Origin of the sequence: Jujubicoccus corallicola (assembly GCF_047345645.1) — a bacterium.
Classification (GTDB): Bacteria; Pseudomonadota; Alphaproteobacteria; order Rhodobacterales; family Rhodobacteraceae; genus JBLEFH01.
This window is the reverse complement of sequence record NZ_JBLEFH010000006.1, coordinates 54526-107830: the sequence shown is the minus strand read 5'-3', so window position 1 is coordinate 107830 and position 53305 is coordinate 54526. Positions and strand designations below refer to the sequence as shown.

Sequence of the window (53305 nt, the reverse complement as noted above, 5' to 3'; positions counted from 1 at the left end):
CCCTCGCCGCACTCTCCGCTGCGCTCGCCGCGTTCGCAGCACTCGCCGCACTCTCCGCACTCACCGCGCCCCACACCGCGTTCGTCGCACTCGCTGCGCCCCACACCACACTCACCTCAATCGCCGCATTCCGAGCCGCGCTCGCCGCACCTTTATTCCACACACCAGTATTTAACGCATCATCTGCTACTTTTTGTGTGCCTTTAATAGCATCAAGCACCTGCTTCTTTAGGTCTGCGTCGATGTCAAGCTTTTCTACTCTAGCGATATTCTCGTCCATAAGGTACGAAAGGAACTGCCACTTCACGCGCTCTAGCGTTTCAAACTCCACACCTGCTGGGATAGCCGCGACAAAACGCTCTGGCCATGTTTTATACTCTGTTACGTTTTCAAAGAAAGTGTCTTGCAAGTATGCCAACCATGCTGGATACCACCCCTCTGTTTCTAAAGCTTCGTGGTCTCCGTTGTTATAATCTTTCCCAAGCTTGCGATTGAGTGTGTCAACAGCACAGCCGACAGCACAGCCCTTAAATGTTTCGCTATCTGTTTCGTTGTATGTACCACGCACCAACTCATCAGCTTCACGATGTGCAATGGTTTCTTTGAGTAGTAGCTCTTTGAGAGCTGGGTCGTCGTTAAATGTTTTCATACTATATTTGAGATAGTGCTGGCAGGATACGCACATCGGGGGTGTTATCTACAAGGATGCAAGGACATTCTTTAGTGTGCATATACTTGATTGCATTTGGTCTTTCAGTATTGAGAGTGCCGTCGCTATTCCAGTAACCACAGACGCAAATGTTTTTATTGGTGCTTTTGTAATCCTTTTTCATATCTCTAAAATAATTCGATAAATGCGTCTGTTAGCCCTGCCCACTCTGCTACCAGAATGGCTACTGCAATCACTATCAGTGTGATGATTGCGCTTGTTTCTTTTGATGTCATGTTAGTCAAACGGATTAGGTTTTCGCTTGTAATCTTCTACCTCATTCATCTGGTGATACACTCGTGCGTTCCAATCTTGTGAGTGGTGCAGGTCTGTATCGCCGCTATACTCTTTCGTGTGTCCGTCTATTGTGATTGTGATTTTCATAGAATTGGTCGCTTAAATGGATTGGCATACGTTTCGATTGAATGCGGGTGTGAGGGTCGTGCCTCACGCTTTTTAATAGATTGCTCGTGCGCTTTCATTTCAAACGCGTTTCGTCTAATACGTACCATATCCCGATTGTGCTACTTCGTACTGATAATCAAGTTGCACGTCTGCTTCTTCTTTTGCTTCGGTGATGATGTTGCAAATGGCAACCTCTGTGCGCTCTGCAATGTTTTGTAGTTGTAATGCTTCTACGACATCGTAGAAGCTAACTGTGTTGATGTCGAAGATGTCGAGCGTATCAAGATATGCTTTTGCATCTGCGACCATTGTTTGTTGTGCTTCCCAGTAACCGTCTGTGTGTTGTGTACTCATATTTTTGTATTTCTTATTGCTATACATATATAGTATATTGCTACAGAAATAATGCAAGCACTACTGCTGTGGATAACTAAAAACAGCACGTGGTATACTAAACGTAGAAGCTCATTACAGGAGAAAAAAGATGTGGCGAGTTTGGCTTTCACGTAAAGCGAACCGCTACCTCTGTGGCGGTGTTGAAGAAATGCTTTGCTCTCGTGCGTATCGTGAGGGCTGGCTCATTGTTCCACTGCTGGACTTCGTATGCTTCTGGCATCCGCGTCCACACTGCAAAGCTTGTTTTTACTGGGAGGTATCAAATGGCTTACTCAAGAAAATACAGACTGACCAAGGGTCAACTCGAAAAACGGAAGAAACGCCGTGCGAGAAACAAACCAGAGAAACAGCAAATGAAACGGTGGCTCACGTGGCTCATCAAAACACACAAGGAGATATACAATGATTATCCTACTCCCATACGTTACGTGGAGTATATGGACAACTACTATCGAGTTGATGTTTGAGGAGATGCAGAAATGAATTGCAACCTCTCAGATTCAAATTATAAATAAACTGTGAAAAAATATAGTTTGTGATAGTGGTATATAAGTATTTATACTTTCCACTGCTACAGAGAACATTTCTCACTCAATCGGTATGACCGCAATCGTACCGATGGAAGCAATTGGCGAAGATAGAGAAGGCACGGCAAGACCGAACCAATCGCCAATACAACTAGCACGCTACGGTGTGCTTTTCTTTCTCACAAACATATGAAAAAACTAACTGTCTCACAAAAACATAAAGGCGAATATCATGCAGATGTTGCATTTTGCTTAATGGAGAATGAGCATTCCGAAACTCGGAGCATAGATAAGACAACAAGTCCAACAACATACTCGTGGACTGTTGCGGATTTACTAAATGACGGTGGTATTCTCATAAGAGAGATGTCTGTGAGTGAGTATCAGAAATACACGAAAGAAAAATCGTAGGTTGTTATGAGGGGTGGCGGAATAGGTAGACGCATAGACATGCACTGTTACGGTCAATAGGAGAGTGCATCTCCGAAGGCAATGTAAGGTGACTACACAAATGATGGGCTTCCGTATGGTTGCTCTATACTCTTTTGGCAAATCCTTACCCCCTCATAACAGCTTGTGAAATTGGCTTTTCGTCTAACGGTAGGACGCCTGTTTTTGAAGCAGATAATCGGGGTTCGACTCCCTGAAAGCCAACAAAAAGGTTGACGTCGAATCGCGTCCCGCTAGACTGTCCCGACCATAAAGAGTGAGGGTCAAGTGAAAAGAGTTTCAATTTTTATCGTAGGCGCAATGTTGCTACAAGGCTGTGCCGCCGCAGGTGGCTATGCAATCACAAACGCCGCCACAAATGCACTTTCAAGCGACCAAAACGATTATAGGCATCGCATATCGCAGATGTCGTGCAGTGAGTTGCAAGCAGAGTATCAAAAGCGACAGGGTGGCAATGTCGGAATGCTCATAAATCCAATGTATTCTGGCAACACAGAGTCTATAAGAACCGAGGCAATGCTGAAAGACTGTCCTATCGGCTAACTGCTATAATAGAGAGGTGGCAAAAACTCAAACTGTCGCCTCTCTTAAAAAGACACTCTGGCGACACTTCGCACGCTATATCAAAAAACGCGACAAGAACATCTGCTTTACCTGTGGCAAAAAGGTAGAGGGACGCAACGCACAGGCTGGACACTACATGCCAAAGTCTGCGTGCGGTTTAGAATACTACTACAGCGAAACAAACGTGCACTGCCAGTGTGGTGAGTGTAACTGTTTCTTGCATGGCAATATCCCTAACTATCGAAAAGCAATCGTTAGAAAGTACGGCAAAAAAGAGCTTGAAACTATCGAGCGCAACTTTCGCAAGCCGTATACTGGGGATAGCAAAGCTTGGCTTTTAGAACGTATCGCGTACTATAAGAGCAAATGAAACGAACCACTCTTCAAAACCGTAGCTTGCACAAATTATTTGATAACACCTCAAAAGCGTTAGTCGAGGAAGGTGTCACTATGCGTACTATCGTTACCAAAATGGAACAGCACCGCATAGAGCCTACGCCAGAGCTGGTCAAAGCCGTATGGCGTGCTATTCAAGAAAGCATGTACGGTACGAAAAGCACTACCGAACTCACCACCGACCAAGTCAACGAGGTGTTTGAGGAATACAATAAGCTCATGTCAGAGCTAGGTGTCTACGTGCCGTTTCCTAGCATCGACAGCCTCTTAGATGCCTACAGAGACAGTTTGCTATAATAGGCAAATGACACTCCAAAAAGGCACGCGCTACATTCGCACAGCGCCCGACAACGAACAAACCATTGCAGTTATCAGCAACGACAAAGACCTTGCGTATCATCAAGACCTTGCCGAAAAAGGCTACACGTACAAAGAGGTGGTGGTAAACGCTGCACCAGACAGCACTTGCGTTTCGTGCGAGGGGTAGTAAAATAGAAGTATTCAATATTTGTAATATTGAGCAAAAAGCCTTCATGCCTCGTAGACACGGGGCTTTTTTCTTATCCACAACCGCCCCCACAGGCGGTTTTTGTGTATTGGTATAATGTACTGTAGTACTACGTTGTAACGCGCGGAGTACTGTGTTATACATCTTCTTCGCTTAAATTAAGACCGTTATCAAGGGGAAGAGAGGGGAGAAACCCCACTAGTGCGCGAAGACACTAGCGTTACTCTCTTCTCTTTGAGAGCGGTTTTTCTATTATGTCAGTATCAAAATCGAAGCGACAGCCTAGTGGTTTTACACAGGTTACTAACAAGTTGTTAGAGGACAGCTCATTGTCGTGGAAAGCAAAAGGTATTTATGCCTTTATCTATTCAAAGCCTGACGGTTGGAACTTTTCAACGCGTCGTATTGCTGAAGAAGCTTCAGACGGCGTTGACGCAACACTTTCAGGCATCAAAGAGTTAGAGCAAGCAGGTTTCATCAAAAGGGAACGTCAAAATAACGGGCGTGTGCTTTATCATATTCTCATAAAGCCCCATACGGAAAACCCGTATGAGCCACATACGGAAAATCCCAACGTGGGAAAATCCCAACGTGGGAAAACCCGTACGGTAAGTAATACTATAAGGGAGCAATACTATAAAGAAAGTAATACTCATAAGGAAAAGGCGAGCTTTTCCGTGTTGGGAGCAGACATAATCAAAGCTTTTGAAGCGGTGGACGGAAAAAATAAAGCCTACTATGGAAACAAAACGCAACGCACAGCCTGTGACTTCTTGATTGAAGAATATGGCTTTGACGAAGTTATGAAGCGAGTGAGCTTTCTTCCGAAAACAAACACCATGCGCTATTGCCCGACAATCACTACTCCCGTGCAACTACGTGACAAGTGGAAGCAGTTAGAGCATGCAGTTATCAGATACAAAGAGGAACACAATAAAACCGAAATACTATGAAACAATATCGCTATCTCGTACGCTACGGCTACGACCAACTAAGCAAAGTGTCTATCGAAGCAGGAAAAGACTTAGAACGTGTCATTCACGCAAAAATGGCTCAAAAACCCGTAGAGGTTGGCGGACGCATTTTTGACGGCAAGCACATTATCGACATTCGACCCGATTATCACTTTTACACTGGCTGGTTTCCGCACTACCAACCCAACACAGGTGATGATTGGAAACAGATAGAGCGCGATTGTCCGCCTGAAATGGAAACACTGCTCTCACAATACACAGATAAGGTGCGTCAACTTGTCGTAAGTGGACGCACAGCAGAGATTGGTAAAGGTGAGCCGTTGCCACTGCCGTTGCAATCTGCTGATACCCGTGCCATAGAGCACAGCGTCTCGCAGTCAGCTTGAAAGTCTAGCTTCAGCAGCGTAGAGATGGAAATACGCGGTCGCGTAGCTAAACTGGATTAGCATCCGTCTTCTAAACGGAAGTATGTGGGTTCGAGTCCCACCGCGACCACGTAGAGACATCAAAGAGACACGCACTACCTAACCCATTGAAAATACATACGGACGAGCTGACTTCTAATCAGCAGGTTCGGGGTTCGAGTCCTCGTGGGATCGCCAATCCTTGATTTTTGTCCAACGCGGGTTGGCTTGGGTGTCCCTCAAAATCAGGGCGTGGGACACGTGAGGTCGTTCCCGTCAGTTGGGGACCTGCTCGATCCAGCGAAGCCGGAAGGCGATCAGGATGAAGGCGATGAGCAGGCCGGTCGCGATCAGCCAGTGGATCAGGATTTTGCGGCGCTTGCCTTTTGACGGCCACCATGGGGCGGCACGGAGGCTCTGCATCTTGTCGAGATGCCGGGTCATAAGATCGTAGAAACCGAAGATGACCGCGTCGAGGATGGCCAGCAGCACCAGAAAATACCGGACAAAAAAATAGAGAAACAGGATGATGAGGACCGGCAAGGCGAGCGGGCTGTTGATCACGAAATCGGACGTGCTGGCGCTCGGTGTGTCGGGCATGGTTTTGCCTGTTTTCTGAGTGTCTGAGGGGGAGTTTTAGGGCGCTATCGGGTGCCGGATCAACCGATGAACCCTCGTTTAGGTAAAAAGGGGCCGCGTGGCCCCTTTTCTGATCTCACTTTAATACCCAACCGTCGCAGCTCCCGCTGCCCTCGGGTCAGACGCGCCCAAGAAAAACCCCGTCTCCGGATCGTTCAGGATGGATTGGGTCGAGCCCATCACGTCCATTTCCACCGGCGTGTGGCCCTTGCCGCGCAGGATGTTGAGGGTGTCGGCGCTGAAGCCTTCCTCGATCCGAAGCTCATCCGGCAGCCATTGGTGGTGGAAGCGCGGCGCGTTGGTGGCTTCGGCGACGTTCATCTTGTGGTCGATGACGTTGGAGATCACCTGAAGCGTCGTCGTAATGATCCGCGCGCCGCCGGGGGAGCCGGTGACGAGGAAGACCTCGCCGTCCTTCATCACGATGGTCGGCGACATGGAGGAGAGGGGGCGTTTGCCCGGCTCCACCGCGTTGGCGTCGCCGCCGATCAGCCCGTAAGCGTTCGGCACGCCCGGCTTGGCGGAGAAATCGTCCATCTCGTTGTTCATCAGAACGCCGGTGCCGTCCGCCACCATGCCCGAGCCATAGGAGAAGTTGATGGTGTAGGTGTTCGACACCGCATTGCCATCCTTGTCCATGATCGAGAAATGGGTGGTTTCATTCGACTCGTAAGGCGCGAGATCGGCGGGTTTGATGTTCTCCGACGGAGTCGCGTAATCGCCGATTTGCGCGCGAATGTCTTCGGCGTAATCCTTGGAGGTCAGCTCCGCGATCGGGACATCCACGAAATCGGAATCGCCCAGAAATTCGGAGCGGTCCGCATAGGCGCGTTTCATCGCTTCGGCCATCAGATGCACGGTTTGCGCGCTGTTGGACCCGAGCGCGCCAATGGGCCAGCCTTCCATGGTGTTCAGGATCTGGATGATATGGATCCCGCCGGAGGAGGGCGGCGGCATTGAGACGATATCATAGCCGCGATAGGTGCCGGTGACGGGCTCGCGGATCTTGGCCTCGTAATTGGCGAGATCCTCGACGGTCATCGGGCCATCGGCAGCCTGCACGGCGGCAGCGATCTGCTCGGCGACCGGGCCTTCATAGAAGCCCGCCGGACCTTGCTCGGCAATGGCTTTGAGAGTGTTTGCGAGATCCGCCTGCACCAGCGTGTCGCCGGGAGCGTAGAAGCCGTCTTCAGTGTAGAAAATCGCCTCCGAGGACGGCCATTTCTTCAGCCGCTCTTCGAGCGCGATCAGACTGTCCGCAAGGGCGGGGGTGACTTCGATGCCCTCTTCGGCGAGACGGATGGCGGGGGCGATCACCTCGGCCATGGTCATGGTGCCATATTCATCGAGGGCAAGCTGCATCCCGGCGACCGTGCCGGGCACGCCCGCGGCCTTGCCGGTGAAGCGCGACAGCTCGCTATCGGCGTCGCCATTCTCATCGAGGAACATATCGCGCTCCGCACCGGCGGGGGCCATTTCGCGGTAGTCAATCGCCTTGGTCTCGCCGCTTTCCGCGTCATGCACGATCATGAACCCGCCGCCGCCCAGATTGCCCGCGCGCGGCAGCGTCACCGCCAGCGCGAAGGCCACGGCGACCCCGGCATCGACCGCATTGCCGCCCTGTTCGAGGATCTCAAGGCCGACCCGTGCGGCCACCGCTTCCTGCGCGGCGACCATGCCATTTTCGGCCCAGACCGGATGAATCCGGTCCATCCCGGAATAAATCGCGTCCTCCTGCGCAAGGGCGGGGAGGGTGAGTGCAAAACTTGCAGCAATAGGAATGAGAGACGTCATGACATGTCGCATGGAAGCTCCTCCGTTTGTTTTTGGCGCGAGTGAGTTCGCGCAGGGCCAGCTTAGACGCGAGGTCGCGCGCGGCGCAATCTTTGAGGCGTTGCTTGCCCGCGCGCGGGCGGATAGGGAGGGGACGAGCAGAAGGAGACCCCCCATGATCCGCGCATTGCTATTTGATAAAGACGGCACGCTGTTTGATTTTCGCAAAAGCTGGCAGGGGCCGTTTTTGAAGATGGTGCGGGGCGTTGCGGGCGGTGATGACGCGCTGTTTGCCGAGCTTTGCGCGTATTTGCAGATCTCGCCGGAGGGGCATATCGCCGCAGGCTCGCCGCTGGTGCACGCCGCCGGGCCGCAGATGGAGGAGATCATCCGGGACGGGTTCCCACAGGTGTCGCACGAGCAGATCCAGCGCGCTGCCCATGCGGCCTTTGCGGGCGCGATGCCGGTGCCGGTGATGGAACTCGCGCCGTTTTTGAAAGCGCTGGCGGATGAGGGCTATGCGATGGCGATCGTCACCAACGACGGCGAGACCTCCGCGCGCGGGCAGATGGCGCATTTCGGGGTGGAGCGCTATTTCCGCGCCGTCGTCGGGTTTGACAGCGGCTTTGGCGCAAAGCCCGATCCGGGGATGGTGACGGCGGCGCTGGAGAAGCTCGACCGCAAGGCCAGCGATGCGGTGATGATCGGCGATTCCATTGCGGATATGAAAGCGGGCCGCGCGGCGGGTTGCACTTGTGTCGCCGTTCTGACCGGCACGCGCAGCCGCGAGGAACTGGCGCCCCATGCGGATGTGGTGCTGGAGGATATTTCCGAATTGCCGGGCTGGCTCGCTCAGGTCCAGTGAGGCACATCGCCGCCGGGGAGCGCGGCGCGGGCTTCGAGCACGCGCTCCGGCGGGATTTGGGTTTCCTGCGCGAAATCGAGGATTTGCGCCTCATCCGTGAGCAGCCAGTCGAGCAGGCCCGCCAGAAAGGCCGGATCGCCGGCACCGGCGCGCAGCTCGGTCACGCTGTTGCCGGTGCCGTTCATGAACCCGGCGAGCCGGTCCTCCTGCTGGATCAGCCAGAGGATATAGTCCTGCGCGAAAGAGACCGCCGTTTCCTGTTTCATTTGCGGCCCTTCTTGCCGCGCGCCCCGTGGTCGCGGAGTTTCTCGGCAAAATCGGCGCGCTCTTCGGGGGTCATCTCGCCGACCTGCTCGATCAGCTTGCTGCGCAGGTTGGAGAGGTCTTCATCGGTGCGCATCTGAAAGGCTTGCAACGCGGCCTCAAGGGCGGCGGGATCGAAGGGCTCGGCCTCGACCGCCGTGGTGATGGCGCGGACCTGCGCGGCGCGCTCCTCGCGGCGGTTCTCCGGCCCCTTGCGGCGCTCGCGGAAATCGCGGCGCATCTCGTCTTTCGCCGCCTCGGGCAGGGCGTGGATCATCCCGGCCACGAGATCGCCCGGCGGGGGCGGCGGGGGTTTGCGGTCCGCTGAGACCAGCGGCCCGAGCACCACCCCGGCGAGGATCACATTGACCAGCACCGAGGCGAGCAGCAGATAGCGCAGTTTTTTCAACGTCATGGTGAAGGGCATTACTCAGCCTCCGCGAAACTGTCGAGGGTGGCGGCGATGTCGTAGCCGGTGAAGGCGCTGGCCGTGTCGGTCACATTGCCCATGCCGATCCAGAGCCCCATGAGCGCGCCGCAGGCCAGCGCCGGTGCGCCTTTCCAGCCGCCGAGGAAGCGCCACAGGGTAAAAGGTTTGGGCTGATGCGCCGCCGCATCGGCCAGAACGCGCCCCAGGAGATCACCGGGAACGCCCGGTTCCGCCTCGCGGGCCGCCGCGAAATAGCTGTCGAGATCGTCACTCATGACCCAGTCTCCAAACTGAGCGCCGCACGGCGCGATTCCAATGTTGCGGCCAGACTGCGCTTGCCGCGGGCAAGGAGGCTTTCGACGGCCTCTTCGCTGATCTCCATAACCTCTGCGATCTGCGCTTGGCTATGGTCCTGAAAATGGCGCAGCACCAGGGCGAGGCGCTGACGCTCGGGCAATGTGGCGAGCGCGGCGCGCAGGGCAGCGGCGCGGTCGGCCTCGCCAAGCTGGGCCTCGGCGCCGGGCGTGTCGTCCTCCTGCTCGGGGACCTCCTCGCCGCTGATGCGTTTGCGGCGGCGCAGACGGTCCGTGCAGAGATTGGCGGCAACGCGGTAGGCCCATGTCTCGGGCTTGGCGCGTCCGGCTTCCCAGTTCGGGGCCAGTTTCCAGAGCCTTAGCAGCGTTTCCTGCGCCACATCCTCGGCCTCCGCCGGATCGCTCAGCATATACCGGGCGAGGGAAAGGACAGGCGGCAGCAGCCGGTCCGCGATTTGCCGCGCGGCCCGCTCGTCACCGCCCGCATAGGCCGCGATTAGCTCTTCGTCACTTTGCACGCTGCCTGTGCCCTGCCTTGCCGTCGGTTGCTTGCGGTGGTTCCGGGGCGAGAGGGAAATCCCGCCCCGGAGATATGCCTGTATTGCCTGCTCTTACTCGCTGTCGGCGGCGTTGTCAGCCTCGCCTTCGGCCTCAGGCGCCATCGGCGGCTCGCCATTCGGGGCGTCAGCATTGGGCGCATCGCCCTCCGGCGGCTGCGGACGTTCACCCCGATCGCCGGGACGCTCACCACGTTCACCGCGCTCACCGCCGCGCTTGCCCATTTTCGGACCGTTCTCGGCCTCTTCCTGGGAAATCGCGCCGTTTTCATCCGCGTCGAGATGCTCGAACATGCGCTCGGCCATATCTTCGCGCGGTGCGAGTTCTTCGGCGCTCAACACGCCGTCATCATTCTCATCGCGGGCCTCGATCATCCGCTCGACACCGGCGCGGCGGCGCGCCTCGGCTTCCGCCTCTTGCCGGGCGATCAGCTCATCCGCATCCAGATTGCCATCGCCATTGGCGTCGGCGGCGTCAAACTTGGCCTCCTGAAACGCGGTGAACTCTTCGGGCGTGATCTCGCCGTTGCCATCCGAATCAATTTCGCCGAATTGCATCATCATCGGGGCCGGGCCGCGGCGGTCGTGATGCCCGTCCGGGCCTTTGGCATAAGCGGCGCCCGAGACCAGAAGGGTTGCGGCGACGGTGCTCATCAGAAATGTTTTCATGTGAACGTTCCTTTATTTTTGCTCGAAGCTGTTTCTTGCTGCTTCGTGACTGATACGCAGCAGGGCCGCCGGACCCGTCGAAGAAAAACGAAAAAAATCGCATAAAAATATCCTTAACTAATAAAATCAAGGACTTGAGGCGCGCGGCGGAATGCCGCAGAGTGATGCAAGAGCTTTTCAAAGCGCGGTTTGATCCGTATTGTATGCCATACTATGGATGCAAACGCCCTCAATGACCGCCCGCTAATGCCAGCCGTCAAACACGGATGGGGATTGCGCTGTCCCAACTGCGGACAGGGCCCGCTGATGGATGGCTATCTCAAGACCCGTGACGACTGCATGGTCTGCGGGCAGGTGTTCTCCCATCACCGCGCCGATGATGGCCCAGCCTGGATGACGATGCTCATCACCGGCCATGTCATGGCGCCGCTGATGATCACGGTTTACGAGATCTGGGAGCCCAATCCCGGCGTCATGGCGGCGGTGTTCTCGCTCTTTTTCATTGCGCTCTCGCTTTATCTTTTGCCGCGACTCAAGGGTTGTTTTGTGGGAACACAATGGGCAAAACGGATGTACGGTTTTGACAGTGACGCTCCACCGGGTCCCCATACGGGTGCCATGACGCGTGAGGGGGTCTAATTTCTATTTTATCCACATCGCGGCGAGGTTCCCGCATGACCCCGGAAACGGACAAATCGAAAATCATCCGTGATGCGGCGTCGCTTGTGCTTATTCGCCGGGATGGCGAGCCCTCGGTTCTGATGGGCAAACGCGGGCGCGGCGCGGCCTTTATGCCAGACAAATTCGTGTTTCCCGGCGGGGCGGTCGATCCGCAGGACGCCGATGTGCCGGGGGTGCCATTGCGCGCGCTGCCTGCTTGCCGGTTGGGCGATCTGGGGCCTGCGCTCGCCAATGCGGCGATCCGCGAGCTTTACGAGGAAGCGGGGCTGATGCTCGGCGATGCCGATCCCGGCGCGGACGCCATTCCCGCCCCGACCGAGGACTGGGCGCAGTTTTTCGCGACCGGGCATTTGCCGGACGCCTCGGGCCTGCGCTTCATCTTCCGCGCCGTGACCCCGCCGGGCCGCACCCGCCGCTTCGATGCGCGGTTCTTCATGGCCGAAGCGGATGCGCTCAAGGGCGACCCGGATGATTTCTCCGCCTCCGATGACGAGCTGTCGGATCTGCAATGGATCCCGCTCTCGAAGATCGAGGACTATCCGATGCCCTATGTGACCACGGTGGTGCTGGAGGAGGTGAAGGCGCTTCTGGATGATCCGAGCCCGGTCCGTCCGGTGCCTTATTTCCGCGAGGAAGACCGGATGCAGCAATTCACCTATATCGAGGATCTGCCCAAATAAACCGCGCCGATTCGCCTTGACAGCAGGGCTGAGAGGCGTAAAAGGCAATTTCCGAATTTGCCCGTTTCACGGGCGCTTTATTTCATGCGGATCGCCGTTCACGCGCCGCGAGGAGAGTTTGAGATGGCTAAGCCTACCACGATCAAGATCCGCCTGAACTCGACGGCGGATACCGGCCACTTCTATGTGACCAAGAAAAATGCCCGCACCATGACCGAGAAAATGGTCGTGAAGAAATACGACCCGGTGGCGCGCAAGCATGTCGAATATAAAGAAGGCAAGATCAAGTAAGTGATCGGCCTGACGCAAAAGACCCCGCCTTTGCGCGGGGTTTTTTTGTGCCGTTTTGCAAGGGGATCCAGCGGAGAAAGCGCGCGGCGCTTTCACGGGGTTTGCTGGGGATGGGCCGCGTGGGTGTGCGCGCGGGCGCGGTGCCGCCTGTCGGGTATTCTGTCGCCAAGGTGTTTGATATGAAAGAGATTTTTATCGCTGCCGCCGCGATCCTGCGGGCCGATGGGGCGCTGCTTTTGGCGCGCAAGAAGAACACGGCGGCCTTCATGCTGCCCGGCGGCAAGATCGAGCCGGGGGAGAGCGCCGAGGCGGCGCTGATCCGGGAGTTGCAGGAAGAGCTGGCGCTGGATCTGGCCCCCGGCACGGCCCGCTATCTCGGCCGGTTCGAAGCGCCCGCCGCGAATGAGGCGGGGCATGTGGCGTATGGCGAGATTTACCGGTTTGAGTGGGACGCGCCGATCACCGTGCAGGCGGAGATTGCCGAAGCGGTCTGGGTGCAGCGGGCGGAAGCCGAGGCGCTGGTTCTCGCGCCGCTGACACGCCAGCATGTGTTGCCGCTGATCTGGGATTGATCCGCCGCGCCGTTCCGAGGGAGGCTGGGGGCAAAAGGGAGGCGATGATGAGCGAGACCACGGGCGGCTGTCTCTGCGGCGCGGTGCGGTTCACGGCGACTGGCGCGCCGGAGCGTGTCGGGCTTTGCCATTGCCTTGCGTGCCGGAAGCATCATGGGGCGGTGTTCTATGCCGCCGCGATCTTCGCACCGGATCAGGTCAGGATTGACGGCGCGACGCAGGTCTATGAGGGCCGTCATTTCTGCCCGATCTGCGGCAGTTCCGTCTATGCGCTGAGCGAGGACGAGGTCGAGCTGCATCTCGGGGCCTTTGACGCGCCGAGCCAGTTCACGCCGACCTATGAGCTTTGGACCTGCCGCCGCGAGGCGTGGTTGCCCGCGTTTGACGGCGTGACGGCGTTCACGCGCGAAAGGGACTGAGCCATAAAAAAAGCCCGGCGCTTGGCCGGGCTTTCTATCGTCTCTGTCAGGTCTTACTCGTTGGTCGCGCCGAAGAGCGAGAGCATCGACATGAACATGTTGATGAAGTTGATGTAGAGCGAGAGCGCCCCCATCACGGCGGATTTGCCGATCATCTCTGCCGCTGCGCCGCCATGCTGGGCGAGGGCCAGATAGGTGTTCTTCAGACGCTGCGTGTCATAGGCGGTCAGGCCAGCGAAGACCAGGAGCGCAACCACGGAGACCGCGAATTGCAGCGCCGAGGAGCCGACGAAGATGTTGATGATCGATGCGATAACTACGCCGATCACACCCATGAACAGGAAGCTGCCCCAGCCCGAAATGTCGCGCTTGGTGGTGTAGCCCCAGAGCGACAGGGCGGCGAAAGCACCTGCGGTTGCAAAGAAGGTCTGCGCGATGCTCATGCCGGTATAGAAGACGAAGATCGAGCTGAGCGACAGCCCCATCAGCGCGGCAAAGGCGTAGAGCATGAATTGCGCCGTGCTTTGGCTGACGCGGTTGATGGTCGCGCTGAAGGCGAAGACGAAGATCAGCGGCGCGAACATCACCGCCCATTTCAGCGGCGAGTTGAACAGGCTGAGCAGAACGCCTTCCGGGATCACGGCAGTTTCCTGGCCGCGGGTGAGGGCGTAAAGATCGGTGCCGAACACATAGGCCACAGCGCCCGAGACGACCATTGCGATCGCCATGAGGCTGTAGACCTTGTTCATATAGGCGCGCAAGCCCGCGTCGATGTCACGTGCACCGGTGCGGACGGTCTGTTGGCTTTGATAGCCATGCGGTTGGGCCATGAGGTCCTCCAAGTTGAAATCCTCCCAAATATCGGACTTTTCGGGCCGCATTTCAAGATTGGACGGTGCGGATTCCGCACGGCTCGCATGGTTTTGCTGAATTGGGCGGAAAATCAGCCCTCGTCGCGCAATATCCTTGCTGGCTTGACCCGGAGCGGCCCGGCCACGAAGGCGAGGCGGGCGAGAAGCGCGGTCAGCACGCCAAGGCCGATGGTCAGGAGCGCGTTGGTCCAGTCGAACCGCCAGCTGGCCTCAAAAACGAAGCGCATGATCGCCCAGCTTCCAAGCGCGCCGGTGACAAGAGCGATGAGGCCCGCCGCAAGCCCGGTCCAGCCCGCGCCGAGGGCGTGAATGGCGAGGATGCGCGGGCGGCTCGCGCCCACGGATTTGAGGATCGCGGCCTCCTGCATCCGGGCGCGGGCGGCCATGGCGGCGGCGCCGATCAGCACGGCAAAGCCGGTGAGCAGCGTCGCAAGGGCGCTCCAGCGGGTGGCGGCGGCCAACTCGTCCAGTGTCTCGCGGGCGCGGGCCAGCCCTTCGCGGACGGAAATGGCGGTGACATTCGGCGTCGTTTCGGCCATGGCGCGGAGCATCGCGGTCTCGCTCTCCTGCGGCGCGTAGACGGTGGCGAGTTCCGTGTAAGGCGCGCCCGCGAGCGTCGCCGGGCTCATCACCATCACGAAATTGATGCCCATATCCGAAAAATCGACCGTGCGGAAATTGGCGATGGTGACGGTGACATCGCGGCCAAGGACGTTGACGGTCAGCTCATCGCCAAGGGCAAGGCCGAGTTCCTCGCCTTCCTCGGCGGCGAAGCTGACAAGGGCGTCGGGGGTGTCCGGGTCCCACCAGCTGCCTTCGACGATCTCGCTGCCTTCGGGCTGCGGGCCGGACATCGTGACGCCGCGATCGCCGCGCAGGACCCAGTGTTCGCCCGCGACGCTGCGGGCGTCCTCGCCGTTGATCCGGGTCAGAACGCCGCGCAGCATGGGGGCGGTTTCAATGTCGGTTGCGCCTTGGTCTGTGAGGAGGTTCTGCAAGGGGGCGCTTTGATTTTGTTGGATATCCACGAGGAAAAAGGCGGGGGCACGCTCGGGGAGTTCATTGGCCAGCGCATTGCGCAGATTGCTGTCGACCTGCCCGATGGTGGCCAGAACCGTCAGGCCGAGACCGAGCGAGAGCATCGCCGCGCCAAGATCGCTGCGCGGTCCGCTGAGCGAGGCAAGGCTGAGGCGCGAGACGGGCGAGCCCGCGCGGCGGCGCATGTTTTCGGCGAGTTTGGCGATCCCGCGGGCGGCGAGGGCGAGGGCCAGCATCGCGCCCGCAAGGCCGAGGGAGAGCCAGAGCGTGAGCATTTCCATGCCCGAGAACCAAGCCGCCGCGCCGACGAGGACGACCAGCAGCGCCGCGACGACCACGAGCGCCCAGGTGCCGGGCCGCGCATCGCCCCAATCCCGGCGATAGAGCACGGCGATTTTAACCTCGCGGAGGCGGGCGAGCGGCAGGATGGTGAAAATCGCGGCGATCAGCGCGCCATAGAGCAGAGCTTCGAAAATCGGGCGCGGGTAGAGGGTGAACTCCGCCGGGAAGGGCAGGCGGCTGGTGATCGGGCCGGAGAGAAGGATCGGGATACCGATGCCGAACAGCAGGCCAATGGCGATGCCAAGCGCGGCCATCAGGCTGATTTGAATGGCAAAAAGCCGCATCACGCCGCCGCCGGTCATGCCGACGCTGCGCAGGGTCGCGATGGTGGGGATGCGGGCGTCGAGCCAGGCGCGGACCGCCGCGCCGACGCCGATCCCGCCCACGGCGAGGGCGGCGAGGGAGAGCAGGATCAGGAAGCCGCCGAGCCGTTCGGTCATGCGGCTCGCGCCGGGGGCACCGCGCCGCACATCGCGCCAGCGCATCCCCTTGCCCGCAAAGACCTCTTCGGCCTCGGCGCGGGTGCTGTCGAGGGCGGAGGGGTCGACGCGGAGGCGGTAGAGGCTGTCGAAAAGGCTGCCTTCCGCCGTGAGACCCGCCGCCTGCACATCGGCGAGGCGGGCGAGGGTGGAGGGCGCGAAATCGAAGCCGCCGAGGTCCTCATCGGGGCGGGCGATCAAGAGGGCGGAGAGGTAAAACTCGTTGCCGCCAAGGGTCACGATATCGCCCGGCTCCGCGCCGATGCGGGCGGCGAGATTGCTGTCCGCGACAAGGCCGGGGCGGGTGCCGTCGCCCGCGAGCGCATCATCAAGCGGCATGGCGGGGATAAGCTCGACATCGCCGATGAGCGGATAGGCCTCATCCACCCCGGCCACCAGCGTGAGCGCCCGGTCCGCCGCCGCTTCGCTGGTGCCGATCATGGAGCGAAACTCAACGATTTCAGAGAGATCGCCCGCGCTGTTCAACCAGGCGCGCTCGGTCTCATCGGCATAGCGATAGGTGAGGGTCAGCTCCGCCTCGCCGCCCATGATCTCGGCGGCATTGTTTTCCAAACCGGTCTCGATGGCGGCGCGCACCGTGCCGATCCCGGCAATCGCGGCGACGCCGAGGGCGAGGCAGAGCAGGAAGATGCGGAAGCCCGCGATCCCGCCGCGCAGGTCCCGAAGGGCGAGGCGCAGAAGGGTCATGCCAGCCGCCCGTCATTCATGCGGATCACCCGGTCGCAGCGCTCGGCGAGGTCCGGGGCGTGGGTGACCATCACCAGCGTCGCGCCGTGGCGCTCCTGCAATCCGAACAGCAAATCAAGGATTTGCGCGCCGGTGTCGCTGTCGAGATTGCCGGTCGGCTCGTCGGCAAGAAGCAGTTCCGGGCGCGGCGCGGCGGCGCGGGCGAGGGCCACGCGCTGCTGCTCGCCGCCCGAAAGCTGCGACGGGTAGTGATCGGCGCGGTGTCCGAGGCCGACGGTTTCGAGCTCCGCCTGCGCCCGCTCCATCGCATCGGAGGCGCCTGCGAGCTCCAGCGGGGTCGCGATATTTTCAATTGCCGTGAGCGTCGGGATAAGGTGGAAAGATTGAAAGACGATGCCCATATGATCCCGGCGAAAGGCGGCAAGGCCATCCTCGCCAAGCGCGCCAAGATCCTGACCAAGCGCGGTGACGCGGCCCCCGGTGGCCCGCTCCAGCCCGCCCATGAGCATAAGGAGAGACGATTTGCCAGACCCCGAAGGCCCGATCAAGCCAACTGCTTCGCCCGCTTTAACGTCCAGCGATATGCCTTTGAGAATATCGACTTTTCCGGAAGATGCGTCGAGGCTCAGCTCTACGTTGTCGAGGGCAAAGGCGGTCATCGGCAATCTCCTGTCGGCTCGCGCCCTATTTAAGGGTCGCCGCGCCGTTTACCACCTTTCAGCGGCAATTTTTCTTGTGTCCACACCGGTTTCGGCGGAGGTCGTGATCGCGGCCTTTGGCGACAGTCTCACGCAGGGTTATGGCTTGCCGGTCGAGGAAGGGTTCGTCCCGCAGCTTGAGGCGTGGCTCGCGGAGAATGGCGCGGAGGATGTGCGGCTTCTCAATGCCGGCGTCTCCGGCGACACCACGGCGGGCGGCTTGCAGCGCATCGGCTGGACGCTGACCGATGAGGTCGATGCGGTGATGGTGACGCTCGGGGGCAATGACCTCTTGCGCGGGTTGAGCCCGGCGGAGATGCGCAGCAATCTCGACGGCATCATGGGCCAGATCGCGGCGAAGGATTTGCCGATCCTGCTTTCCGGGATGCCCGCGCCCGTGAATTACGGGGCGGAGTATCGTGATGCGGTGCGCAGCCTCTATCCCGAATTGGCCGAGAAGTATGACGCCTTGTTTTTCAGGAATTTTCTGGCCGGATTGTCGGGGCAGAACCTATTCCGGCTGATGCAGGATGACGGGATCCACCCCAATGCCGAGGGGGTCGCGCTGATCGTCGAGGAGATCGGCCCGCAGGTGAAGGCACTCGCGGACCGCGCTCGCGAGTGAGGCTCGATAGCAAGCGCGGTCACGCCTCGTTTGTGATCACAACCTTGCCGAGCGCGCGGCGTTCGGTGAGCATGGCGAGGCCCTCCGCCGCGTCGTCCAGCGGCAGGCGGTGGCCGATTTGCGGGGTGATTTTGCCCTCCGCCGCCCAGGCGTAGATTTTGGCGAGGCTGTCCCGCAGCACGTCGGGAGCGAATTTCAGATAGCCGCCCCAGTAGAGGCCGATCACCGTGATGTTTTTGACGAGTAGGTGATTGGCCGGGATCGGGGCGACGTCGCCGGAGGCAAAACCGATGGGGATGATGCGGCCCTCGGGGTTGGTGGCGCGGAGAAGCTGGGTGAAAATCTCCCCGCCGACCGCGTCGTAAACCACATCCGCGCCGCCGAGATCCTTGACCGCCTGGCGCAGATCGGTATCCGACTCGATCAGATGATCCGCCCCGGCCTGACGCGCGGCCTCCAGCTTGTCCGCGCCGCGGGCCACCGCGATGACTTCGGCGCCGAGCAGTTTGCCCATCATCACGCCCGTCAGCCCAACACCGCCGCCCGCGCCGGTGACAACCAGCCGCTCGCCGGGTTTGAGCGCGGCGCGGTGGTCGAGCGCCAGATGCGCGGTGCCGTAGGCTATTGGTAGGCTGGCGGCCTCTGCGAAATCAAGGGCTTCGGGGATCTCGGTGAGGGTGTCGGGCCGCACGGCGACGCGCTCCGCCAGCCCGCCATAGCCGATAAATCCCGCCATGCGGCGCCCCTCCACCAGCCCCGCAACCTCCATGCCGGGAGTGAGGGGGTAGGGCGGCTTCTCCTGATATTTGCCCTTGAGCATCAACGTGTCCGCGAAATTGAGGGCGCAGGCCCGCATCTCCATGATCGCTTCGCCGTCCAGCGCCACGGGCTCCGCGCGCGTTTCCATAACCGGTGCCGCGCCCGGTGTTTCACTCACCAAAACCCGCATCAGAGGCTCTTGAGGTGGTCTTGCTTGATCATTTCGACCTCCATGCGGCGCGGCATGAAGGGGCGCACAAAGGTCTGGTAGAGCCGCCAGCGCAGGCTGTCCCATGTCACCAGATCGCCGTCGAGCATCCCCAGATAGCCCTGCCGGGCGACCTCTTCGGGATCGAGCGCCAGTTTGATGAAACCCTTGCTGGAATAGCCCGCCACATCGCCAAACTCGGTTTTCACCGGGCCGGGGCAAAGGGCGGTAACGGTCACGCCCTTGTCAGCAAACTCGCCCGCGAGGGACTGACTGAAGCTCTGCACATAGGCTTTGCTGGCGAAATAAACCGCCTGATAGGGGCCGGGCATGAAGCCCGCCACGGAGGAGACGTTCAGCACCTTGCCGCCGCCATTGGCGACGAGGTGGGGCAGGAAGGTATGGCACATGGCGGTCAGGGAGCTGATGTTCAGGTCGATCATGCCCTGCCACTCTTCCAGCGGCTTGTCGGTAAAGCCCGCGATGCCGCCGAACCCGGCATTGTTGATGAGGTAATCGACCGTCAGGCCGCGCGCCTCGACCTCCGCGAGAAGCTTTTCGGCCGCGCCCGGTTCCGCCAGATCCATGGCGATGGTGTAGACATCGACGGTATGCGCATCCATCAGCTCTTTTTTCAGCGCCTCCAGACGGTCCTCCCGGCGCGCGACCAGAATGAGATCGCCGCGCCGCTCGGCGTGATGGCGGGCCAGAGCCATCCCGATGCCGCTCGATGCGCCTGTAATCAGTGCGGTTTTGGTCATGCGCGCTCCTCCTCTTTGCTCCTAGAAGAGATAGGGGTTTTCCGATTCGCTGCAAGTTTTGGGTCCTACCTCGGCGGCGGAGCGCTGCGGCACGGGCGCAAAAGCCTTGCTATTGGGCCGCGTCCCCCCTATGGCGAGCGCAAACCCGAGTTTTCTTCCCTAAGGATCCTTTCATGGAACTGCGAAATATCGCCATTATCGCACACGTCGATCATGGCAAAACCACTCTTGTTGATGCGCTTTTGAAGCAATCGGGCGCGTTCCGCGAGAACCAGCAAGTCGCCGAGCGGGCGATGGACAGCAACGATCTGGAGCGTGAGCGGGGGATTACCATTCTCGCCAAAGCGACCTCCGTGGAATGGAACGGCACCCGGATCAATATCGTGGACACGCCCGGCCACGCCGATTTCGGCGGCGAGGTGGAGCGGATCCTCTCGATGGTGGACGGGGTGGTGCTTCTGGTGGACGCCGCCGAAGGCCCGATGCCGCAGACCAAATTTGTGACCTCGAAAGCGCTGGCGCTTGGCCTGCGTCCCATCGTCGTGCTGAACAAGGTGGACAAGCCGGACGCCGAGCCGGACCGTGCCCATGACGAGGTGTTCGACCTCTTTGCCGCGCTCGATGCTAATGACGAGCAGCTTGATTTCCCGATGCTTTACGCGTCCGGCCGTTCGGGTTGGGCCGATGACAGCATGGACGGGCCGCGCGAGGATCTGACGGCGCTTTTTGATCTCGTCGTCAAACATGTGCCCGCGCCGAAACAGGCCGAAGCGCAGAACGAGCCGTTCCGAATGCTTGCCGTGACCCTGAGTTCCGATCCGTTCATCGGGCGGATGCTGACGGGCCGGATCGAGTCGGGCCGTGTGAAGGCGGGCGATACCGTGAAAGCACTGTCGCGTAAGGGCGATCTCGTGGAGAATTTCCGCGTGTCCAAGGTCATGGCCTTCCGCGGTCTCTCGCAGCAGCCGATTGATGAAGGGCAGGCGGGGGATATCGTCTCGCTCGCCGGGATGACCAAGGCGACCGTGGCGGACACGATCTGCGCCCCTGCGGTGAGCGACGCGATCCCGGCGCAACCGATTGATCCGCCGACGATTTCCGTGACCTTTGGGATCAATGACAGCCCGCTGGCGGGCCGCGATGGCTCCAAGGTGCAGTCGCGCGTGATCCGGGACCGGCTGATGAAAGAGGCCGAGTCTAATGTCGCGATCAAGGTCGAGGACACGCCGGGCGGCGAGGCGTTCGTCGTCTCAGGCCGGGGTGAATTGCAGATGGGTGTGCTCATCGAGAACATGCGCCGCGAAGGGTTCGAGCTGTCGATCTCCCGCCCGCAGGTGATCATCCGCGAGGAAGATGGACAGCGTCTGGAGCCGATCGAGGAAGTCACCATCGACGTGGATGACGAATATTCCGGTTCGGTGATTGAGAAGCTGACCGGCGCGCGGCGCGGCGATCTGGCGGAGATGAAACAGGCGGGCGCGGGCAAGACGCGCATCGTTGCGCATGTCCCGTCGCGCGGTCTCATCGGCTATCACGGCGAGTTTCTGACCGATACGCGCGGCACCGGGGTTCTCAACCGCGTGTTCCACGAATGGGCGCCGTTCAAGGGTGCGATTCCGGGCCGCCGTCAGGGCGTTCTGATCTCGATGGACAATGGCGAGTCGGTTGCTTACGCGCTCTTCAACCTCGAAGATCGCGGCAAGATGTTCATCGGCTCGGGCGAGGCGGTCTATCAGGGCATGATCATTGGCGAGCATAGCCGCGACAACGACCTCGAAGTGAACCCGCTCAAGGGCAAGAAGCTGACCAACGTCCGCGCCTCGGGCAAGGATGACGCGGTGGTGCTGACCCCGCCGGTGAAGATGAGCCTCGAAGAAGCGATTGCCTATATCGACAATGATGAGCTGGTGGAGGTGACGCCCGAAGTGGTGCGCCTGCGCAAGCGTCACCTCGATCCGCATGAGCGCAAGCGGGCGGCGAAGGCGGCTTCGTGACGACCAGCGAGGAGATGCTTAGGGTCGCGCACCGGCTGGCGGATGCCGCTGGCCGCGCGATCCTGCCCTTTTTCCGCGCGGATTTTTCGGTTGAGAACAAAGAAAAAGGCGGCTTCGATCCGGTGACCGAGGCCGACCGCGCGGCGGAAACCGCCATGCGCGATGTGCTGGCGGAGCTCAGGCCCGACGATGGCATCCTTGGCGAAGAGTTCGGCACCAGCGCGGGCAGCAGCGGCTGGCAATGGGTGCTGGATCCCATCGACGGGACGCGCGCCTTTCTCTGCGGAGCGCCGAGCTGGGGCGTTCTCATCGGCGCAGGTCAAGGCGATGCGCCGGAGATTGGCATTGTCGATCAACCCTTTACGGGCGAGCGTTGGAGTGGCGGGCCGGAGGGCGCGCTTTTTCATCACCGCGAGGCGACGCGGGCGATTTCCGTGCGCAAAGGGCGGGGCTTGCGCGAGGCGGTGGTCCTGACGACCTTCCCCGAGGTTGGCAGCGACGCCGAGGGCGCGGCGTTCCGGCGTGTGGCCGAACGGGCGCAACTGACGCGCTACGGTCTCGATTGCTACGCTTATATGCTGCTCGCAATGGGGCAGGTGGATCTCGTGATCGAGGCGGGGTTGAAGCCTTACGATATTCAAGGCCCGATGGCGGTGGTCGCGGCGGCGGGCGGCATCGTCACCAACTGGCAGGGCGGCCCGGCCCATCAGGGCGGGCAGGTGATCGCCGCCGGTGATCCCGATCTGCACGCGGCGGCGCTGGACCTGCTGGCGGGATAGCCCCGGGTCCGGCGTTAGGGGCAGACGCGAGACCGCGCACCCGGCGCGCTGCGAAGGTTTCCGAAAGAAGCCAAAGATCAGGCGGTTGCGGTTGGCTCTTGAAGCTGCGCATCGAGGAAAGCGCGCATTTCTTTGGCTGCGGCCTCTTTGATGGGCGGCCGCTCCATCCAGATTTCATGCCGCGCGCCGTCGATCTCGACCAGCTTCATCTGGGGCATTTTGCCGGTGAGTTCGCGGATCCGGGTGGGCGAGACGACCGCCTCGTCGCTACCAAGAAGGCAGAGGCCCGGCAGGGTTGGCATCGCCGCGCGGCGCATTTCGGCGCAGGCGGCGAGGGCTGTGGCGACCCAGCCGATGCTGGGGCCGGAAATGCCAAGCTCGGGATGGCTGGTCATCTGGCTGCGCTGGAGTTCCATCGCCGCCGGGTCGGAACTGAGCGGGTTGCTTTCATCGCTCCAGCGGAAGGGCAGGAACTGGTCGTCATAGCCCGGTGCATAGCGCTCGGCGAGGCCGAAGCGGCTCATGCAGACAGCCATGGGCGCGCCGATGATCGCCATGGGGCCGACGAAATGGATGTTCCACATGGGCGCGGAAAAGACGGTGCCTTTGAGCGTGGCTGCCGGAACCGTGCCTTTTTGCAGGGCTGCGAGGGCGATGGCGCCGCCCATGGAATGCGAGAAAAGAAAGCGCGGGCCGGGCAGGGCGGCGACCTCGGGGGCGGCGAGCAGGGCGGCGACGTCTTTCTGGTAATCGTCGAAATCGCCGACATGCCCGACGCGGGGATTGTCGAGGAGCCGGTCCGACAGCCCTTGACCGCGCCAGTCGATGGCGGCGACCGCGAACCCTTCGCCGGTCAGAAAGCCGAGAAGCCAGCCGTATTTTTCGAGATATTCGGTGCGGCCCGGAAAGAGCAGCACGGTGCCGCGGGCGGGCCTGTCGGACGTCCAGATGCCGATGCGCAGGCGCACCCCGTCGGACGCGTGGATAAACTGCGCGGCGCCCCCCTCGGGCGCGCCGGCGATGTCGTTATGGAAGGGCGCGCCCTCCGCCAAGGTTCAGAGGACCTGTGCCAGCTTCATCGCGGTGCCCATGTCACCGTCGATCTTCAGCTTGCCGGACATGAAGGCCGAAGTCGGGTCGAGATCGCCCGCGAGGATCTGCTCGAAGGTCTCCGCATCGGCGGAAAGGGTGCAATCGGCGTCCTTGTCGGCCGCTTCGGCACCATTGCCGTCGAGATAGATCTTGCCCTCATCTTCAATGTCGAACAGCGCCGAGCCGTCGAAATCGGCATCGGCCATCTTCGCGTTCAGAACCTCAACGGCTTTGTTCAAAATGTCACTCATCATGATTCTCCCTTTGACATGACGTTCGGGTCAACCTTGACGAAGCCTTAAGGATGCTGCAAGCCGTCAGGACACCATGTTTCGTGACGTTTCGTTTGAAGATGAAGGAATTCTTACGATTCACCATAATGTGAAGAAGATCTCTATTATTTTTAAATAAAATGCCATATACATGGTTTTCATCTCAGGTGGGTGCCTGAGATTTGTAAGACTGTAACAAATTGGGTGGGAACAATGACATTTATTTCCAAAGCCGCGTTTATCGCGGCAACTCTTGTGAGCACGAGTGCTTTCGCAGCTACGACAATCAACTCGATTTCCGGCACGTGGACTGGTGCGGCTCCGGCCAACAATCTGTCCGGCCTGAACACCGACACGATTCAGTGGGGCGGCAGCAATGGCGCACGCAGCTCCTACAGCTTCGGCGCTGCAGGCACGCCGCTGACGGTGGAGATCGACGAAGTGTTCGATCTTGGCCAGTTCACGCATAACAACCAGGCGATCACCGCTGGGACGTCCATCACGACGGCGACCCTTGAAGTGAACGTTGTGGGTGACATCGACGGGACGGCGTTCAACCTGACCTCCGTGTTCAACTTCGACCACGACGAGACACCGAACAGCGGCGCGCTTGCCAACTGTCCGTATCCGAACAGCCAGACTGTTTGCGATGACAACGTGTCGGCGACGCTGAATGTGGGTCAGTCCCAGGGCATCATGGTCGGCGACCGTGAATACTTCTTCACCATCTCCGGTTTTGAGTATGGTGGCGGCGTGTTCGACAGCTTCCTGACGGCTGAAGGCTTCAACAACACGGCGGTCCTGAAAGGCTCGCTCTCGGTTGCGCCTGTGCCGGTGCCGGCTTCGGTCGCATTGCTTCTCGGCGGTGTTGGCGCGCTTGGCGCGGCGGCACGTCGCAAGAAGAAATCCGCATAAGCATCGCTTAGGGCTTTGCCCTTCGCATGTGACGCAAAGAGGCGCGGCAGGGATCCTGTCGCGCCTTTACATTGCGGGCGGGCGCGCTAGGATCGCGCGGCAACCGCAAAGGCTTTATTTTCCCGATTATGTCTCTTCAAAACGCCCGCGTTCTGGCCGTTCTCGGCCCGACCAATACGGGCAAAACCCATTTTGCGATTGAACGGATGCTGGCGCATCGGACGGGCGTGATCGGCCTGCCGCTGCGGCTCTTGGCGCGCGAGGTTTATGACCGGATCGTCAAGCTGCGGGGGCCCTCCGTCGTGGCGCTGGTGACGGGCGAGGAACGGATCGTGCCGCCGCGCGCGGCGTACTGGGTTTGCACCGTCGAGGCGATGCCAGAGGGGACCGGCGCGGATTTTCTCGCCGTCGATGAGATCCAGCTTTGCGCGGATCCGGAGCGCGGGCATGTGTTCACCGACCGTTTGCTTCATGCGCGCGGGACGGTGGAGACGATCTTCATGGGGTCGGACATGATGCGGGGGCGGATACTCTCGCTGATCCCCAATGTCGAGTTCCGCCCACGTGAGCGCTTTTCCGAACTGACCTATACAGGCCAGAAGAAAATCAGCCGCCTGAAACCACGCTCGGCGATTGTCGGGTTCTCCGTCGATGATGTCTACGCCATCGCCGAGCTGCTGCGGCGGCAGAAGGGCGGGGCGGCGGTGGTGATGGGCGCGCTCAGCCCGCGGACCCGCAACGCGCAGGTCGATCTCTATCAGAATGGCGATGTGGATTATCTGGTCGCGACGGACGCGATCGGCATGGGCCTCAATCTCGACATTGACCATGTGGCCTTTTCCGGCACGGCAAAATTTGACGGGCGGCGGCACCGGGATCTCTTCCCGCATGAACTGGCGCAAATCGCGGGCCGGGCCGGGCGGTATCGGCAGAATGGCACTTTCGGGGTGACGGCGGATGCGATGCCGCTGGAGGAGGGGCTGGCCGAGGCGATTGAGAACCACCGTTTTGCGCCGATCAAGAAGCTGCAATGGCGCAACCCGGATCTGCGGTTCGGCTCCATCGACGCGCTGATTGCCTCGCTGGAGGCGGCTCCGACCGAGCCGGATCTGATGAAGGCGCGGGAGGCGGACGACCTGATGACGCTCAAGGCGCTCGGTCAAATCCCCGCGATCCGGGACCGGGTGCGCAGCGGGCCGGATGTGAAGCTCCTCTGGGATGTCTGCCGCGTGCCGGATTTCCGCAATGTGGCCATGAATGAGCATGTCACGCTGATTCAGCGGCTTTTCGAGTTTTTGCACGAAGATGGCGGCGTGATCCCCGCCGACTGGCTCCGCCCGCGGATAAATCGCATCGATAAGACCCAGGGCGACATTGATACGCTCTCAAAACGCTTGTCCTTTATTCGCACATGGACCTATGTTGCCCAACGAAACGGGTGGGTTGAGGATGGCCCGGCCTTTCAGGAAGAAACACGCGCCGTGGAGGACCGCCTGTCCGACGCGCTTCACGCCGCGCTGACGCAAAGATTTGTCGATCGCCGCACCTCGGTGCTGATGCGGCGGTTGAAAGATAAGGAGAGGCTTGTGGCCGAATTGAAAGAGACCGGCGAAGTGCTTGTTGAGGGCGAAACGGTGGGCACGCTGAAAGGGTTCCTGTTCGAGCCTGACGCCAGCGCCACCGGCGAGGAAGCGAAAACCCTCAAATCGGCGGCCCGCGAAGCGCTCGCGCCGCGGCTCTCCGTGCTGGCGGATCGGTTTTACAATGCCTCCGATACCGATATCGAAATGACGGAAAGCGGCGGGTTCCTCTGGAACGGCGCGCTCGTCGGGCGGCTGGAGAAGGGCGCGGATGCGCTCTCGCCCGCGGTCAAGCCGCTGGTCGATGAGGATGCGCCCGCCGATGTGGGCGAGAAAGTGTGGCGCCGTCTGACCCATTGGATCACCCGCCGGATCGCCGCGCAGTTCGAGCCGCTGATTGCGCTTCGTGATGATGAGAGCCTGTCGGGTCTGGCGCGCGGTGTGGCGTTTCAGATCGTCGAGCATATGGGCGTGATGCCCCGCTATGTTGCTGCGCAGGATATCAAATCGCTCGATCAGGACGCCCGTGCGACGCTCCGCAAGCATGGGGTGCGGTTCGGGCAATATACCGTGTTCCAGCACGCGCTGCTGAAACCCGCGCCGACGCAGCTGCGTCTGGCCCTCTGGGCGCTCAACAATGATGTGGAGGCGCCCGACGCGCCGCCGCCGGGTCTCGTGACCATTCCGGCGGTCGATGGTGCGCCGGAGAGTTACTACCCGATGGCGGGCTATCGTCTGGCCGGGCCGCGCGCGATCCGCGTGGATATGGCCGAGCGTCTGGCCGATATGCTCCGCGATGTGGATGCGCGCGGCGGGTTTGAGGCGACGCCGGATATGCTGTCGATCACGGGCCTGACCCTCGATCAGTTCGCCGAAATGCTTCAGGGCATGGGCTTTGAGGCCGAGCGCGGTGAGCGGGAGAAGATACGTCCGGTCGCTGATGTGGCGATGCCGCAGACCGCAGGCGATCCGCCCGCAGAGCAGGCAGACGCGCCCGCAGAGACACCAGACGCGCCCGCCGGGCCGAGCGCCGCAGAAGAGCTGGGGCTGCTGCCCGAAGAGGCGCAGGCCGAACCCGCGCCCGCAGAACCGGAAGCGCCGGTGCAGCCGGTGGATGAGACGATCATCCCCGAGCCGGGCCGCGAAGATCAGGCGAATGCGACCCAGGACGAGGTGGAGGGCGCTGCGCCCGAAGCCCCGGAGATGGAAGTCTTTTACACCTTCCGCCGGGCACCGCGCCCGCAGCGCGGCGGCGGCAAGCCGGACCAGCGCGGCGGCAAACCGCGCGGCAAGGGCAAGCCCAGAGGCAAGGGCGGCAAACCGCAGGGCAAGGGCGGCCCCCGCCAGCACAGCGCCGCACCGCCGAAGAAAGATAAGCCTATCGACCCCGACAACCCCTTTGCGGCCCTGATGGCGCTCAAAAAGGATAAATGAGGGCGGATAAATGGCTCTACGTGGCGCGGTTCTTTAAAACCCGCGCCCTGGCCAAGAGCCTGATCGAGGGCGGCAAATTCCGGGTCGATGGAAATAAGACCCATAAACCCGGATACACGCTGCGCGCGGGACAGGTTCTTACATTTCCGCAAGCGGGCCGTATCCGCGTTATTCGCGTATGCGGCTTTGCAGAACGGCGTGGATCGGCGACAGAGGCGCAAAGCCTCTATCACGACGAGACCCCGCCACCCCCTCTTGCAGAGCCACGCGGCCCGGCGTAAATACGGAGCCGCTCGCCAAGGAGATTCCTATGACCTATGTCGTGACCGACAATTGCATCGCCTGCAAATATACAGACTGCGTGGAAGTCTGCCCGGTGGACTGTTTCTACGAGGGCGAGAACATGCTGGTCATCCATCCCGATGAGTGCATCGATTGCGGTGTCTGCGAGCCGGAATGCCCCGCCGATGCGATCCGTCCGGATACCGAGCCGGATATGGAGAACTGGGTGGAATTCAACCGCAAATACTCCGAAGCCTGGCCGGTCCTGACCACCAAGAAGGATCAGCTTCCCGAGGCGGAAGAGATGGACGGGGTCGAGAACAAGCTGGAGACGCATTTCTCCGAAGCGCCGGGCGAGGGCGACTGAGCGCGCGCGGGCCGGACGGCTTTCCAAAGCGGTTTTTTTGCAATGCGGGGTGATTCGCCTCGCATTTTATTTATCTCGTTGTAAATAATGGCTTTACCGGCTTCTGTGATATGTTTCACAAGACGGCTTTTTTGTGTTATATTACGTCAATGGACAGATGCCGCTTCCCCGCCCTGCACAACGCGAGCGCCCGGAAATAATAAAGATATAAGCACGTTGCCCGATCTCCTAGGGAGAGCGGTCAGTTTGCTTGTGTTCGGCTGTCGAGTGAAAGGATGTCAGTAATGACTAAGAAAAAAACCGCTGAATTCCGCCCCAATGATCACATTGTCTATCCCGCACATGGGGTTGGCAAGATTGTCTCTATCGAGGAGCAGGAGATTGCCGGGACGAAGATGGAACTCTTCGTCATCAATTTCGAGAAAGACAAAATGACCCTGCGCGTCCCGACCGCGAAGGCCAATTCCGTTGGCATGCGGTCACTGTCGAGCCCCGATATCGTCGAGAAGGCGCTGGAGACCCTCAAGGGCCGCGCCCGTGTGAAGCGCGCCATGTGGTCGCGCCGTGCGCAGGAATATGAGCAGAAAATCAATTCGGGCGATCTCATCTCGATCGCCGAGGTTGTGCGCGATCTGCACCGCAATGACGATCAGCGCGAGCAGAGCTATTCCGAGCGTCAGCTTTACGAGGCCGCGCTGGAGCGCCTGACCCGTGAACTGGCCGCCGTGGATGGCGTCGCCGAGGACAAGGCGCAGAAGCGCGTCGATGATGTCTTGGGTGCGCGCGCCGCGTAAGCCTTTTTCAGATGTGATGATGGAAGCGGCCCCGATTTCGCGGCCGTTTTCATGTCTGGCTTAGGGGGGTGTCAGGGCTGCGGGTCCGGCCCGCGCGCATATTTGCGGTCGCAAAGGAGCGGCGCGAGGGCGGCGGCGAAGGCCGGAACGGTGATTTTCGCCATGCCCGCGCGGCTCGGATGCAGCCCGTCCGGCATCAGCGCCCGCCGCTCCGCAGGGGCAAGGGCGCGCCAGCTCTCCACCGTGTCGATCAGCCCGATATCCCGCCGCGCCGCGATGTCGCGGTAAAGCGCGTGGTACCGGTTCTGACCGGGGCGCTCCCAAGCGTTCTGGCCGAAAGCGGGGCTCATGGTCGCGAGCATCATGGGGATCCCCGCCATCTCCGCCTGCCGGACCAGTTGCTCATGGCGGCTCCGGCTGAGAAAGAGCGGCATCCCGTTCCAGGGCGAGGCGTCATTGCCCGAAAACTCCGCGATGATGAGATCGGGCAGGGTGCCTTGCCGGAGCCGCCCGCGCAGCGCCGTGATCCCCCAGCGAACCGACGCGCCGGGTTTCGCCAGCGTCTCGACGCGCAGACCCGTAGCGCGGCAGCGGTTGAGTTCGGTCTCCAGCGTCGCGGTCCAGTTGCCGCGGCTGGTGAGGCTCGTGCCGAGGATGAGGATATGGGCGGGCCGGGTTGCCGGGATGGCCGCGCCCGCGCTTTGCGTGATGATCGCGCCCGGCGGGGTCGGCGTGCGGCCGATGACGCCGTAGAGATAGGCCGCGCCGATCATGCCCATAAGAGCCAGCGTCATCAGCGCCGCTTTCATGCCTGCTCCATCGTCCGGAGCGCGTGGCGGTCGATCTTGCCGCTGGCGGTGACGGGCATGGCGTCCAGCAGCACCACCCGGCGCGGGACCATATAGACGGGCAGGCTCGCGCGGCAGGCGCGGCGAATCTCGGCGGCGCTGACCGTGCTGCCCGCGACATAGGCGATGATCTCGCGGCCCGCGCCGTCGGGGGTGGGGGCCGGAAGCGCGGCGACTTGCGGGGTGTCGGCGACCGCGCGCAGCACCGCGTCGATCTCCGCCAGTTCCACCCGATAGCCGTTGATTTTCACCTGATCGTCCTTGCGGCCCTCGAAGATCAGCCCGTGCTCGGGATCGCGCCGAACCAGATCCCCGGTGCGATACCAGCGCATCCCGAAGGCTTCGGTGAAGGCTTTTTCGGTCGCCTCCGGATCGAGATAGCCCGGCGTGACCTGATCGCCGCCGAGCAGCAACTCGCTGAGCCCATGGGGCGCGGTTTGGCGGATGAGGTGCAGGTGTTGCCCGCCGATGGCTTTGCCGAGCGGGACGGTCTGGAACCCGGTGAGCGGTCGGTCTTTGCGGATCTCATAGGCGGTGAAGGCGATGGTCGCCTCGGTTGGGCCGTAGAGGTTCCAGTGGCGGGCCTGCGGTGCGGCGGCTTGCATGGTCTCGGCCAGCGAGACGGGCAGGGGCTCGCCGCAAAAGAGGACGGTTTTGAGGTCCGGAAGGGAGCCGGGCGCGATCTGCCCCATCCGGCTTGCGAAAGCGGCGAGGGAGGGGACGGAGAACCAATGCGTCAGCTTCTCCCGGCGGGCGAAATCGCCAATGGCGAGGCTTTCGGTTTTCGGCAGCACGATAAGCTCCGCGCCTGCGGTCCATGTGACGAAAAGGTCGTGGATGGCGAGATCGAAGGAGAGGTCGAAAAACTGCGAGGTGCGGTCGCCCGGGCCGATGGCGGCAATGGGGGCGATGGCGTCGAGATAGGCGAGCAGGTTGCTTTCCGTGACCCGCACGCCCTTGGGCCGTCCGGTCGTGCCGGAGGTGAACATCATGTAGCAGGCCCTAGGACCCTGCGGCGCGGTAGTGGGCAGGGCGCCGGTCGCCGAAAAATCCTCGCCGAGATAGAGCCGCGACGGGCCGGCCAGTTGCGCCGCGCGGAGCGCCTGATCGGGGCTGACGATCATCGCGGCGGCTTCGGCCCCGTCGAGGATCATTTGCTGGCGGTCTTCGGGAAAGCCGGGATTGACCGGCACGAAGGCACGGCCCGCGAGGGCGCAAGCCAGAACGCCGAGATAGGCGCTCAGATCGCGCTGGCCGAGAATGGCGACGGTGCTTCCCTCGGGGAGCGTGGCAAGATCGGCGGCCAGCGTCTCGGCGCGGGCAAAGAGCGCGGCATAGGTAAGCGTCTCGCCCGCGACGGTGAGGGCGGGGGCGTCCGGCTGGGCGGCCGCGACCCGGCGCAGGCGCTCAGAGAGCGTCATCGGTCTCGGCCTCACGCTGCATGGGCATCTCGAAGGTGGCTTGCCCGGCGCCCGGTTCAAACTCGAAAATCGTGACATTCTCGCGGAAGCCGATGCGGGACCAGAAGCGCCGCGCGGTGTCGTTATTGGCCAGCACGCGCAACTGCAACCGCTGCGCGCCGCGCCGGTCGAGCTCGGCCCGCACCGCGTCGAAGAGCTTTTCCGCCTGCCCGCCGCCGCGTGCATCGGGGCTGACATAAAACTCCTCGATGGAGCCGACATTGGGTTTGATCTGGCCCGGCACGATGCGGATCTGACCATAAGCATAGCCGATGATCGCGCCGGTCTCGTCCTCGGCGAGTTGCACCACCATGCGCGGATTGTCGAGAAGGCGCGGCGTGGTTTGGGCGACCATCTGTGTCGGGTCGAGCGGCAGATCGAGCAGCCCCGCCTCCCGCTGGCTGGCGTAATAGGCCTGCCGCAACGCGGTCAGCGCTTCCGCATCCTCGCGGGTCGCCAGACGCAGCGCCGTGTCCGGTTTTTTCAGCGCCAGTCCCATATCAGGCGGCGACCATGGCGGTCGAAATGGCGGTCTCGATCCGGGCGAGGGTGGTCAGGCTGCCGATTTCGATATCGGTGAAGGTCATGCCGAACGTGTCCTCAATGGCCATGATGAGATGCATATGCGCGACCGAGTCCCATTCCGGGATGGTCTGATAGCCCGTCTCGGGGGTCAGCGCCGCCGGGCTGATCCCAAGCTCTTCGCTGACAATTCTATGCAGCAGGGCGATCTTGCTGTTCGACATGGTGATGTACCTCTTGAGTTTCTTCTGTGGAATGATCTGCGGGCGCGGGCAGGCGTTGCCCCCACCGGCCAAGGGAGAGGCCGCTTTCCATGACCCGCGCGGGATTGCACATCACGAGCGAATGGGGCGGCACGTCGCGCATGACGATGGCGCCGGGTGCGACGATGCATTCATCGCCGACGGTGACCCCCGGCAGAATGATCGCGTTCATGCCGATATGGCAGTTGCGGCCAATGCGGGTGGTGACATGACGGTCGCCTATGAAATCATGGGTGAGGACGACCGCGCCCGCGCCGATCCCGGTCCAGTCGCCGATGACGACGCCTTGCGGGTTCGTCCGGTCGAGCCGGGCTTTCAGCGAAATCCGCACCCCGGTCCCGATCTGCATGTGCCAGACGCGGCGGAGGGTGAAGACCTGCGCGCGCACCAGAACGGCGCGGAGCTTTGTGCGAAAAAGAGCAGCCAGAGAGCGGGACATCGCGTGACCTCGAAACGTGGTTTACGAGGTCTAAAAACAGCGAAGATGCTTAATCGAGCGTTAAAGCGAACGCATTTGAGATGATTTCTTTGCATAATGATATGTGCGCGACCTGTGCTTTCTTTTCCGCGCGCGTTCGTGTGTTGCGCTGTTGACTTTCACGTCAAAAGCGCGCAAGAAGGCGCGTCGCTGAGCCGCCGCGTGAGCAGGCCATGCCCCTTTGAGGCAATCAGCACAGCAAATTTTCAGTTCCCCATCACGCAGGGTTCCTGACATGTCGGCCGGATGCCGCACGATCCGCGTGCGCAACCCGAGGCCTGCATGGACCCTCGTTTGCCGCTTGAGTGCGGCCATGTATGGCGTGCGCCGTTTTGGTGCGGCCTAAAGGATATATTGTGTTCGACTTCGACTCGCTCGGCCTTGCGCCGAAGCTTCATGCCGCCCTCAAACGTGGCGGTTTCAAAGAGCCCACTCCGATTCAGGCCAAAGCGATCCCGCTGGCGCTGGAAGGGCATGACATTATGGGTCTCGCCCAAACCGGGACCGGCAAGACGCTGGCCTTTGGTCTGCCGCTCATCAACACGCTGATGGCGCAGCCGGGCCGTCCCGACAACAAGACCGCGAAAGCGCTGATCCTCGCGCCGACCCGTGAGCTGGTGAACCAGATCGCGCAGAACCTGCGGCCGCTTGTGGCGGGGTCCAAGATCCATGTGGCGACCGTGGTGGGCGGACAGTCCATCCAGAAGCAGATCAACGTGCTGGCACGCGGGACGGATATTCTCGTCGCGACGCCGGGCCGGTTGCTTGATCTGATGGACCGCCGCGCCGTGGATCTGAGCCAGACGCGTCAGCTTATTCTCGATGAGGCGGATCAGATGCTCGATATGGGCTTCATCCACTCGCTGCGGAAAATCGCGCCGAAACTCGGCACGCCGCGCCAGACCTTCCTGTTTTCGGCCACCATGTCGAAACCGATGGAAGAACTCAGCAAGGCGTTTCTGAATGATCCGCAGCGCGTGCAGGTCTCGCCTCCGGGCAAGGCCGCGGACAAGATCACGCAGTCGGTGCATTTTCTGGAGAAGGGCGACAAGCCCGCCAAGCTGCGCGAGATCCTGTCCCGCGATGAAAAGGCGCTGACGCTGGTTTTCGCGCGCACCAAGCATGGCGCGGAGAAGCTGATGAAGGGGCTCGTCGCCGATGGTTATAACGCCGCCTCGATCCATGGCAACAAGAGCCAGGGCCAGCGGGATCGGGCGATCAACGCGTTCCGCGCAGGTTCCGTCACGACGCTGGTGGCGACCGATGTGGCCGCGCGCGGGATCGACATTCCGGGCGTCTCCTATGTCATCAATTACGAGCTGCCCGAAGTGCCGGATATCTATGTGCACCGGATCGGGCGGACGGCGCGGGCCGGGCGGGAAGGCGAGGCAATTGCCTTTTGCGCACCGGAAGAAGCCGAGCTTTTGCAGCAGGTTGAGAAGCTGATGAAGATCGAAGTGCCGGTCGCCAGCGGATCGCGCCCGAAGCTGGAGCGCCCGCAGGGCCGGGGGCGCGGCAAGGCGAAACCGGCGCGTCCGCAGCGCGGCAAAGCGCCACAGCCCAAACAGCAAAAACAGGGCGCGCCCTCGGGCAAACCGCGCCGCCCGCGCCGTCGCCGCCGCGCGGCGTAATCGCGGCTGATCGAAAAGAGACGGATGGGCGTGCCAAGAGCGCGCCCATTTTGCGTTTCGGGCGGCGGATCTGTCTCAAACAGGGTGGGAAAATCTGGAGGCGACGACCGGAATCGAACCGGTGTACACGGATTTGCAATCCGCTGCGTCACCACTCCGCCACGTCGCCATCCATGGCGGTTTCTAGGCGGAACGGCAGAGCGCCGCAAGAGTGATTTTCGAGCCCGCGCGACATGACGCGGCGCGATCGGCAGTGTTTGGTCATTCTTGAACAAGGATTGGCTGATACCGTTGCCCCGCCCCGTGCAATGTGCCAAAACGAAATAGATCTATCACAGAGGCCCGCAATGACCGATTTCGCCGCCGCCAGACATGCCATGGTTGATTGCCAGATCCGGCCCTCGGATGTGACGCGCTATCCGATTATCGACGCCATGCTCAATGTCCCGCGGGAAGAATTCGTGCCGGTCTCGCAGCGCCCCGTAGCCTATGCAGGGCAGGAATTGCCGCTCGGAAATGGCCGCGTGATGCTCAGCCCGCGCGAGTTCGGCAAGATGCTCGATGCGATGGAAATCACGCCCGAGGAGTTGGTGCTGCATATCGGCACCGGGCTTGGCTATGGCGCCGCGGTTCTGGGGCGTCTGGCGGAGGCCGTGATCTCGGTGGAAGAAAACGAGGATCTCGCCGGGAATGCGGCGGAAACGCTGGCCGCGCAGCAGGTGGACAATGTGGCCATTACCAATGGTCCGCTGACGGCAGGCGATCCCGATCACGCGCCCTATGATGTCATTCTGATCGAGGGCGGCGTGGAGGAAGTGCCCGTCGCGCTGACCGATCAGCTGAAGGATGGCGGGCGGATCGGCGCTTTCGTGATGGAGGGGGCTGTCGGCCAATTCCGCGTGGGTTACAAGTCTGACAGTAGCATATCATGGCGGGCGGTTTTCGACGCAACCTCCCCGGTTCTTCCCGGCTTCATTGCCGAAGACGCATTTTCACTCTGAGGTGGTTTCAATATGACTGTTTTCCGTTCTCTGACCGTCGCGGCGGCGATCGTGATTGCCGCGCCCGTGCAGGCAGAAACGCTGGGTGACGCGCTCGTCGCGGCCTATCGCAACTCCAATGATCTCAAGACGGCCCGGGCCGAACTGCGCTCGGTAGACGAGAATGTCGCGCAGGCCCGTGCGGCCAAGCGCCCGCAGGTCTCGGCACAAGGCCGGGCTGCGCTCGCGGCAAGCGACAATGCGCCCGTGCATCTGACCGACAGCTATTCGGTCTCGCTCAACGCCTCGCTCAATCTCTTCGATTCGGGCCGGACTGAGGCGGCGATTGAGGCGGCTAAGGAGCTGGTCCTCTCGCAGCGCGCGTCGCTTGTGCAGGTGGAGCAATCGGTGCTTCTGGGCGCGGCGCAAGCCTATTTCGAAGTGCTGCGCGCGCAGTCCCTCGTGGCGCTTGCCGAAAACAGCCGCGGCGTCCTTTCGCAGCAGCTTCAGGCCGCGCAGGACCGGTTCTCGGTCGGCGAGATTACCCGCTCCGATGTGAGTCTCGCGCAGGCCAGCCTTGCCGAAGCGGAGTCGAATGTCGCCGCGCAGGGCGGCACGCTGCAAACCGCGATCAACGCCTATATTCTGGCAACCGGCACCCGTCCGGGCGATCTCGCCGCAGCCCCGCCGACCCCGGAAATGCCCGCTTCGCTGGAAGCGGCGCAACAGATCGCCATGCAGCGCCACCCCAGCATCGTCGCCGCGCGCTATGCCGAGCGCTCGTCGCAATGGGATCTGCGCCGTGCCGAACGGGGCGGGCGTCCCTCGGTCGATGTGAACGCCTCGGTCGGCTATGAGGACAGCGAAAGCGCGGCCACGGGTGAGCGCTCGTCGGATCAGGTCGGCAGCGTCTCCGTCACCGGAACCGTGCCGCTCTATCAGGGCGGTCAGATCGACAGTTTGCGCCGCCAGGCACAGGCCGCGCTCGATGCGCGCCGCTCGGAGCTGCAATCCGCCGCCCAGACCGTGCGCCAGAACGTCGCCGATAGCTGGTCGCAGCTCACCGTCTCCCGCGCCGCCATTGCCGCCAACAGCCAGCAGGTGACCGCCGCGCAGGAAGCCTTCGACTCGGTTTCCGAAGAGGCCGCGCTTGGCGCCCGGACAACGCTCGATGTGCTCGATTCCCAGCAGGATCTGCTCGACGCGCAAACCAGCCTCGCCAATTCGCGCCGCAATCAGGAGATCGCGCATTACGCTCTTTTGACCGCTATGGGGCTGATGACCGCCGATCATCTCGGTCTTCGGGTTGAACGTTACGATCCGAACATCAATTATGGACGGGTGCAGAACGCACCGCTGTCGACCTTTGACGGCACCATTGTGGAGAAACTTCGGGACCGCTTCTGATGAGTTCGGACGACGAGGAAATTAACGACGTGCTCGGGGCCATCCGCCGTATGGTGGCGGATGAAACCCGTGCGCGCGCCTCGGCGGCGAATGATCCGGGGCCGTCCTTCATGTCCGACACACTCGTTTTGACCGAAGACATGCAGGTTGCGCCGCCACGCCGGGACATGGCGCTCGCCGCCTCGGTCGATCCTGAAATGATGCGGGAGCTGGTGCGCGAGATCGTCCGCGACGAGCTTCAGGCGGAACTGGGTGACCGCATCAGCCAGAATGTCCGCAAGATGGTGCGCCGCGAGATCGCCCGCGCCATGACAGCCCGTAAGCTCAGCGACTGATTAGGCCAGCGCGCTTTCGCCGCTCCGCCACCCGTTTTCCAGCGCAGACATATCCGCTTTCGGCTCGTATTTCGGCAACGCCGCGAGGCGCGTGGCGACCGAGGGGTCAATCGTCTCACTCGGAAACCGCCCCACCTCGCGCGGCACCCGAATGAGAAACAGCATCGCATTGCCGCGCCGGTCGCCGCGCATCGGCGCGGTCGGGTCCGCCGGGAAGCGGTCGCGCCAGCCTTCGGGCAGGATCATCTCGGCGGCCTGCGCTTCCTCCAGCATCCAGTTGAGCGAGACATTCCCAAGGGGCCGCGCCCGGCCAAAGCTTGGAAAATGTCCGCCCACATCCGAATGCGCGCCCGGAAACCAACGCTGCTCCAGCCGTCCGGGCCAACTCCCGTCAGGCCGCCACAGCACCGGCTTATAGGCGCGGCGGGTCTCGTCGAGCGCCAGCGCCTGACGGGCATGGGTGATGTGATGCCCCAGCCGGTGATTGTGAAATTCCGTCGCCATCGGTGCGACGCGCGACAGGATCGGATAGGGCAGGCCAAGCGCCTTCACCGTGTCCCAGACCCCGATAAAGGTCACCGGCACATTGAGGTGGCAATAGGCGCGGGTAAACCGCAACCGGCGCGGCGCGGGCGTGCCTTGCTCGTAATGGCGATAGGCGGCGCTGACATGACGGGCAGTGGCAAAACGCGGCTTCAGCAGCCCCACCTCTCCGATCATCCCGGCGAGCGAGCGCACCGCATAAGCGCCGCGGCTATACCCGAACAAATAGATGCGATCTCCGGGCCGGTAGCGCATCGCCAGCGCCCCGTAAGCCGCCCGGATCGCGCCGTTGATCCCGACCCCGGCAAGCACGTCGATCAGCTTGCGAATCCCGCCGCCCTGAATGCCCGGATGGTAAAACAGCGTCTGCTCGCGCGCGAAACCCGCGCCTTGCAACAGTTTGTAAAGCAAGCCGATATTGGTTTCGCGACCCTCATCGAGGCGGCTCATCGTGCCGTCAATCAAGATAACGTGATTGCGCGGTGACATATCGGCTTCGGTTTTCCCATTGTCGTGATAGGGTTAGGCTCACGCAAGAAACTTAACGCACCGTCTCAGGAGGGCAATAGCTATGAAATTAATTCGACCCGGCGCCATCGCAGTCTCGGCGGGAAGTGTCCTAGCCATCGTTGCAGGGGCGAGCTTGCTCAGTGGCGGAGACGAGGATCATGCGCAGACAACGAGTGCGCCTGCCGCGAGCGAAGCGCCCGCGGAGGAGGCGGCGGCAGCGGAAGGTGAAGCTGCGACGGAGGGCGAAGCTGCGGACAGTGAGGCTGACGCGGAAGGTGAAGCTGACGCGGCTGACGCTGACGCAGACGCTGCCGCGGAGGGTGAGGCTGAGGAAAGCGCGGATACAGCAGAAGGCGAACCCGATGCTGCTGCTGAGGGTGACGCAAATGCAGATGCCGAAGCCGGTGATGCGGCTGCGGAAGAGGCTGGTGCGGATGCTGCAAGTGCTGAGGGTAATGAAGCCACTGCTGAAGGTGACGCCGCTGCCGAGGATGGTGCTGCGGAAGGCGACATGACCGCCGAGGAGAGCGCCGAAGCGGCGGGATCTGGTGAAGCGGCGCAATTTAGCGCTAGCGAAGAAAGCGCGGACGCAACTGACGACGCTGCGGCGGATGGTGGCGATGCGTCTGAAACAGAAGGCGACGCTGCTGCAAGCGATAACGCGGAGGCTTCAGCAGAGGGCGAGGAGTCTGCGGAGAGCGGCGGCAGTTCCGACGCGGCGGCGAGCGATGCTGACGCGGCAGAAGGTGCCGACGCCTCCGAAGGAGGCGAAACGGCTGCATCTGACGATACGGCTGCTAGCGGCGACACCGCGCCGACCGAGGATGCGAGCGGTGACGCGGCTTCCAGCGAGAGCGATAGCGGCGATGCGGAAGCTGCCGCCGAGGGCGATGCGGCTGAAACTTCGGAAGGTGCGGATGGTGAGTCTGCAGAGTCCGCTGGTAACAGCACGGCGGCGTCCGGCGAAAGCGGCGACGCAGCTCAAGCTGATAGCGCTGACGCTTCTGCTTCCGGTGAGGCCGAGACGGCCGCGGCCGCTAGCGAGAGCGAAGGGGCAAGTGAGGATGGCGGGTCTAGCGACAACGCCGATGCGGCCAGCGGTGACAGCCAAGATGCAGGCGCGGAAAGTGCCGCGAGCGGTAACGCTGACGCATCCAGCGACGAGGGTGAGTCTTCAGACGCAGCAGGCGCGACCAGTGGTTCGGATGATGCTTCCGGAGAAGCGGATGCAGCCAGCGGTTCGGATAACACTTCCGGCGATGCAAGTGCAGCCAGCACTTCGGGCGAAGCTTCCGGCGAACCGGCTGCTGGCGAAACCGCGCAGGCTTCGGGTGAAGCTGGCGAGGGTGACGCTGCCGGGTCTGACGCGGACGCAGGCACGGGCGAAAGCGCTGCTGCAGCGAGTGAGAGTTCCGCAGACGCCGAAGCGGGCGGTGAGGATGCGACATCTGATGCGAGTGGCGCAGATGCAGATGGCGGGAGTGACGCAAGCGCCGACTCGGGTGCTGCCGACACCGGCGATGGCGAGCAGGTGACGGCGGAGACCGCTGAGCGGGCCATTGAGGCTGCGGAAGCGGCGGCGGAGGCGGCGCAGCAGGCTGCGGAAGCGGCGCGGCAGGCGGTTGAGGCGCTCAAGGAGCAGATGGGGCAGTAGGCCGAAGCCTTTCGATCTGGCGCAAATGAAAACCCCCGCCGGTTCACTCGGCGGGGGTTTTGCTTTGTCTTGAAAGATCAGCCCAGGACGTCAATCAGTGCCTTCTGTCCTAGCGCGTCAATCAGCGCATTTTGGCGAACGCATTAATCTTGGCCTAGCGCGTCGATCAATGCGTTTTCACCTAGCAAATCAATCAACGCGCTAAAGCCGATAACCTTCCGCCCTCCGATCAATCTACGCAGAGCGTGGGCGCGTTGCCGTTCTCCCACAAGGCGAAACAGCCGAAACGGGGAGTGACATCGGCGCAGGTGCCGCCGGTGCGATCCTCATTGGCTTCGCAGGCGGAGACGCAATCGGCGGAGCTGTCGCAGACCTGACCGGCATCAGGTGTCGGCATCAGGCATTGCTCGACCGGGGCCATGCCGAACCGGCCCCATGTGCCGCCCGCATCCACGCAAGCGCTTTCGGTTTCCGGCATGACAAAGCTCTCGGGGGGCGAGATCTCTGGCCCGGAGGGCGGCGGCGGTCCTTCCTCGGGCTCGCACGCCGCGAGCGCGAGGAGGAGGGCGGCCCCGCAAAAGCGGAGCCCCTTTTGCTTAAAGTTTCTGGAGAAGCGCATCGACACTCGCCTTTGCATCGCCGTAAAGCATCCGGGTGTTCTCTTTGTAAAAGAGCGGGTTCTCGATCCCCGAATAGCCGGTGCCCTGACCGCGTTTGGAGACGATGACATTCTTGGCCTCCCACACTTTGAGAACCGGCATCCCGGCAATCGGGGAGTTCGGATCTTCCTGCGCGGCAGGGTTCACAATGTCATTCGAGCCGATGACGATCACCACATCGGTGCTTTTGAAATCGTCATTGATCTCGTCCATCTCCAGCACGATGTCGTAAGGCACCTTCGCCTCGGCCAGAAGCACGTTCATATGGCCGGGCAGACGCCCCGCAACCGGGTGAATGGCGAAGCGCACATTCTTGCCCTGATCGCGCAGTTTCTTGGTGAGCTCGGACACCGAGTTCTGCGCCTGCGCCACCGCCATGCCGTAGCCGGGCACGATGATGACCTCATCGGCTTCGTTGAGCAGATCGGCCACACGGTCGCTGTCGGTCGGGACCATTTCGCCCTCGATCTCCGCCGCCGGGCCGGACGCGCCGCCAAAGCCGCCGAGGATCACCGAAACGAAGCTGCGGTTCATCGCCTTACACATGATGTAGGAGAGGATCGCACCCGAGGAGCCGACCAGCGCACCGACGACGATCAGAAGATCATTGCCGAGCGAGAAGCCGATCGCCGCCGCGGCCCAACCCGAATAGGAGTTGAGCATCGAGACGACCACGGGCATGTCCGCGCCGCCAATCCCCATGATGAGGTGATAGCCGATAAAGAGCGCCGCGAGCGTCATCAGCAGGAGCGGGAAGAAGCCGCCGGAGTTCATATACCAGATGAGGCAGAGGAGCGAGATCGCCGCCGCCGCTGCGTTCAGGATATGCCCGCCCGGAAGTTTCTTGGCCGCCGAGTCCACCTTGCCGGAGAGCTTGCCGTACGCAATGACCGAGCCGGTGAAGGTGATCGCCCCGATGAAGACGCCGAGGAACAGCTCCACTTGCAAGATGCTGATCTCCACCGGCTCTTTCTTGGCGATGAGCTGGCCGAAGGTTCCGAGATCCGCCGTCGCACCCGAGGCCACCGCCTCCGCCACATGGCCGATCATGAAATGCGCGTTAAAGCCCACAAAGACGGCGGCAAGGCCGACAAGGGCGTGCATCCCGGCGACAAGCTCGGGCATTTGCGTCATCTCGACGCTGGTGGCGAGTTTGTAGCCGATCACACCGCCGCCGGCGATGAGGATCAGAGAGACGACCCAAAGGCCGGAGCCCGGCCCCATGAGGGTGGCCACAACCGCCAGCGCCATGCCGACGATGCCATACCAGACCGCCCGTTTCGCGCTTTCCTGCCCCGAAAGACCGCCAAGCGAGAGGATGAAGAGAACTGCCGCGACGACGTAAGCCGCTGTCGTAAAACCGAAATCCATGATCTCTCCTCCGCCTTACGATTTCTGGAACATGGCGAGCATCCGCCGGGTGACAAGGAAACCGCCGAAGATGTTGATCCCGGCCATAAAGACCGACAACACCGCCAGCACGATCACGAGGAACGAGCCGGAGCCGATCTGCATCAGCGCGCCGAGGATGATGATCGACGAGATGGCGTTGGTCACGGCCATCAGCGGGGTGTGCAGCGAGTGGCTGACATTCCAGATCACCTGGAAGCCGACAAAGACCGACAGCACGAAGACGATGAAGTGCTGCATGAAGCTGGCCGGGGCCACGAGGCCGACCGCGAGGATCAGCACCGCGCCGACGGCGAGCAGGCCGATTTGCGTTTTCGTCTCTTTCTGGAAGGCCGCGACTTCCTGCGCGCGGCGCTCTTCCGGGGTCAGCTCTTTCGGCTTCTCCTTCGGTTTCTGCGCCGCGATTGCCTTGGTTTTCGGCGGGGGCGGCGGGAAGGTAATCTCGCCGCCATGGGCCACAGTCATGCCGCGGATCACGTCATCCTCCATGTCGATGACCGGGTTGCCGTCATTTTCCGGCGTCAGGTCATCCATCACATGGCGGATATTGCTGGCGTAAAGGTTGGAGGACTGCGTCGCCATCTGGCTCGGGAAATCGCTGTAACCGACGATTTTGACGCCGTTTTCCGTCTCGACGATCTCGCCTTCCTTGGTCAGCGTGCAGTTGCCGCCACGCTCGGCCGCAAGGTCCACGATCACGGAGCCGGGCTTCATCGCGTGAACCATATCCTCGGTCCACAGCTCCGGTGCCGGACGGCCCGGAATGAGCGCCGTGGTGATCACGATGTCCATTTCCGGCGCCAACTCGCGGAATTTCTCAAGCTGCTTTTCGCGGAACTCGGGCGAGGAGGGGGCCGCATAGCCGCCGGTCTCCGCGCCATCCGTCTGCGCTTCCTCGAAATCGAGATAGACGAATTCCGCGCCCATGGATTCAATCTGCTCGGCCACTTCCGGGCGCACATCGAAGGCGAACACCTGCGCGCCGAGGCTGGTCGCGGTACCGATGGCCGCAAGACCCGCGACGCCCGCACCGACCACGAGAACCTTCGCCGGGGGCACCTTGCCCGCCGCCGTGACCTGCCCGGTGAAGAACCGGCCAAACTGGTTGCCCGCCTCGATCACGGCCCGGTAGCCCGCGATATTGGCCATGGAGGACAGCGCGTCCATCTTCTGCGCGCGGGAGATCCGCGGCACCATATCCATCGCCAGCGTCGTCGCGCCGGTGTCGTTCAGCTTGGCCAGCAACTCTTCATTCTGGGCGGGCCAGATAAAGGAAATCAGCGTGTGCTTGTCGCTCAGGCGACCAATCTCGCTCTCCTCGGGCGCGCGCACCTTGGCAATAATATCGCTGTTCTGCCAAAGCGCGTCGGTGTCCAGAACCTCCGCACCGGCCTCGCGATATTTGTCATCGGAGAATCGCGCGCGCTCACCGGCACCCGCTTCCACCGCGACGTCATAGCCGAGTTTTTGCAATGTCTTAACGGAATCAGGCGTGATGGCGACCCTGTTCTCCCCGTCGATTAACTCTCTTGGCGCGCCAATTTTCATCCAGACTCTCCCTTTCCGCTGCAATCCGCACCTAACACTGACGATTTTTTTGTGCAGTGCAAGCTAGTTTGGGACATTTTCCGCTACGTTTACGTTAGCGTCACGAAATAATCTGTCGGGCTTTCCCTTCCCGCAGGGCCGCGCTACAACGGGCCAAGACCAATGGATGGGGCATATGGACAAGACCTTTGACGCGGCCCGTGAAGAGGCGCGCATTTCGGAAAAATGGGATCAATCAGGGGCTTTCAAGGCCGGAGCGGGTGCCAAAGAGGGCGCGGAGCCGTTCACCATCATGCTGCCGCCCCCCAATGTGACCGGCTCGCTCCATGTCGGCCACGCATATGACCACACGCTTCAGGATATTCTGACCCGCTGGCGGCGGATGCAGGGGCGCGACACGCTCTGGCAGCCGGGTCTCGACCATGCCGGGATCGCCACGCAAATGGTGGTGGAGCGCCAGCTTGCCGAGCGCGGTGAGCCGGGCCGGCGCGAGCTTGGCCGCGAGGCGTTCACCAAGAAAGTATGGGACTGGAAGGCGGAATCCGGCGGCACGATCCTGTCTCAAGCCCGCCGCCTGGGCGACAGTTTCGATATCTCACGCAACGCCTTCACCATGTCCGGCGCGCCCGGTGCGCCCGAAGGCGAGGACGGGAATTTCCACAACGCGGTGCTTCAGGTCTTTGTCGATCTTTACCACAAGGGCCTGATCTATCGCGGCAAGCGCCTCGTCAATTGGGACCCGCATTTCGAGACCGCGATCTCCGATCTGGAGGTCGAGAATATCGAAAAAGACGGTCATATGTGGCACTTCAAGTATCCGCTGCAAGATGGCGAAACTTATGAATATATCGAGAAGGATGAGGACGGGAACGTCACTTTGCGCGAAACCCGCGACTATATCTCGATTGCTACGACCCGCCCCGAAACCATGCTCGGCGATGGCGCGGTTGCGGTGCATCCGTCCGACGAGCGCTACGCCCCGATTGTCGGGAAACTTTGCGAAATTCCGGTCGGACCGAAGGCGCATCGCCGCCTGATCCCGATCATCACCGATGAGTATCCGGACCCCGATTTCGGCTCCGGTGCGGTGAAGATCACCGGCGCGCATGATTTCAACGACTACGCGGTCGCCAAGCGCAACAATATCCCGCTTTACAACCTCATGGACACCAAGGCCGCGATGCGCGCCGATGGGTTGAGTTACGACGAATCCGCAACGCTCGCGGGCCGGATCGCGCGCGGCGAGGAAACCCGCGACGACGTGACGGAGATTAACCTTGTCCCCGAAGAGCTGCGCGGCCTCGACCGCTATGAGGCCCGCAAAGCCGTGATCGACGCGATCACCGAAGAGGGCCTCGCGGTGACGACAGAGGATGAAGAGGGCAACCCCATCCCCTTGGTGGAAAACAAGAAAATCGTCCAACCTTTCGGCGACCGCTCCGGCGTCGTGATCGAGCCGTTCCTCACCGACCAATGGTTTGTGGACGCCGAGGAACTCGCGAAAAAACCCATCGAGGCGGTCCGCTCCGGCGAGATCAAGGTGATCCCGGAGGCGCAGGAAAAAATCTTCTTCCACTGGATGGAAAACATTGAGCCCTGGACGATCTCCCGCCAGCTTTGGTGGGGCCATCAGGTGCCGGTTTGGTATGGGCCTGCAATTGGCGAAGGCCGGTCTATCGAAGCTGACGGGATTGACGCTTTCGATAGCGTCGACGGTAAGGTTTTCTGCGCAGAGAGCTTCGATCAAGCGCTTTCGCAGGCTAGGGCGTACTACGGTGAAAAGGTAAAAATTTTCGAAGGCGCGAATGTCGAGTCTGACAATCCTCGCAGAGCGCAGGCTTTCCCGACGGTTGGTGGCGATCCGTCTAGCCGCGAGCTTCGTCATATCAGCCTAAAGCGCGATCCCGACGTGCTCGACACATGGTTTTCCTCCGGTCTCTGGCCCTTCGGCACTTTAGGATGGCCGGAGAACACGCCGGAATTGCAGAAATATTTTCCGAACAGCGTGCTGATTACCGGCTGGGATATTCTGTTCTTCTGGGTCGCGCGGATGATGATGCTTTCCTATGCTGTGACGGGCGAGAAGCCGTTTGACACGGTCTATCTGCATGGTCTCGTGCGCGACGGCAAAGGGCAGAAAATGTCCAAGTCGAAGGGCAATGTGATCGACCCGCTGACGGTGATTGACGAATACGGCGCCGATGCGCTGCGCTTCGCGCTGACCTCGATGGGGCGCGACTTGAAGCTTTCCAATGATCGCTTTGAAACCGCAAGGAATTTCGGCACCAAGCTTTGGAACGCTGCACGGTTTGCGCAGATGAATGAAGCGCGTCCGACGCCGGGTTTCGACCCGGCGAGCCCGACCGCGACGGCGAACAAATGGATCATTGGCGAGACCGCGCGGACGCGTCTGGCGCTTGACGAGGCTCTGGAGGCGTTCCGTTTTAACGAAGCGGCAAACATCCTTTACACGCATATCTGGAACAAGCTGTGCGACTGGTATGTCGAGCTGGCGAAACCGCTCTTCCAGTCGGGCGACGAGGCGGTGATTGCGGAGACGCGGGCGACCATGGCCTGGGCGCTCGATCAGTGTCTCAAGATGCTCCACCCGCTGATGCCCTTCATCACCGAAGCGATTTGGGAACAAACCGGCGACCGCGCTGCCATGCTGGCGCAGGCAGATTGGCCGGAGTTTGGCGCGGAACTGGTGGATGACGCGGCGGATAAGGAAATGGGCTGGGTCATTAACCTTATCGAGCAAATCCGCTCGGTCCGCGCGCAGATGCGGGTGCCTGCGGGTGCGAAAATTCCGTTGCTGACGCTGGAGTTGGACGCGGCTGGTCAAGCGGCGCTGGATCGTAACCGCCCGCTGATCGAACGCCTCGCGCGGCTCGAAAGCATCACCCCCGTCGAGAGCGCGCCGAAGGGCGCGGTGACGATTGCGGTTGGCGGCGGTTCGGTTTGTCTGCCGCTGGCCGATGTGATCGACGTGGCCGCTGAAGAGGCGCGTCTGGAGAAATCCGTCGCGAAACTCGACAAGGAAATCAAAGGCCTGTCGTCAAAACTTAGCAATGAAAAATTCCTTGAAAAAGCGCCCGAAGAGGTGGTGCAGGATCAGCGCGACCGTCTGGCCGAGGTCGAGGAAGAAGCCGCCAATCTGCGCGGCGCATTGGCGCGGGTGAAGGAGATGGCGTGATGGCCCGATTAACCAAACTCATCCGCGAGATGCCCGCCACGGTGCCCTTCGTCGGCCCCGAGGTGATCGAACGCGAGCGCGGGCGCAAATTCCGCGCCCGGCTCGGCGCGAATGAGAGTGGTTTCGGGCCGTCGCCCAAAGTGATCGAGGCGATGCGCGCGGCCGATGCCGAGGTCTGGAAATATCCCGATAGCGGCTCGTCGGAACTGCGCGAGGCGCTCGCCGCGCATCACGGCGTCGAACCTGAAAATATCGTTGTGGGCGCTGGAATTGACGGGCTTTTCTCGACCCTCGCGGCGCTGATGATCGACGAGGGCACCCCGGTCGTGACCTCTGAGGGCGCGTATCCGACCTTCAATTTCTCGATCAATGGCCGGGGCGGGGCGCTCCATAAAGTCCCTTATGTCAATGACATGGAGGACCCTGCGAGCCTTGTCGCGAAGGCGCGGGAGGTCGATGCGGCGCTTGTTTACCTTGCCAACCCGGACAACCCAATGGGTGGGATGCACGGCCCGGATGTCGTCGCGCGAATGGTGAATGAGTTGCCCGAGGGCGCGCTGCTGCTGCTCGATGAGGCCTATGCCGAGCTTGCGCCGAAAGACATGCTGCCGAAGATCGACGCGAATGATCCGCGCGTGATCCGGATGCGCACCTTTTCAAAGGCTTACGGCATGGCGGGCGCACGGGTTGGCTATGCCATCGGCGCGCCGGAGCTGATCGCTGAGTTCGAAAAAGTCCGCAATCATTTCGGCATGAACCGCTCCGCGCTGATCGGCGCGCAGGCGGCGCTGGCCGATCAGGGCTGGCTGACCCATATCCGCACGGAGGTGCGTAGCGCGCGGGATCGCATCACCGAAATCGCGCGAAGAAACGGGCTCAACGCCTTGCCAAGCCACACGAATTTCGTGGCCATCGAGGTCGGATCGCCAGAGCGGGCGAAGGCGATCATCACGGAACTGGCGGCGCGCGACATCTTCATCCGGATGCCCTTTGCGGCGCCACAGAACCGCTGCATCCGCGTCTCGGTCGGCCCGCGTGAGGAGCTGGACCTCTTCGCCGAGGCGCTGCCCGAGGTTTTGAAAGCGACCGATGACCTCGGCTGAGCTTTATCGGCGCCTATGGCGCGACTGGATGGCCCCGAAAAGAAAGGGTTTTCTGATCGTGGGCGTGGTGATGGTCCTCGCCGCCATCGGCTCCGCGTTTTACGCGAAATTCATCGAATGGATCATCGCCGCCTTCGAGGAACGTTCGGACAGCGTCATCTGGTGGGGTCCGCTCGGGGTCATCGCGCTGACGAGTTTTAACGGCGTTTTCGGCTACTTACAGACGACGCGGACCAACAAATTGCTCGCCGGCATCCAGGTCGACATGCAGGAAAAGCTGTTCGACACGCTGGTCACGGCGGATCTCGCACGGCTCCAAAGCGAGCCGCCGGCGGCACTGGCGACGCGATTCAGCACCGATATCGACCTGATCCGCACGGCCATGCGGCGCGGATTCGAGGCGATCCGGGCGCTGCTGGTCCTGATTTCGACCTTCATCGTGATGCTCACGATCGACTGGTCGTTAACCTTGGCGCTGATTTTCATCTTCGGCCTCGCGGTCTTTCCGGTCAATAAAATCGGGGCGCGGGTCCGGGTGATCTCCCGCGAGACGCAGGCCGACATCGCCAGTATGGCGGCAAATATTAACGAAGGTCTGAGCGGGATCCGCATGGTGCGCACCTACCAGCTTGAGGACCATCTGCGGCGCGAGGCAAACGGCCTGTTCGCGCGGCTCTACAAGCTCCGCGTCAAGCTCGTCGAATGGCAGGCGCGGACCTCGCCGCTCATGGAAATCCTCGTCGGCATCGCCATCGGCGTGCTTCTGTTGCTGGTCAGTTGGCGGCTCAACCGCGAGACGATCACGCTGGCGCAATTCATGGGCCTGCTGACCGGTCTCGGCGTCGCGGCCAGTCCGGCGCGGCAATTGGGGCAGGCTTATGCGACCGCGCTGCAAGGGCAGGCGGCGCTGGAGCGGGTCTTCGATCTTTACGATGCGCCGAACCATATTCGCTCGGGGGATCAACGGGTTGAGAATACCGAGGGGGCGATCCGGTTCGAGGATGTGGGCTTTACCTATCCCGGCGGGGGTGAGGCGTTGAAAGATTTTGACCTTTCGATAGACGCCGGGCAAAAGGTCGCTTTCGTCGGCCGGTCCGGGGCGGGAAAGTCCACCGTTTTCAATCTATTGCCACGGCTTTTTGATGCGAGCGAAGGGCGCGTGTTGCTTGATGGTCGCGACATTACGACGCTCGATTTGGGCGATCTGCGGCGGCAGATTTCCGTGGTCAGTCAGGACTCGGTGCTGCTGACCGGGACCGTTGCGGAGAATATCGGCTTTGGCCGCCCCGAAGCGAGTCGCGAGGCGATCATCACGGCGGCTAAGGACGCAGCGGCCCATGATTTCATTGAGAAATTGCCGCAGGGCTATGACACGCCGATCACCGGCGCGCATCAGTTTTCGGGCGGTGAGCGGCAGCGGCTCTCCATTGCGCGGGCGATGCTGCGGGACGCGCCGATCCTGCTCCTTGATGAGCCGACCTCGGCCCTTGATGCGCAGAGCGAAGCGGCGATCCGCGAGGCGCTGGACCGGCTCGCCAAGGGCCGCACGACGCTGGTGATCGCGCACCGGCTCGCCACGATTCTCGACGCCGATCTGATCGTGGTAATGGAGGCCGGGCGCATCGTCGAGACCGGCACTCATGCGGCGCTTTTGGAAAACGACGGCGCTTATGCGGAGCTTTACAACTTGCAGTTCAGCGGGGCGGAGCCCATGTCAGTCTCATGAAAACAGTTGCGAACCGTGCCATCCTGCGCGTCTCCGGCCCGGAGGCCCGCGATTTCCTTCAGGGGCTTGTCAGCAATGACATGCGCAAGCTCGATCAAGGGGCGGTCTATGCCGCGTTGCTGACGCCTCAGGGGAAGTATCTCTTTGATTTCCTTCTCTATCCGGACGGCGACGACATCCTGATTGACGTTGCCAGCGACCGGGCGGCGAGCCTCGCGCAGCGGCTCTCCATGTACAAACTGCGCCGCAAGGTGGAGGTCGCGCCAACCGATTTGGCGGTGGCCTGGGGGGAGGGCGACGCGCCCGAAGGGACCTTCGCCGATCCGCGCGATCCGGCGCTTGGCTGGCGTCAGCCGGTCGAAGCCGCGGGCGAGGCGGTGGACCTGGCGGACCGCTTTGTGGCGAACACCGTACCGCAAAGCGGTGTCGAGCTCATCCCGGATGACAGCTATATTCTGGAGATGGGGTTTGAGCGGCTGAACGGCGTCGATTTTCGCAAGGGCTGCTATGTCGGGCAGGAGGTGACCGCCCGGATGAAGCACAAGACCGAGCTCAAAAAAGGGCTCGTGCCCGTTGCGATTGAGGGCGAGGCCGCGCCTGGCACCCCGATCATGGCGGGGGAGAAAGAGGCGGGGCGGCTTGGGGCCGTCCATGGCGATAAGGCCTTGGCTTATCTGCGGTTTGACCGCGCCAAGGGGAAGTTGCGCGCCGGTGAGGCGACGGTGATCTGGGACGGCACCAAGCCTTAATCGCAGCGCCGGGTTCCGCAGATGGACTCGCAGGGGATGCCGTCATTGTCGCCGTCGCGCGCCGTGTCGCCGCAGACCGTCAGCTTATAGCAAGCTTCGTCGCAGGACCGCATTTGCCCGCAGGTTTTGCGTCTACAATCATAGGTTTGCGCGAGCAGCAGGCCGTCCAGATCGACACGCGGTGTCATATCGCTTTGCGCAAAACCCGCGCTGGCCAGCATAAAAAATCCGAGAAAAAAACGCATAAAAAAACCTCCGTGCCAAAAGCTTAGCATGGAGGTTTCGTTTGTTAACTTATTTTAATAAGACGTTACGTCTCGCGCAGGATTTCCGCGAATTTCGGAAAGACTTCGAAATTGGAGGCGATGATGGAGTCCGATCCGACGGGGTTGCTGCCGGGCTCGAACCCTTCGCAAAAGCCGCCCGCTTCCTTGACCAGAAGCACGCCGGCGGCGATGTCCCAATCGTTGATGGTGCGCTCCCAATAGCCGTCATAGCGGCCCGCGGCGACATAGGCGAGGTCGAGCGCGGCGGAGCCGAAACGGCGGATCCCGGCGGTCATCGGGGTGATGCGGGTGATGTCTTTCATGGTCGCCGACAGGCCCTTGCGGCCGCCGAAAGGCACGCCGGTCGCGAAGATCATTTCGTCCATATGCACCCGGCCCGACACGCGGATGCGGCGGTCGTTCACATAGGCGCCGGAGCCTTTTTCGGCGGTGAACATCTCGTCCTTGGCCGGATCGTAGACCACGGCGGAGACGATCTCGCCCTTATGCTCCAGCGCGATCGAGACCGCCCAATGGGGCAGGCCATGCAGGAAATTCGTGGTCCCGTCGAGCGGATCGACGATCCAGCGGCGCGTCGGGTCCGCACCTTCGACAGGCGCGCTTTCCTCGCCCACCCAGCCATAATTGGGACGCGTTTCCATCAGCAATTCGCGGATGATCTTCTCGGCATTCATATCGGCCTTCGAGACGAAATCGCCCGGCCCCTTGCGGGAGACCTGAAGCTGTTCCACCTCGTTGAAATCATGAATGAGGCTGCGGGCGGCCCGCCGCGCGGCTTTGATCATGAGATTGAGATTGGCCGATGCTTGCGCCATGGTGCGTTCCTTGTAATGCAAGTGCGGCTTATCGCCGAAGGGGCGGGGCAGATCAAGGGGCCAGATGCGCCCAAAAGAAAAAGGCGCGGGCTGTGCCGCGCCTCCTTTCGCCGGGCTTAGGCCCGTTCCACATATTCAAAGGTTTCCGTCGCGACGATGATCGCCTCGCCTTCACCGACGAAGGGGGGCACCATGACGCGCATCCCGTTGTCGAGCACGGCGGGTTTGAAGCTGTTCGCCGCCGTCTGGCCCTTCACCACCGGCTCGGTTTCCTCAATCGTGCAGGTCACTTTCTCGGGGAGCTGCATGGAGAGCGCCTCGGTGTCGTAATATTCGACCTGCACGGTCATGCCGTCCTGCAGGAAGGGGCGGCGCTCGCCAAGGATGTCCGCGGGCAGTTCGATCTGCTCAAAGGTTTCCTGATCCATAAAGACCAGCATCCCGTCATTCTCGTAAAGGAATTGCTGATCCTTCTGCTCCAGACGCACGCGCTCGACTTTATCCGCCGAGCGGAACCGTTCGTTGAGCTTCGAGCCGTTGCGCAGGTTCTTCATCTCGACCTGCGCGAAGGCGCCGCCTTTGCCGGGCTTCACGTGATTGACCTTGACGGCGACCCAAAGTCCGCCATCATGCTCAAGAATATTGCCGGGGCGGATCTCGTTCCCGTTAATTTTAGGCATATTGCACTCCTGAAACGCGTTTGCCTCCCTATAGAGGCGGCGCTGGAGCCATGCAAGTGGGGTGAACGGTTAGCTATGCGTTTCACGCATGGCACCCATACGATATTTGCAATTCTAAAACTGTTACGAAAGCGTCATATTGCGCTGGAACGAGAATATTACCCAATAGTTAAGGAGATTGCGCGATGTTCGATGACATCGATCAGACCGCATTTTCCAACGAGCAGGGTCAGCGGTCGCAGAAACTCTTTGCCGCCGTGGTCCTTGCAGCGCTGGACGATGCAATTGCAGACGACAAGAAATATGGCAACGGCGAAGAAGTGATCGCCCGCTGGGCCCGCTCGCGCGATGGCCGCGAAGTGCTGACCTGCGCCGGGATCGAGCCGAATGAGCGGACCGTGAAGGGCATGGTCGAATTCGTGTCCCGCGGCGTGCGCACCTCGGTCGCGCTCTCCCGCGAAGAAAGCGAGCGCCGTGCGGAAGCCGAAGCCGCGGCGGAAGAAGCTGCGTAAGCGGTTCGGAAGCCTGAGAGACACATAAACCCCGCTTCGGCGGGGTTTTTTATTGCCGTGACCTTGGGTTCATATTTGAGTGCGCCGCGCGCTGCGTTAGCCTCACCGCAGGGAGTGCTTTATGAACCGTTTGCGCCTTCTTCTGTCTCATCCGCCGCTTCAGGGCGTTGTGCTGGCGATCTGTCTCGGCCTCTGGCTCACGGCGCAGGGTCCAGCGGCGGTGTGGTTGCTCGCATTGCTCGGCATCCCGCTGCAAATGCTCAATGAATACAACCTCCACCGCTTCATTTTCCACCTGCCGCCGCCAAAGCGGCAATGGGCGTTCAACCTGCTCTACCGCGCCCATTACGGGCATCATGATTTCCCGACCAACCGCGAGTTGTTTTTCGTGCCGGGCTTCATCGTGTTTCCGGTGATGGCGCTGAATTTTCTCTGGGTTTGGACGCTTCTGGCGGTTCTCAACC

The 53305-nt window shown here is 61.5% G+C and carries 59 protein-coding genes and 3 tRNA genes (2 of these 62 running past the window's edge); 33 read left to right on the top strand and 29 right to left on the bottom strand.

Going from position 1 to position 53305, the window contains the following annotated elements; all coding sequences use genetic code 11:
• Nucleotides 1–649, bottom strand: partial view of a hypothetical protein gene (locus tag ACMA5I_RS10240; protein ID WP_525886167.1) — the 5' portion only. Its footprint begins 83 nt before the window's first position; 649 of the gene's 732 nt are visible here — the first part of the coding sequence; it begins with the start codon at nucleotides 647–649; its stop codon lies off the left edge, out of view.
• Between the two features lie 558 nt (nucleotides 650–1207).
• Nucleotides 1208–1495 carry a hypothetical protein gene (locus ACMA5I_RS10235; protein WP_525886166.1) on the bottom strand — a complete coding sequence of 96 codons (288 nt, stop codon included), beginning with the start codon at nucleotides 1493–1495 and terminating at the stop codon, nucleotides 1208–1210.
• 103 nt (nucleotides 1496–1598) lie between these two features.
• Here ACMA5I_RS10235 and ACMA5I_RS10230 point away from each other — a divergent pair, with 103 nt between their 5' ends.
• The 8 genes from ACMA5I_RS10230 to ACMA5I_RS10195 all read left to right on the top strand — a co-directional run bounded on the left by ACMA5I_RS10230 (nucleotide 1599) and on the right by ACMA5I_RS10195 (nucleotide 5424).
• The gene (locus ACMA5I_RS10230) at nucleotides 1599–1916 is read left to right on the top strand and encodes a hypothetical protein (protein WP_525886165.1); all 318 of its coding nucleotides are present in this window, start codon (nucleotides 1599–1601) and stop codon (nucleotides 1914–1916) included.
• A 704-nt stretch (nucleotides 1917–2620) separates the two neighbouring features.
• Nucleotides 2621–2691: transfer RNA gene (locus ACMA5I_RS10225), tRNA-Gln, on the top strand.
• A 355-nt stretch (nucleotides 2692–3046) separates the two neighbouring features.
• Entirely contained in the window at nucleotides 3047–3421 is a 375-nt protein-coding gene (locus ACMA5I_RS10220; protein WP_525886164.1) for a recombination protein NinG, read from the top strand.
• Nucleotides 3418–3744 carry a hypothetical protein gene (locus tag ACMA5I_RS10215; protein ID WP_525886163.1) on the top strand — a complete coding sequence of 109 codons (327 nt, stop codon included), beginning with the start codon at nucleotides 3418–3420 and terminating at the stop codon, nucleotides 3742–3744. The genes ACMA5I_RS10220 and ACMA5I_RS10215 overlap by 4 nt, the downstream gene beginning before the upstream one ends.
• 7 nt (nucleotides 3745–3751) lie before the next feature.
• Entirely contained in the window at nucleotides 3752–3934 is a 183-nt protein-coding gene (locus ACMA5I_RS10210) for a hypothetical protein (RefSeq protein ID WP_525886162.1), read from the top strand.
• Between the two features lie 350 nt (nucleotides 3935–4284).
• Complete coding sequence (locus tag ACMA5I_RS10205; protein ID WP_525886161.1) at nucleotides 4285–4908, top strand: helix-turn-helix domain-containing protein; 624 nt, start codon at nucleotides 4285–4287, stop codon at nucleotides 4906–4908.
• The gene (locus tag ACMA5I_RS10200; protein WP_525886160.1) at nucleotides 4905–5315 is read left to right on the top strand and encodes a hypothetical protein; all 411 of its coding nucleotides are present in this window, start codon (nucleotides 4905–4907) and stop codon (nucleotides 5313–5315) included. The genes ACMA5I_RS10205 and ACMA5I_RS10200 overlap by 4 nt, the downstream gene beginning before the upstream one ends.
• A gap of 36 nt (nucleotides 5316–5351) precedes the next feature.
• Nucleotides 5352–5424 (top strand) — tRNA-Arg (locus tag ACMA5I_RS10195).
• Between the two features lie 185 nt (nucleotides 5425–5609).
• Here ACMA5I_RS10195 and ACMA5I_RS10190 read toward each other — a convergent pair.
• Both ACMA5I_RS10190 and ggt read right to left on the bottom strand, forming a co-directional pair.
• Nucleotides 5610–5933, bottom strand: a complete 324-nt coding sequence (locus ACMA5I_RS10190) for a hypothetical protein (RefSeq protein WP_525886159.1) — start codon at nucleotides 5931–5933, stop codon at nucleotides 5610–5612.
• Between the two features lie 120 nt (nucleotides 5934–6053).
• Nucleotides 6054–7778: a gamma-glutamyltransferase gene (ggt, locus tag ACMA5I_RS10185; protein ID WP_525886158.1), complete on the bottom strand. Its 1725-nt coding sequence runs from the start codon at nucleotides 7776–7778 to the stop codon at nucleotides 6054–6056.
• Between the two features lie 142 nt (nucleotides 7779–7920).
• Here ggt and ACMA5I_RS10180 point away from each other — a divergent pair, with 142 nt between their 5' ends.
• On the top strand, nucleotides 7921–8610 hold the full coding sequence (locus ACMA5I_RS10180) for an HAD family hydrolase (RefSeq protein ID WP_525886157.1): 690 nt from the start codon (nucleotides 7921–7923) through the stop codon (nucleotides 8608–8610).
• Here ACMA5I_RS10180 and ACMA5I_RS10175 read toward each other — a convergent pair.
• Genes ACMA5I_RS10175 through ACMA5I_RS10155 form a run of 5 tightly spaced genes read right to left on the bottom strand, consistent with a single transcriptional unit; the run spans nucleotide 8598 to nucleotide 10883 of the window.
• Entirely contained in the window at nucleotides 8598–8876 is a 279-nt protein-coding gene (locus tag ACMA5I_RS10175) for a DUF3572 family protein (RefSeq protein ID WP_525886156.1), read from the bottom strand. The two genes, ACMA5I_RS10180 and ACMA5I_RS10175, sit on opposite strands and share 13 nt — an antisense overlap.
• On the bottom strand, nucleotides 8873–9340 hold the full coding sequence (locus ACMA5I_RS10170) for a periplasmic heavy metal sensor (RefSeq protein ID WP_525886155.1): 468 nt from the start codon (nucleotides 9338–9340) through the stop codon (nucleotides 8873–8875). Before ACMA5I_RS10170 ends, ACMA5I_RS10175 begins: the two co-directional genes overlap by 4 nt.
• Nucleotides 9340–9618, bottom strand: a complete 279-nt coding sequence (locus ACMA5I_RS10165) for a hypothetical protein (RefSeq protein WP_525886154.1) — start codon at nucleotides 9616–9618, stop codon at nucleotides 9340–9342. Before ACMA5I_RS10165 ends, ACMA5I_RS10170 begins: the two co-directional genes overlap by 1 nt.
• Nucleotides 9615–10235: an RNA polymerase sigma factor gene (locus ACMA5I_RS10160; protein ID WP_525886295.1), complete on the bottom strand. Its 621-nt coding sequence runs from the start codon at nucleotides 10233–10235 to the stop codon at nucleotides 9615–9617. The genes ACMA5I_RS10165 and ACMA5I_RS10160 overlap by 4 nt, the downstream gene beginning before the upstream one ends.
• 33 nt (nucleotides 10236–10268) lie before the next feature.
• Nucleotides 10269–10883 (bottom strand): EF-hand domain-containing protein, encoded by a 615-nt coding sequence (locus tag ACMA5I_RS10155; RefSeq protein WP_525886153.1) that lies wholly within the window; start codon nucleotides 10881–10883, stop codon nucleotides 10269–10271.
• 306 nt (nucleotides 10884–11189) lie between these two features.
• On the opposite strand from ACMA5I_RS10155, the gene ACMA5I_RS10150 reads away from it, so the two are divergent.
• From ACMA5I_RS10150 to ACMA5I_RS10130, 5 genes are all read left to right on the top strand, one after another.
• A complete protein-coding gene (locus ACMA5I_RS10150; protein WP_525886152.1) occupies nucleotides 11190–11522 on the top strand; it encodes a DUF983 domain-containing protein in 333 nt (110 codons plus the stop codon).
• A gap of 35 nt (nucleotides 11523–11557) precedes the next feature.
• Nucleotides 11558–12244, top strand: coding sequence for an NUDIX hydrolase (locus ACMA5I_RS10145; protein ID WP_525886151.1), 687 nt, complete (start codon nucleotides 11558–11560; stop codon nucleotides 12242–12244).
• Nucleotides 12245–12367: 123 nt separating this feature from the next.
• A complete protein-coding gene (gene rpmG / locus ACMA5I_RS10140; RefSeq protein ID WP_009572866.1) occupies nucleotides 12368–12535 on the top strand; it encodes a 50S ribosomal protein L33 in 168 nt (55 codons plus the stop codon).
• A 179-nt stretch (nucleotides 12536–12714) separates the two neighbouring features.
• Nucleotides 12715–13107, top strand: a complete 393-nt coding sequence (locus ACMA5I_RS10135; RefSeq protein WP_525886150.1) for an NUDIX hydrolase — start codon at nucleotides 12715–12717, stop codon at nucleotides 13105–13107.
• Between the two features lie 47 nt (nucleotides 13108–13154).
• The gene (locus tag ACMA5I_RS10130; RefSeq protein ID WP_525886149.1) at nucleotides 13155–13526 is read left to right on the top strand and encodes a GFA family protein; all 372 of its coding nucleotides are present in this window, start codon (nucleotides 13155–13157) and stop codon (nucleotides 13524–13526) included.
• Between the two features lie 53 nt (nucleotides 13527–13579).
• Here ACMA5I_RS10130 and ACMA5I_RS10125 read toward each other — a convergent pair whose 3' ends face one another.
• The 3 genes from ACMA5I_RS10125 to ACMA5I_RS10115 form a co-directional block, all read right to left on the bottom strand.
• Complete coding sequence (locus ACMA5I_RS10125) at nucleotides 13580–14356, bottom strand: Bax inhibitor-1/YccA family protein (RefSeq protein WP_525886148.1); 777 nt, start codon at nucleotides 14354–14356, stop codon at nucleotides 13580–13582.
• Between the two features lie 113 nt (nucleotides 14357–14469).
• Entirely contained in the window at nucleotides 14470–16965 is a 2496-nt protein-coding gene (locus tag ACMA5I_RS10120; RefSeq protein ID WP_525886147.1) for an ABC transporter permease, read from the bottom strand.
• Nucleotides 16962–17624 (bottom strand): ABC transporter ATP-binding protein, encoded by a 663-nt coding sequence (locus ACMA5I_RS10115; protein WP_525886146.1) that lies wholly within the window; start codon nucleotides 17622–17624, stop codon nucleotides 16962–16964. The genes ACMA5I_RS10120 and ACMA5I_RS10115 overlap by 4 nt, the downstream gene beginning before the upstream one ends.
• 76 nt (nucleotides 17625–17700) lie before the next feature.
• Between ACMA5I_RS10115 and ACMA5I_RS10110 the strand changes: the two genes are divergently transcribed.
• Nucleotides 17701–18288, top strand: coding sequence for an arylesterase (locus tag ACMA5I_RS10110; protein ID WP_525886145.1), 588 nt, complete (start codon nucleotides 17701–17703; stop codon nucleotides 18286–18288).
• A 19-nt stretch (nucleotides 18289–18307) separates the two neighbouring features.
• Here ACMA5I_RS10110 and ACMA5I_RS10105 read toward each other — a convergent pair whose 3' ends face one another.
• On the bottom strand, nucleotides 18308–19195 hold the full coding sequence (locus ACMA5I_RS10105; RefSeq protein ID WP_525886144.1) for an NADPH:quinone oxidoreductase family protein: 888 nt from the start codon (nucleotides 19193–19195) through the stop codon (nucleotides 18308–18310).
• Between the two features lie 41 nt (nucleotides 19196–19236).
• Complete coding sequence (locus ACMA5I_RS10100; protein ID WP_525886143.1) at nucleotides 19237–20016, bottom strand: SDR family NAD(P)-dependent oxidoreductase; 780 nt, start codon at nucleotides 20014–20016, stop codon at nucleotides 19237–19239.
• Nucleotides 20017–20189: 173 nt separating this feature from the next.
• Here ACMA5I_RS10100 and typA point away from each other — a divergent pair, with 173 nt between their 5' ends.
• Both typA and hisN read left to right on the top strand, forming a co-directional pair.
• The gene (gene typA / locus ACMA5I_RS10095) at nucleotides 20190–22010 is read left to right on the top strand and encodes a translational GTPase TypA (protein WP_525886142.1); all 1821 of its coding nucleotides are present in this window, start codon (nucleotides 20190–20192) and stop codon (nucleotides 22008–22010) included.
• A 14-nt stretch (nucleotides 22011–22024) separates the two neighbouring features.
• Nucleotides 22025–22789 (top strand): histidinol-phosphatase, encoded by a 765-nt coding sequence (hisN, locus tag ACMA5I_RS10090; RefSeq protein ID WP_525886294.1) that lies wholly within the window; start codon nucleotides 22025–22027, stop codon nucleotides 22787–22789.
• 77 nt (nucleotides 22790–22866) lie between these two features.
• Here hisN and ACMA5I_RS10085 read toward each other — a convergent pair whose 3' ends face one another.
• Both ACMA5I_RS10085 and ACMA5I_RS10080 read right to left on the bottom strand, forming a co-directional pair.
• Nucleotides 22867–23841 (bottom strand): alpha/beta hydrolase, encoded by a 975-nt coding sequence (locus tag ACMA5I_RS10085; protein WP_525886141.1) that lies wholly within the window; start codon nucleotides 23839–23841, stop codon nucleotides 22867–22869.
• A gap of 3 nt (nucleotides 23842–23844) precedes the next feature.
• On the bottom strand, nucleotides 23845–24132 hold the full coding sequence (locus ACMA5I_RS10080; RefSeq protein ID WP_525886140.1) for an SCP2 sterol-binding domain-containing protein: 288 nt from the start codon (nucleotides 24130–24132) through the stop codon (nucleotides 23845–23847).
• Between the two features lie 234 nt (nucleotides 24133–24366).
• Here ACMA5I_RS10080 and ACMA5I_RS10075 point away from each other — a divergent pair, with 234 nt between their 5' ends.
• The 5 genes from ACMA5I_RS10075 to ACMA5I_RS10055 all read left to right on the top strand — a co-directional run bounded on the left by ACMA5I_RS10075 (nucleotide 24367) and on the right by ACMA5I_RS10055 (nucleotide 29525).
• A complete protein-coding gene (locus tag ACMA5I_RS10075) occupies nucleotides 24367–25068 on the top strand; it encodes a THxN family PEP-CTERM protein (protein WP_525886139.1) in 702 nt (233 codons plus the stop codon).
• 128 nt (nucleotides 25069–25196) lie between these two features.
• Complete coding sequence (locus ACMA5I_RS10070) at nucleotides 25197–28082, top strand: helicase-related protein (RefSeq protein WP_525886138.1); 2886 nt, start codon at nucleotides 25197–25199, stop codon at nucleotides 28080–28082.
• Nucleotides 28079–28363 carry an RNA-binding S4 domain-containing protein gene (locus tag ACMA5I_RS10065; RefSeq protein ID WP_525886137.1) on the top strand — a complete coding sequence of 95 codons (285 nt, stop codon included), beginning with the start codon at nucleotides 28079–28081 and terminating at the stop codon, nucleotides 28361–28363. The genes ACMA5I_RS10070 and ACMA5I_RS10065 overlap by 4 nt, the downstream gene beginning before the upstream one ends.
• Before the next feature lie 29 nt (nucleotides 28364–28392).
• Nucleotides 28393–28731 (top strand): ferredoxin FdxA, encoded by a 339-nt coding sequence (fdxA, locus tag ACMA5I_RS10060; protein ID WP_525886136.1) that lies wholly within the window; start codon nucleotides 28393–28395, stop codon nucleotides 28729–28731.
• A gap of 284 nt (nucleotides 28732–29015) precedes the next feature.
• The gene (locus ACMA5I_RS10055; RefSeq protein WP_525886135.1) at nucleotides 29016–29525 is read left to right on the top strand and encodes a CarD family transcriptional regulator; all 510 of its coding nucleotides are present in this window, start codon (nucleotides 29016–29018) and stop codon (nucleotides 29523–29525) included.
• A 71-nt stretch (nucleotides 29526–29596) separates the two neighbouring features.
• Here ACMA5I_RS10055 and ACMA5I_RS10050 read toward each other — a convergent pair whose 3' ends face one another.
• The 5 genes from ACMA5I_RS10050 to ACMA5I_RS10030 are packed head-to-tail and all read right to left on the bottom strand — an operon-like array spanning nucleotide 29597 to nucleotide 33057.
• Nucleotides 29597–30334, bottom strand: coding sequence for an SGNH/GDSL hydrolase family protein (locus ACMA5I_RS10050; RefSeq protein WP_525886134.1), 738 nt, complete (start codon nucleotides 30332–30334; stop codon nucleotides 29597–29599).
• Nucleotides 30331–31794 (bottom strand): AMP-binding protein, encoded by a 1464-nt coding sequence (locus ACMA5I_RS10045; RefSeq protein WP_525886133.1) that lies wholly within the window; start codon nucleotides 31792–31794, stop codon nucleotides 30331–30333. Before ACMA5I_RS10045 ends, ACMA5I_RS10050 begins: the two co-directional genes overlap by 4 nt.
• On the bottom strand, nucleotides 31781–32332 hold the full coding sequence (locus tag ACMA5I_RS10040; protein ID WP_525886132.1) for a GNAT family N-acetyltransferase: 552 nt from the start codon (nucleotides 32330–32332) through the stop codon (nucleotides 31781–31783). Before ACMA5I_RS10040 ends, ACMA5I_RS10045 begins: the two co-directional genes overlap by 14 nt.
• A gap of 1 nt (nucleotide 32333) precedes the next feature.
• A complete protein-coding gene (locus tag ACMA5I_RS10035) occupies nucleotides 32334–32579 on the bottom strand; it encodes an acyl carrier protein (protein WP_525886131.1) in 246 nt (81 codons plus the stop codon).
• The gene (locus ACMA5I_RS10030; RefSeq protein ID WP_525886130.1) at nucleotides 32548–33057 is read right to left on the bottom strand and encodes an acyltransferase; all 510 of its coding nucleotides are present in this window, start codon (nucleotides 33055–33057) and stop codon (nucleotides 32548–32550) included. The genes ACMA5I_RS10035 and ACMA5I_RS10030 overlap by 32 nt, the downstream gene beginning before the upstream one ends.
• A gap of 395 nt (nucleotides 33058–33452) precedes the next feature.
• Here ACMA5I_RS10030 and ACMA5I_RS10025 point away from each other — a divergent pair, with 395 nt between their 5' ends.
• Nucleotides 33453–34727, top strand: a complete 1275-nt coding sequence (locus ACMA5I_RS10025) for a DEAD/DEAH box helicase (RefSeq protein ID WP_525886129.1) — start codon at nucleotides 33453–33455, stop codon at nucleotides 34725–34727.
• Between the two features lie 95 nt (nucleotides 34728–34822).
• Here ACMA5I_RS10025 and ACMA5I_RS10020 read toward each other — a convergent pair.
• Nucleotides 34823–34896 (bottom strand) — tRNA-Cys (locus ACMA5I_RS10020).
• Nucleotides 34897–35074: 178 nt separating this feature from the next.
• On the opposite strand from ACMA5I_RS10020, the gene ACMA5I_RS10015 reads away from it, so the two are divergent.
• The 3 genes from ACMA5I_RS10015 to ACMA5I_RS10005 are packed head-to-tail and all read left to right on the top strand — an operon-like array spanning nucleotide 35075 to nucleotide 37449.
• On the top strand, nucleotides 35075–35728 hold the full coding sequence (locus ACMA5I_RS10015) for a protein-L-isoaspartate O-methyltransferase family protein (RefSeq protein ID WP_525886128.1): 654 nt from the start codon (nucleotides 35075–35077) through the stop codon (nucleotides 35726–35728).
• A 12-nt stretch (nucleotides 35729–35740) separates the two neighbouring features.
• On the top strand, nucleotides 35741–37114 hold the full coding sequence (locus ACMA5I_RS10010) for a TolC family outer membrane protein (protein ID WP_525886127.1): 1374 nt from the start codon (nucleotides 35741–35743) through the stop codon (nucleotides 37112–37114).
• A complete protein-coding gene (locus tag ACMA5I_RS10005) occupies nucleotides 37114–37449 on the top strand; it encodes a hypothetical protein (RefSeq protein WP_525886126.1) in 336 nt (111 codons plus the stop codon). The genes ACMA5I_RS10010 and ACMA5I_RS10005 overlap by 1 nt, the downstream gene beginning before the upstream one ends.
• Here ACMA5I_RS10005 and ACMA5I_RS10000 read toward each other — a convergent pair whose 3' ends face one another.
• Nucleotides 37450–38481 (bottom strand): T6SS phospholipase effector Tle1-like catalytic domain-containing protein, encoded by a 1032-nt coding sequence (locus tag ACMA5I_RS10000; protein ID WP_525886125.1) that lies wholly within the window; start codon nucleotides 38479–38481, stop codon nucleotides 37450–37452.
• Nucleotides 38482–38563: 82 nt separating this feature from the next.
• Between ACMA5I_RS10000 and ACMA5I_RS09995 the strand changes: the two genes are divergently transcribed.
• A complete protein-coding gene (locus ACMA5I_RS09995; RefSeq protein ID WP_525886124.1) occupies nucleotides 38564–40156 on the top strand; it encodes a hypothetical protein in 1593 nt (530 codons plus the stop codon).
• A 229-nt stretch (nucleotides 40157–40385) separates the two neighbouring features.
• On the opposite strand, the gene ACMA5I_RS09990 is transcribed toward ACMA5I_RS09995, so the two are convergent.
• The 3 genes from ACMA5I_RS09990 to ACMA5I_RS09980 all read right to left on the bottom strand — a co-directional run bounded on the left by ACMA5I_RS09990 (nucleotide 40386) and on the right by ACMA5I_RS09980 (nucleotide 43773).
• Nucleotides 40386–40634 carry a hypothetical protein gene (locus ACMA5I_RS09990; RefSeq protein WP_525886123.1) on the bottom strand — a complete coding sequence of 83 codons (249 nt, stop codon included), beginning with the start codon at nucleotides 40632–40634 and terminating at the stop codon, nucleotides 40386–40388.
• Nucleotides 40635–40752: 118 nt separating this feature from the next.
• Nucleotides 40753–42186 carry an NAD(P)(+) transhydrogenase (Re/Si-specific) subunit beta gene (locus ACMA5I_RS09985; RefSeq protein ID WP_525886122.1) on the bottom strand — a complete coding sequence of 478 codons (1434 nt, stop codon included), beginning with the start codon at nucleotides 42184–42186 and terminating at the stop codon, nucleotides 40753–40755.
• Between the two features lie 15 nt (nucleotides 42187–42201).
• Nucleotides 42202–43773, bottom strand: a complete 1572-nt coding sequence (locus ACMA5I_RS09980) for a Re/Si-specific NAD(P)(+) transhydrogenase subunit alpha (protein ID WP_525886121.1) — start codon at nucleotides 43771–43773, stop codon at nucleotides 42202–42204.
• Nucleotides 43774–43948: 175 nt separating this feature from the next.
• Here ACMA5I_RS09980 and ACMA5I_RS09975 point away from each other — a divergent pair, with 175 nt between their 5' ends.
• From ACMA5I_RS09975 to ygfZ, 4 genes are read left to right on the top strand one after another with little or no spacing between them, the layout of a single operon-like run.
• Entirely contained in the window at nucleotides 43949–46969 is a 3021-nt protein-coding gene (locus tag ACMA5I_RS09975) for a valine--tRNA ligase (RefSeq protein WP_525886120.1), read from the top strand.
• Nucleotides 46969–48072 (top strand): pyridoxal phosphate-dependent aminotransferase, encoded by a 1104-nt coding sequence (locus ACMA5I_RS09970; RefSeq protein WP_525886119.1) that lies wholly within the window; start codon nucleotides 46969–46971, stop codon nucleotides 48070–48072. Before ACMA5I_RS09975 ends, ACMA5I_RS09970 begins: the two co-directional genes overlap by 1 nt.
• Nucleotides 48073–48100: 28 nt before the next feature.
• The gene (locus ACMA5I_RS09965; protein WP_525886118.1) at nucleotides 48101–49798 is read left to right on the top strand and encodes an ABC transporter ATP-binding protein; all 1698 of its coding nucleotides are present in this window, start codon (nucleotides 48101–48103) and stop codon (nucleotides 49796–49798) included.
• Complete coding sequence (gene ygfZ / locus ACMA5I_RS09960; protein ID WP_525886117.1) at nucleotides 49795–50547, top strand: CAF17-like 4Fe-4S cluster assembly/insertion protein YgfZ; 753 nt, start codon at nucleotides 49795–49797, stop codon at nucleotides 50545–50547. The genes ACMA5I_RS09965 and ygfZ overlap by 4 nt, the downstream gene beginning before the upstream one ends.
• On the opposite strand, the gene ACMA5I_RS09955 is transcribed toward ygfZ, so the two are convergent.
• The 3 genes from ACMA5I_RS09955 to efp form a co-directional block, all read right to left on the bottom strand.
• Nucleotides 50544–50792: an excalibur calcium-binding domain-containing protein gene (locus ACMA5I_RS09955; RefSeq protein WP_525886116.1), complete on the bottom strand. Its 249-nt coding sequence runs from the start codon at nucleotides 50790–50792 to the stop codon at nucleotides 50544–50546. The genes ygfZ and ACMA5I_RS09955 overlap by 4 nt on opposite strands.
• 65 nt (nucleotides 50793–50857) lie before the next feature.
• A complete protein-coding gene (locus tag ACMA5I_RS09950; RefSeq protein ID WP_525886115.1) occupies nucleotides 50858–51649 on the bottom strand; it encodes an inositol monophosphatase family protein in 792 nt (263 codons plus the stop codon).
• A gap of 116 nt (nucleotides 51650–51765) precedes the next feature.
• Nucleotides 51766–52329 (bottom strand): elongation factor P, encoded by a 564-nt coding sequence (gene efp, locus ACMA5I_RS09945; protein ID WP_525886114.1) that lies wholly within the window; start codon nucleotides 52327–52329, stop codon nucleotides 51766–51768.
• A gap of 185 nt (nucleotides 52330–52514) precedes the next feature.
• Here efp and ACMA5I_RS09940 point away from each other — a divergent pair, with 185 nt between their 5' ends.
• Nucleotides 52515–52841: a DUF6280 family protein gene (locus ACMA5I_RS09940; protein WP_525886113.1), complete on the top strand. Its 327-nt coding sequence runs from the start codon at nucleotides 52515–52517 to the stop codon at nucleotides 52839–52841.
• Nucleotides 52842–52962: 121 nt separating this feature from the next.
• Nucleotides 52963–53305, top strand: partial view of a sterol desaturase family protein gene (locus ACMA5I_RS09935; protein ID WP_525886112.1) — the 5' end (the start) only. The gene runs 380 nt beyond the window's last position; only the first 343 of its 723 coding nucleotides appear in the window; the start codon lies at nucleotides 52963–52965; the stop codon falls past the right edge of the window.

Bases quoted from the DNA above. Each gene is read 5' to 3' on its own strand.
- ACMA5I_RS10235 (WP_525886166.1), bottom strand. From the start codon at position 1,495: ATGTATAGCAATAAGAAATACAAAAATATGAGTACACAACACACAGAC.
- ACMA5I_RS10230 (WP_525886165.1), top strand. From the start codon at position 1,599: ATGTGGCGAGTTTGGCTTTCACGTAAAGCGAACCGCTACCTCTGTGGC.
- ACMA5I_RS10215 (WP_525886163.1), top strand. From the start codon at position 3,418: ATGAAACGAACCACTCTTCAAAACCGTAGCTTGCACAAATTATTTGAT.
- ACMA5I_RS10210 (WP_525886162.1), top strand. From the start codon at position 3,752: ATGACACTCCAAAAAGGCACGCGCTACATTCGCACAGCGCCCGACAAC.
- ACMA5I_RS10200 (WP_525886160.1), top strand. From the start codon at position 4,905: ATGAAACAATATCGCTATCTCGTACGCTACGGCTACGACCAACTAAGC.
- ACMA5I_RS10190 (WP_525886159.1), bottom strand. From the start codon at position 5,933: ATGCCCGACACACCGAGCGCCAGCACGTCCGATTTCGTGATCAACAGC.
- ggt (WP_525886158.1), bottom strand. From the start codon at position 7,778: ATGCGACATGTCATGACGTCTCTCATTCCTATTGCTGCAAGTTTTGCA.
- ACMA5I_RS10180 (WP_525886157.1), top strand. From the start codon at position 7,921: ATGATCCGCGCATTGCTATTTGATAAAGACGGCACGCTGTTTGATTTT.
- ACMA5I_RS10175 (WP_525886156.1), bottom strand. From the start codon at position 8,876: ATGAAACAGGAAACGGCGGTCTCTTTCGCGCAGGACTATATCCTCTGG.
- ACMA5I_RS10170 (WP_525886155.1), bottom strand. From the start codon at position 9,340: ATGCCCTTCACCATGACGTTGAAAAAACTGCGCTATCTGCTGCTCGCC.
- ACMA5I_RS10165 (WP_525886154.1), bottom strand. From the start codon at position 9,618: ATGAGTGACGATCTCGACAGCTATTTCGCGGCGGCCCGCGAGGCGGAA.
- ACMA5I_RS10155 (WP_525886153.1), bottom strand. From the start codon at position 10,883: ATGAAAACATTTCTGATGAGCACCGTCGCCGCAACCCTTCTGGTCTCG.
- ACMA5I_RS10150 (WP_525886152.1), top strand. From the start codon at position 11,190: ATGGATGGCTATCTCAAGACCCGTGACGACTGCATGGTCTGCGGGCAG.
- ACMA5I_RS10145 (WP_525886151.1), top strand. From the start codon at position 11,558: ATGACCCCGGAAACGGACAAATCGAAAATCATCCGTGATGCGGCGTCG.
- rpmG (WP_009572866.1), top strand. From the start codon at position 12,368: ATGGCTAAGCCTACCACGATCAAGATCCGCCTGAACTCGACGGCGGAT.
- ACMA5I_RS10135 (WP_525886150.1), top strand. From the start codon at position 12,715: ATGAAAGAGATTTTTATCGCTGCCGCCGCGATCCTGCGGGCCGATGGG.
- ACMA5I_RS10130 (WP_525886149.1), top strand. From the start codon at position 13,155: ATGAGCGAGACCACGGGCGGCTGTCTCTGCGGCGCGGTGCGGTTCACG.
- ACMA5I_RS10125 (WP_525886148.1), bottom strand. From the start codon at position 14,356: ATGGCCCAACCGCATGGCTATCAAAGCCAACAGACCGTCCGCACCGGT.
- ACMA5I_RS10120 (WP_525886147.1), bottom strand. From the start codon at position 16,965: ATGACCCTTCTGCGCCTCGCCCTTCGGGACCTGCGCGGCGGGATCGCG.
- ACMA5I_RS10115 (WP_525886146.1), bottom strand. From the start codon at position 17,624: ATGACCGCCTTTGCCCTCGACAACGTAGAGCTGAGCCTCGACGCATCT.
- ACMA5I_RS10105 (WP_525886144.1), bottom strand. From the start codon at position 19,195: ATGGAAACGCGCGCGGAGCCCGTGGCGCTGGACGGCGAAGCGATCATG.
- ACMA5I_RS10100 (WP_525886143.1), bottom strand. From the start codon at position 20,016: ATGACCAAAACCGCACTGATTACAGGCGCATCGAGCGGCATCGGGATG.
- typA (WP_525886142.1), top strand. From the start codon at position 20,190: ATGGAACTGCGAAATATCGCCATTATCGCACACGTCGATCATGGCAAA.
- hisN (WP_525886294.1), top strand. From the start codon at position 22,025: ATGCTTAGGGTCGCGCACCGGCTGGCGGATGCCGCTGGCCGCGCGATC.
- ACMA5I_RS10080 (WP_525886140.1), bottom strand. From the start codon at position 24,132: ATGAGTGACATTTTGAACAAAGCCGTTGAGGTTCTGAACGCGAAGATG.
- ACMA5I_RS10075 (WP_525886139.1), top strand. From the start codon at position 24,367: ATGACATTTATTTCCAAAGCCGCGTTTATCGCGGCAACTCTTGTGAGC.
- ACMA5I_RS10070 (WP_525886138.1), top strand. From the start codon at position 25,197: ATGTCTCTTCAAAACGCCCGCGTTCTGGCCGTTCTCGGCCCGACCAAT.
- ACMA5I_RS10065 (WP_525886137.1), top strand. From the start codon at position 28,079: ATGAGGGCGGATAAATGGCTCTACGTGGCGCGGTTCTTTAAAACCCGC.
- fdxA (WP_525886136.1), top strand. From the start codon at position 28,393: ATGACCTATGTCGTGACCGACAATTGCATCGCCTGCAAATATACAGAC.
- ACMA5I_RS10055 (WP_525886135.1), top strand. From the start codon at position 29,016: ATGACTAAGAAAAAAACCGCTGAATTCCGCCCCAATGATCACATTGTC.
- ACMA5I_RS10050 (WP_525886134.1), bottom strand. From the start codon at position 30,334: ATGAAAGCGGCGCTGATGACGCTGGCTCTTATGGGCATGATCGGCGCG.
- ACMA5I_RS10045 (WP_525886133.1), bottom strand. From the start codon at position 31,794: ATGACGCTCTCTGAGCGCCTGCGCCGGGTCGCGGCCGCCCAGCCGGAC.
- ACMA5I_RS10040 (WP_525886132.1), bottom strand. From the start codon at position 32,332: ATGGGACTGGCGCTGAAAAAACCGGACACGGCGCTGCGTCTGGCGACC.
- ACMA5I_RS10035 (WP_525886131.1), bottom strand. From the start codon at position 32,579: ATGTCGAACAGCAAGATCGCCCTGCTGCATAGAATTGTCAGCGAAGAG.
- ACMA5I_RS10030 (WP_525886130.1), bottom strand. From the start codon at position 33,057: ATGTCCCGCTCTCTGGCTGCTCTTTTTCGCACAAAGCTCCGCGCCGTT.
- ACMA5I_RS10015 (WP_525886128.1), top strand. From the start codon at position 35,075: ATGACCGATTTCGCCGCCGCCAGACATGCCATGGTTGATTGCCAGATC.
- ACMA5I_RS10010 (WP_525886127.1), top strand. From the start codon at position 35,741: ATGACTGTTTTCCGTTCTCTGACCGTCGCGGCGGCGATCGTGATTGCC.
- ACMA5I_RS10005 (WP_525886126.1), top strand. From the start codon at position 37,114: ATGAGTTCGGACGACGAGGAAATTAACGACGTGCTCGGGGCCATCCGC.
- ACMA5I_RS10000 (WP_525886125.1), bottom strand. From the start codon at position 38,481: ATGTCACCGCGCAATCACGTTATCTTGATTGACGGCACGATGAGCCGC.
- ACMA5I_RS09995 (WP_525886124.1), top strand. From the start codon at position 38,564: ATGAAATTAATTCGACCCGGCGCCATCGCAGTCTCGGCGGGAAGTGTC.
- ACMA5I_RS09990 (WP_525886123.1), bottom strand. From the start codon at position 40,634: ATGCCGGAAACCGAAAGCGCTTGCGTGGATGCGGGCGGCACATGGGGC.
- ACMA5I_RS09985 (WP_525886122.1), bottom strand. From the start codon at position 42,186: ATGGATTTCGGTTTTACGACAGCGGCTTACGTCGTCGCGGCAGTTCTC.
- ACMA5I_RS09980 (WP_525886121.1), bottom strand. From the start codon at position 43,773: ATGAAAATTGGCGCGCCAAGAGAGTTAATCGACGGGGAGAACAGGGTC.
- ACMA5I_RS09975 (WP_525886120.1), top strand. From the start codon at position 43,949: ATGGACAAGACCTTTGACGCGGCCCGTGAAGAGGCGCGCATTTCGGAA.
- ACMA5I_RS09970 (WP_525886119.1), top strand. From the start codon at position 46,969: ATGGCCCGATTAACCAAACTCATCCGCGAGATGCCCGCCACGGTGCCC.
- ACMA5I_RS09965 (WP_525886118.1), top strand. From the start codon at position 48,101: ATGGCCCCGAAAAGAAAGGGTTTTCTGATCGTGGGCGTGGTGATGGTC.
- ygfZ (WP_525886117.1), top strand. From the start codon at position 49,795: ATGAAAACAGTTGCGAACCGTGCCATCCTGCGCGTCTCCGGCCCGGAG.
- ACMA5I_RS09955 (WP_525886116.1), bottom strand. From the start codon at position 50,792: ATGCGTTTTTTTCTCGGATTTTTTATGCTGGCCAGCGCGGGTTTTGCG.
- ACMA5I_RS09950 (WP_525886115.1), bottom strand. From the start codon at position 51,649: ATGGCGCAAGCATCGGCCAATCTCAATCTCATGATCAAAGCCGCGCGG.
- efp (WP_525886114.1), bottom strand. From the start codon at position 52,329: ATGCCTAAAATTAACGGGAACGAGATCCGCCCCGGCAATATTCTTGAG.
- ACMA5I_RS09940 (WP_525886113.1), top strand. From the start codon at position 52,515: ATGTTCGATGACATCGATCAGACCGCATTTTCCAACGAGCAGGGTCAG.